This is a genomic window from Pseudomonas sp. 22526, assembly GCF_052044735.1.
GTDB classification, from domain to species: Bacteria; Pseudomonadota; Gammaproteobacteria; order Pseudomonadales; family Pseudomonadaceae; genus Aquipseudomonas; species Aquipseudomonas piscium.
Genome location: NZ_JBQENK010000019.1, coordinates 61,704 through 118,090, shown reverse-complemented (window position 1 = coordinate 118,090; position 56,387 = coordinate 61,704). Strand labels below are relative to the sequence as shown.

The window sequence follows — 56,387 nt, the reverse complement described above, 5'->3', positions numbered from 1 at the left end:
GAAGGACTACCTGGGGGTCAACGCGCACTTCCTGTGGTTCACCCCGCAGCAATACCGCAAACAGATCGCCGCCTATAAACAGCTCGGCCTGCAATGGGTGCGGGTCGACCTGCACTGGGACCGGCTCGAGCCCACCGAAGAGGGTTACCAGCTCAGCACCCTCGACGAACTGGACCGGACCCTGACCGACGCGAAACTCAAGTCGCTGTTCTACCTGGTGGGCTCGGCGCCCTTCGTCACCACCGCCCCCAAGGGCGGGCCCTTCCAGGACCAGTACCCGCCGCGCGATCCGAAAGTCTTCGCCACGCGCATGGCGATGCTGGCCCAGCGTTACCCGAACATCGACGCCTGGCAGGCATGGAATGAACAGAACATACCCAACAACTGGCGGCCGAAACCCGATGCCAAGGGCTACGGCGAGCTGTTGCTGGCGACTCATCAGGCCCTGAAGCAGGTGGCGCCGGACAAGATCCAGGTCATGGGTGGCATGGCCTACTACAGCCAGATGCCGACCCAGCGCAACGCGCTGATGTTCGAAAAGCTCGGCGAACTCGGCGTGCAGAGCCTGGGCATGGTCGCCGCCTATCACCCGTATTCGGAAACCCCGGAAAGCGATGAGCCGGGCAAGAACGAAGTGCTGCTGCGCGGCAAGCAGCTCAACGACATGCTGCATGGCGCCGGTCTGAAGAGGATCTGGGCCACCGAGTGGGGCTGGTCGAGCTACGCGGGGCCCAAGGAGATGCAGCGGCTGATTGGCGTCGACGGCCAGGCCGACTACACCCTGCGCCGCCTGGCGTTGATGAGCGATCAGGACTACGAGCGGATCTTCCTCTTCGCCCTTTCCGATCTCGACTCGCGCGCCTCGGCCCGTGACCAGCATTACGGCCTGCTCGACCTCAACGGCGAACCCAAGCCGGTGTACCAGGCGCTCGCGCGGTTTCTCGAAATCACCGGTGCGCGCCTCAAGCCCGGCAAGACGCCGGAGCTTGCAAACCTGCCCGACACCTTCTACAGCGTGTCCTGGACCCGCGACGACGGTAAGCGCCTGCTGATGTTCTGGAGCGCCAAGGGCGGCACCATCCGCTTGCCCCAGGTGCACCAGGCGGAACTCTACGATCCGCTCAGCGGAACCCGGGCCAGTCTCGACGCCGCGGACGGCATCCAGCCGACCGTGAAATCGTCCCTGCAGATTCTCGTGTGGTAATCGATCTCGACCTGGAGTGCCGTACGTGAAGATTCTCTGGATTCTCCCCTACCTGCCCTGGCCCATGACCAGCGGAGGCAAGACTCGCCAGTTTCACTTGCTCCGGACCTTGAGCGAGCGGGGGCACCGCATCACCTTGCTGGTGCAGTCGAAGACCGAGGCCGATGCCGCTACCCGCGCCGCCCTCGAACCCTGGCTGGAGCGCCTGATCCTGGTGCCCCGGCGCCCGCTGAAGCATCCGGTCACGCTGCTGGCCGGGCTGTTCGCGCCCTGGCCGCTGCTGACTACGGTCAACGGCGTGTCGCGCCCTTTGCGCGAGCGCTTCGACAGCCTGCTGCAGGAGCCCTGGGATGTGATCCAGGTCGAGCATAGCTACAGCCTGCAACCCTATCTGCAACCGCTGCGGCGGGCCGGCCGGGACTTCGTGCTCACCGAGCACAACCTCGAATCCAGCCTGGGCGGCGCGACCTATGACCGCTTCCCGGCCTGGGCCAGCCTCTTCGTGCGCTACGACCAATGGCGCTGCCGGCAGTGGGAACGCAAGGCGTTCGACGCGGCCCGCCAGGTGGTCGCGGTGACCGAAAGCGACGCCCAAGCCATGCGCCAACTGACCCGTACCCCGGTCGAGGTGGTGGTCAACGGCGTCGACAGCCGCAGCTTTGCCGAAGTCTCGGCCGACCCGCAGAGCCAGCGGGTGCTGTTCGTCGGCAACTACGAATACGCACCGAACCTGGACGCCGTGCAGTGGATGCTCGACGAGATCTTCCCGCAGGTCTGGAGCCACTGCCCCGAGGCACGCCTGGCGGTGGCCGGGTATGCCTTGCCGGCCAACTGGCCCGAGCGCTGGACCGACAGCCGCATCGAGTGGGTCGGCTTCGTGCCGGACCTGCCCGACCTGCAACGACGTTGCGCGCTGTTCATCGCGCCGTTGCGCCAGGGCGGCGGCTCCAAGCTCAAGGTGCTCGAAGCCATGGCCGCCGGCCTGCCGCTGGTCAGCACCGCGCAAGGCGCCTCGGGCCTGGCCATCCGCCCCGAGGAACATTACCTGGCAGGCGACAATGCCCAGGCCCTGGCCGATGCCGTGATTCGCCTGTTGCGCGAGCCGACCCGCGCCGCCCAACTGGCCAGCGCTGCTCGCCTGTATGCCCGCCAGTATCACGACTGGGCCGTGGCCGGTGACGAACTGGAACAGATCTACCGGACCCTGCCCTCCACACAGGAGCATCCCGCATGCGTGTAGCCCTCGATTATCGTCCGGCCACGGTCGCTCCCTCCTCGGGCATCGCCCGTCAGGTCAAGGCACTGGAACAGGCCTTGCGCGCCCGTGAAAACACCGAATTGCTGCTGGTGAGCGAAGCGCCACTGGAGCATGAGCAACGCCAGACCGCCTTCTGTCCGGCCTGGCCGAGCCCCCTCGATGGCGTGCAACGCCCCGGCGTGCGCCTGCGCTTCGAACGCAAATTCTTGCCGGCGACCATTCGCGAGCAGTCGGTCGACCTGTATATCGCCACCGCCAACATGGGCCTGCCCATCGGCCACAAGCCGGCGGGCACCCGTTATGTGCTGATCCTGCATGACCTGTTCCAGCTGACCCAGCGCAACTTCCACCGCTCGCAGCTCAAGGCCCTGGCCTATCGGCTGATCGATGCCGTGTCGATCGCCTGGTCGATCTGGGTCGCCGATGAAGTCTGGTGCCCTTCGCGGTTTTCCTGCAGCGAAGCGGCCCGGCTGTTTCCCTGGGCGCGGCCGAAGTTCCGCGTGCTGAACAACCTGGTGCCGGAATTCCAGGGCGCTATCGGTCCGCTGCCGGCGGGCCTGCCCGAGCGCTACTGGCTGGCCGTCGGGACGCGGGAGCCGCGCAAGAACATGCCGTTCTTCATCGAGCAGTGGCAGCGCTGCCGCCAGGAAAACCCGCAAGTGCCGGAGCTGGTCCTGGTCGGGCATGCCAGCGACCTGCCGGCGAACCTGAGCCAGTTGCCCGGCCTGCATTGGGTCAACGGCGTCAGCGACGAGCAGTTGCAGGCCCTGTACCAGCACACCGACTGCCTGTGGCAACCCTCCTACGCCGAAGGCTTCGGCCTGCCGGTGGTCGAGGCGCTGTGGCAGGGTACGCCGGTCGCGGTGGCCAGGGGCTCGGCCCTCGACGAGGTCACCCCGCCTGGCGCGCGGCGCTTCGATGCCCGTGATCGCGCCAGCCTGCGCAACGCGCTGATCGAACAGGCCCAGGACAGCAACAGACCGGATCCGGACACCCTGCGCGACTGGGCCCGGCAATTTGCCGAACCGACCTACCGCCAGCGCCTCGATACCTTGCTCACAGGGCTCTTTCACTGATGCTGCCAGGAAAATTCATTGGCCTGACCCTGGGGTTGATCTTCGGGGTTCTGTTGTGGGCCCTGCCACCGGCAAAAGTCATCTTCGTGGTGATCGGCCTGGCCGTGACCCTGACGCTGATCCGCAAGCCGCTGTGGGGCCTGCTGATCTTCGCCGTGCTGGCCACCTGCATCCCCTACACCACGCTGCAACTGGGGATTCGCACCACGGTCAGTGAAGCGGTGCTGGGCCTGACCTGGGTCGGGTTGTTCTGGCAATCCTTCATCGGCAAGACCCGCAACCTCATGCTCTGGCGTCCCACCGAACGGGCCATGGCCTGGCTGATGCTGTTCAGCGCCATTCCCTTTGTCTGGGGCATGCTGATCATTCATGCCGATGGCAACGGCCCGGTGAACTGGGTGCGCTGGCTGATGAACCTGTCGCTGCTGTTCATGGTGCCGTTGCTGCTGCGCACCGATGCCGACCGCGACAAAGTGGTGATCGCCCTGCTGCTGGGCACTCTGCTGATGCTGCTGTTGTCGATCGGCATGTTCATCAAGTCGCGCAACGCGATGTCGATGATCCCGGTCCTCACCGACCTCAAGTACGCCCACCCGGAAGCAGTGAAGGACATCTTCTCCGCCAACTACCAGCGCATGGCATCGCCCTGGGTTCACCCCAACCTCACCGGCGGCGTGCTGGTGCTGTTCATTCCCCTGGCGCTGCTCTATGGCTGGACCCGGACCGGCGCGCGCCGGGCCCTGGGGCTGGCGGTGGCGATCCTGGGTTGCGCCGGGCTGCTGCTGAGTATTTCCCGCGGGGCGATCCTGGCCCTGGCCCTGGTGCTGCTCTGGCTGACCTACAAACGCGTGCCCTACAGCGGCCGGATCATCGGCCTCGGGGCGGCCTTCGCGGTGGCCCTGGTGATGTTCTATCCGCCGCTGCAGGAACGCCTGATGACCATGTTCTCGGCGACCAACGCCAGTACCGAAGTGCGTTTCGACGAGTACGCGAAATTCCCCGAGGCAATGATGCGCTACCCGCTGGGCATCGGCTTCAAGGTCGATCCGCCGGTACCGGGCACCGACCTGCCGGGCATCTCCAACCTGTGGCTGAACTTCATCTACAAGATCGGCATTCCGGGGATGCTGCTGTTCATCGCCGTCACCCTGATGTGGTGGCGCGAGGTGCGCCCACTGGCGCCGATCCGTCAGATAACCGCTGACAACGCACTGTGGCTGGGCTGCATTTCCGGCCTGCTGGCGGCGTTGCTGACGGGTCTGTTCGACCACTACTTCAGCTTCACTTTCGTGTTGATCGGTCTGTTCTGGCTGTTGATGGGCATGAGCCTGCAACAGGTCCGGTTACGCCCGGCCATCACTCTCCCCCTCATCAACCCCAAGGATCGCCAAGCATGAAACACCGTATTTTCCATTCTGCGGATCTGCCGGAACGCCTGCCTGCCCTGGCCTCGGAGCTGGGCGTCAGCCACGATGAACTGCTCGAGGCCTACAGCTGGGGGCTGAACAACGACGTGCTGTTCGTCGAGGGCGACGGCGAGCAGGCGCGCTACAGCGTCTGCTCGGTGGACATCGAACAGATCATCGAACATCCCCTGGCCCGGCGCCTGTATGGCCGCTTGAAGCAGGACATCCCCACCACCCTGGTGCCGCGCTACGGCAAGAACCTGGCCACCCTCAAGGACCGCTGGCTGCGGGCCTGGGAGCAGGCCTACAACATCCTGATCAACAAGATCCCCAGCCATCACGTGCGCATCGCCTGGCTGCGCCTGGGCGGCGCGAAAATCGGCAAGGGCTCGACCATCTGGCGCAACACCGAGGTGCTGGGGGTGGAAAACCTGGTGATCGGCGAGGACAGCGTGATCGCCTGGCATTGTCAGGTCGACGCCCGGGCCGGGCTGATCATCGGCGATCATGTGACGATCGCCTCCCATGTGCTGATTCTCGCCGGCGGCCATGACCCGATGAGCCCCGAGTTCTGGTCGATATCCGCGCCCATCTACATCGATGACTACGCCTGGATCGCCACCCGGGCGCTGCTCGCCCATGGCTCGCACATCGGTCGCGGAGCGGTAGTGACCGCCAACACCCTGGTGGCCAAGGCCGTTCCCCCCTACAAGATCATCGGTGGCAGCGGTGCCAAACCCATGGGCGAGCGCCCTCACGACCTGAACTACAAGGTGGGTGGCAAAGGCCTGTTCACCCTGTTCTATTGATGCTCGGCAGCACCCTGCTACTGACCCTGGCGACCCTCGCCGGGCTGCTCGCCGGTTTTGCCCGCGAATGGCTGCTGGTGGCGGCCTGGGGCGCGGGCAGCCGCAGCGATGCCTTCCTGGTCGCGGTGTTCATTCCCGAAGCCCTGCGCATGACCCTGGCGGCCGGTATCCTGGCGGCCGCGGCGCTGCCGCTCTATCAGGAGCGCGACGCCCAACGCCAGCACGCCTGGCTGGCCGGCCTGAGTCCGCGTCTGCTGGGCCTGGGACTGGGGCTGTATGCCCTGCTGGCCTTGAGCGCACCACTGTGGATCCGCCTGATCGGTCCCGGGCTCGACAGCGCAGCCCAGGCCGAAGCCGCCGCCAACCTGCGCAGCCTGGCCGCCTGTATCCCCGGCCTGCTCCTGCATGCGCTGTTCAGCATTCCGCTGCACGCCCGGCAACGTTTTGTCCTGCCGGGGCTGGGCTCGCTGCTGTTCAACCTGCCACCGGTGCTTTATCTGTTTTTCTACGGCCAGGCGAGCCTGGGCTCCGGCCTTTCGCTGGCGTTTTTTCTCGGCAGCCTGCTGATGTGCCTGTCGCTGGTGCCGGCGATCTGGCAAATCGGATGGCGCCCCTGGCAGGTCCGCGGGGACGCCGGGGCCGGCCGTGAATTGCTGGTGCGCCTCGGCCCGCTGCTGACCAGCAACCTGGCCAGCCAGGGCTTGGCGCTGGTGGAGCGGGTGGTCGCCAGCTACCTGGGCGAAGGCGCGGTGACCTGGGTCAACCTGGCGCGCAAACTGATCAACCTGCCGTTGATTGCCTTGATGAGCCTGAACCAGGTCCTGCTCGGCTTGATGAGCGGCAAGTCCGGCGACCAGCGCCTGGGGCTGCTGCATCGCGGGCTCGACGCCGCGACCCTGCTGAGCCTGCCAGCGGCCCTCGGCCTGGTGGGCGCCAGCCCGGCGCTGATCCACTGGTTGCTGCCCGCCCAGAGCGCCGACGGGCCGCTGCCGGCGCTGCTGGGCTGGTTCGCCGTATCCCTGGTGTTCGGCGCCTGGAACGCCATGCTCGCGCGCTACGCCTATGCCGCCGGCGATACCCGAACGCCGCTGTACTGCGAACTGCTCGGCAGCCTGCTCAACGCCTTGCTGCTGGCGGGCTTGCCGCTGATCGCGGGGTTGAATGCGATTCCCCTGGCCGCCCTCGGCGGCGTGATCCTGACCAACCTGTTGCTGATGCAGCGCCAACAGTTGCTCAGCCTCATCAGCTGGCCAGTGCGCTGGGCCATCAGCGCCGTCCTGCTGAGTGCCGCGGCGCTGCTGTTGCATCCGCTGCCGAACGTCTGGCTGCAACTGGGGCTCAGCACAGTGGCCGGGCTGCTCCTGCTGATCGCCCTGGGCCTCTGGCTGAAACCCTGGCGGGCCTGAACGAGCGGCAGAGGGTTGACCTGATGTCACACTTATCCGTTATAAGTGCAGTCAGCCCCCGCCGACCCGGCAGAGTGTATTTCTTGGATCAGCGTTTGGACGCTAAGCTTGGACTATGGATGACTCAGATTACCTGCGCCTGCTCACCATTCAGGCCGAACAAGCCAACGCGTTCCTGTCCAATGCGCGCAAATGGGAGCGTGAGCGTTGGGTCTGCCAGCGCCTGCTGCAAGGCTTGAACATCCCCTACCGTGCCGACGAGTTCACGCCCGCCGGGCAGGAGCCGCCGGACGTACTGTTTCGTGAGGCCTGTTTCGAGGTGTTCTTCGTGCTGGACGAAGGCCGCCGCCTCAACGACGAATGGCGCGACGAGTTGCAACGGCGCCGCAGCGCCTTCTCCCTCAGCCAGCTGGTGCGGCGCGAGGCCAAGCCCAAGCGCATTCCGGCCAACGAACTGTTGCTCAGGCTCGCCCCGACCCTGCGCAAGAAAGCCCACAACTACAAGGAACGCGGCATGGACCTGGGGGAGCTGGACATCATCGCCTTCGCCAGCCTCAAGCGCGAAGTGCTCGACCTCAACAGCCATTTCCCGCCACCGACCGAGTATCTGCGCCAGGGCTGGCGCTCGTTGTCGCTGGTGGGGCCGACCTTCGCCCGCGTGCTGTTCGCCCATCCCGACGCGCCGGACTTCCTGCGTGGCAACCTGGGGCGCAGCATCCTCTTCGACGTCGGAATCAGCCTGTAAGCCGCCTGGAACAGAGTTTCCCGGGCCCCTTCCGGCCATTCGTGGCATGGCGCAAACACCCAGCGAGTGTTACAAAGCGCAATCACTCGCGCGATGACAAGGTCCGCATCCGCGAGCGGCTATGCTCCGTTCCATGCCGCATAGCCCGACAAGATGGCACTGCGCTGTAACCTTCATACTTTTCGCAACGTCTAGCTGACGAGGCTTTTTATGACCAGCCGCCTGAACCCCGACGACCAACGCCATGTCGAAGAATACCTGCAACTGGCCCAGCACCGAGTCGAGCGCCGTCCCTTCCGGCCGTGGATGCTCCTCGTGATAGTCGTGACCATCACCATTGGCCTGGGCCTGCTGAGCCGATTTATCAGTTACCTGACGCTATGAGCTGCATCGCGCTCGCTCGGGTAACCGTACCGATTTCTTTTAGCCTTGCGAGATATCCCCATGACTCATCGTATTGTCATCGTTGGCGGCGGCGCCGGCGGTCTGGAGTTGGCTACCCGTCTGGGTAAGACTCTGGGCAAGCGCGGTACCGCCAGTGTGATGCTGGTCGACGCGAACCTGACCCACATCTGGAAGCCCCTGCTGCATGAAGTGGCTGCCGGCTCGCTGAACTCTTCCGAAGACGAACTCAACTATGTCGCCCAAGCCAAATGGAACCACTTCGAGTTCCAGCTGGGCCGCATGAGCGGGCTCGACCGTCAGCAGAAGAAAATCCAGCTGGCCGCCACCTACGACGAAAACGGCCTGGAGCTGCTGCCGGCCCGCGAGCTGGGGTACGACACCCTGGTGATCGCCGTGGGCAGCACCACCAACGACTTCGGCACCCAGGGCGCCGCCCAGCATTGCCTGTTCCTCGACACGCGCAAGCAGGCCGAGCGCTTCCATCAGCAACTGCTCAACCACTACCTGCGCGCCCACGCCGGGCAGACCGATGTGGTCGAGCAGATCAGCGTGGCCATCGTCGGTGCCGGTGCCACGGGCGTCGAACTGGCCGCCGAGCTGCACAACGCCGCCCATGAGCTGGCGGCCTACGGCCTGGACCGGATCAAGCCGGAAAACATGCACATCACCCTGATCGAGGCCGGGCCACGGGTATTGCCGGCCCTGCCGGAGCGGATTGGCGGGCCAGTGCACAAGACCCTGGAAAAACTCGGGGTCAAGGTGATGACCAATGCCGCGGTCAGCGAAGTGACCGCCGACAGCCTGATCACCGCCGATGGCCAGGTGATTGCCGCCAGCCTGAAAGTCTGGGCCGCCGGGATTCGCGCACCGGGTTTCCTCAAGGACATCGACGGCCTGGAAACCAACCGCATCAACCAGCTGCAAGTCTTGCCGACCCTGCAGACCACCCGCGACGAGAATATCTTCGCCTTTGGCGACTGCGCCGCCTGCCCGCAACCGGGCACCGACCGCAACGTTCCACCGCGGGCCCAGGCGGCTCACCAGCAGGCATCGCTGCTGACCAAGTCGCTGAAACTGCGCATCGAAGGCAAGGCCCTGCCAGAGTACAAATACACCGACTACGGTTCGCTGATCTCGCTGTCGCGTTTTTCCGCCGTGGGCAACCTGATGGGCAACCTGACCGGCAGCGTGATGCTCGAAGGCTGGCTGGCGCGGATGTTCTATGTGTCGCTGTACCGCATGCACCAGATGGCGCTCTATGGCCCGTTCCGTACCGCCATGCTGATGCTCGGCAGCCGGATCGGCCGCGGCACCGAGCCACGACTCAAGCTGCACTGAGTCAGTAGCGACCGACAAAAAATGCCCCGAATGATCGGGGCATTTTTTTGCGTCCTGTTCAACACTGACTCAGGCCTTTTCCCCACTCGGGACCAACAGGGGAGTTGCTATAGATCAAAGAAAAGAAACTTTCCTTAGTTGATATCCGACTTTTCCGAACACTACACAGTCAGCCTGCCAGCTGATTTAAAAGACTCGTCCAGCTTCATCCTCAGCGATGAAACCTGTTCCCTCCAGCGCAGACAATGCATCCCCCCACTTCAAGCAGCGCCTTTAAAGCAACATATAGATATGTTGATCCAATAAGCGCTCAAGACAACATTAGTATTCCACCTAGTTGCATCAACAGTTAGCTTAATCCTCCTCTGGACTCGATCCCAGGCCAATGGACCTGCCATCCTGACTGGCCCCACGACGACCGAAGGCGATACAAGTCACCCTCCTGCTTGCCAGGCCAGACAGATAGCTCTCTTAAAAATTTCGTCGCCCTACAACACTTTAAGAATCTTCTTATTGAAATCTTATCAAGCAACAAAGTATTAGAAGCCATTAAAAATCATAGACTAAGCAATAGTTTAAGAATGGTCTTATTGTACCGACTGAAGTGAATATACAAAATTGAATCTCCAACTTTAGCAGGTACATCAAATGTCCAAACTTCTCAAAAGCATCGTTTCCATGGCTATCGCTGGCGCGGTCAGCACTTCCGCTCTCGCGGCAGATGGCACCATCAACTTCACCGGCGATATCGTCGCCGCATCCTGCAAAATCGACGGCGGTGCCGGCACCAACGTTGGTGGCAACAAGGGCAACCAGACCATCGATATCAACCTCGGCAAGGTCAGCAGCGACTCGCTCGCCGGCACTGCCGGCGGCGGCATCGTCGGCGGTCAGAGCATCAACCTGAACCTGGATTGCGGCGGCACCGCAGAGGGCCTGAAGTCCGTCAAGCTGCAATTCGACCCTAGCAGTGGCTCCGGCGTCGACAGCAAGAACGGCTCGTTGCTGAAAACCACCGGTGGTGCAGAAGGCGTGGGTATCGGTCTTTACGACAGCAGCAGCAAGCTGGTGAACCTCGGCGCGAACGAAACCATCGATGGCGCACTGGTACCAACCACCGAAGGCGAAACCACCACCTACACCGCCAAGCTGAGCATGCGCGCAGGTTATGTGGCGAACGGCGAAGCGATCAAAGCAGGTCCTGCCAACGGCACCCTCCCGTTTACCCTGACCTACGAGTAATCCGCACCAAAGGGAGGGGCCTGCGCCCCTCCCTCCGATCTGGAGTCATTATGAAAGCCTCATTATTGACACGTATTGCGCTCGCCAGCGCCATGACGCTCTTTGCGTCGATGGCCAGTGCCGGCATTACGCTGGATGGCACGCGCGTAGTCTTTGCTGCGCCTGCCAAGGAAACATCCGTCATTGTCAGGAACCAGGGCTCGAACGACATCATGGTCCAGTCCTGGGTCGAGCCAGACAGCAAGGGGGCGACATCCGACGTACCGTTCGCCATCACCCCTCCCCTCGTTCGCCTTGGAGGCAACAAGCAGCAAATCCTGCGCATCCTCTACCAGGGCCAGGGATTGCCAACGGACAAGGAATCAGTGTTCTGGCTAGCCGTGCAAGAGATTCCGCAAAAAGCCAAGAACGAGAACACCCTGCAAATTGCCATACGTCAGCGCGTGAAACTGTTCTACCGGCCGGCCAACCTGCCAGACACCGCCGCCAATGCGGCCAAGAGCCTGCAATGGAAGTTCGTAGAGCAAGGCGGCAAAACAGCGCTTTCCGTGACCAATCCTTCTGCGTACCACGTGTCCTTTTCCGGGAGCGCCGTGAAGCTGCGCACTGACAAGGGGGCTGGCACCTATACCGCTGCCGCGGAAATGCTCGCGCCGGGGGCAACACGCGTAGTCGCGATCAACGGCTCGTCTGGCGTGAAGCTCGGAACCGCAACGGTGGAGTTCGACAGCATCAACGATTACGGCGGACTGGACCGAGTCACCAGCAAACTTTCCAACTAACACACCCGCCATTCGTACCGCTCGCTAGAGCACAAAGCCTCACCTCCGACTTTTTAATCAGATCACAGCCTCGGCCTTCCGATGCGTGATCGAAAGGATTTCGCATGCCCATTTTTCAGAGAGAGCTCAGCTTCAGCATTGCCCGACGTGCGTGCGCGACCTGCCTCATGGCATTGGGATTGACCTCGAAGCTATCTGCAGCGGAGGTCGAATTCAACGACTCCTTTCTGAAAATGGAGGGCGCTCCGGTGGACCTCAAGTATTTTGAGAAAGGCAGCTCGGTTCCGCCAGGCACCTACAGCGTTGACCTCTATCTGAACAACGTGCTGATCAAACGTCAGGAAATCACCTTCAGCGCCGATGCATCCGGGCAGGTCAAGCCCATCATCTCGCTCGGGCTGCTGAAAGAACTCGGGCTCAACGCTGGCAAGGCCCAACAGGACGGACTCATCGCCGCTGACACCAAGGATGAGCTGCCGATCGACGTCACCTCACAGATCACTGGCGCCGCGGTAGACTTCGACGTCACCAGCCTGGCGCTGCAATTCAGCATTCCGCAGGCCTACGTCCAGCGCTATTCACGCGGTTATGTCGACCCATCGGTCTGGGACGAGGGCATCACGGCCTTCTACAGCGACTATCAGGCCAACTTCAACCGCAACACCAACCAGGGGACGAAGAGCGACTACCACAACCTGAACCTGCGTAACGGCTTCAATATCGCCGGCTGGCGCTTTCGCAACGAATCCGCCCTGACTGGCGGGACCGGCACGAAAAGCGAATTCAGGAGCAACCGCACCTATCTGGAGCGCGACGTTCGAAGCGTCAAGGGCAAGCTTTCCCTGGGCGAGCTGTACACCCCCGGCGAGATATTCGACAGCGTTCGTTTCCGCGGGGCGCAGATCGCTTCCGACCTCGGCATGCTGCCCGACAACGAGATCGGCTACGCGCCGGTGATCCGCGGCATCGCCGAAACCAACGCCACCGTCGAAGTACGGCAGAACGGCTACGTGATCTATTCCGCGTCGGTGCCGCCTGGCGCCTTCGAGTTCACCGACATCTATCCCAGCGGTTCCAACGGCGACTTGCAGATCAAGATCATCGAAGCGGATGGCCGGGTACGCGAATATCAGCAGTCCTATGCCTACCAGCCGGTCATGACCCGCCGTGGCAACCTGCGCTACAGCGTCACCGCCGGTGAATATCGCTCCACCGACCAACCGTCGCCGTCCTTCACCCAGGGCACGGCGGTCTACGGCGTGACGGATAACCTCACCGGCTATGGTGGTGCGCTGCTCGCGCAAGACTATCGCGCCGTCAACCTTGGCGCGGGCGTGAACTCCGGCATCGGCGGCATCTCCTTCGACGTCACCAGCAGTGAATCGAAAACCCCGAACGGCAAGACAAACAAGGGTCACAGTGCGCGCTTCCTGTACTCCAAGACGCTGAACGCCACGAATACCACCTTCACCATGGCCGGCTACCGCTATTCGACCGAAGGCTACCGCAGCTTCAACCAGCATGTGGACGACCTCATGTACCAGGAGCGTGCCGGCTTCAGCGCACAAAAGAGCCGAATCAACGTCAGGGTGAACCAGAGCCTGTCACAGCGAAGCTCGCTGTATCTCAGCCTGGATGAAACCAACTACTGGAAACAGCAGGGCCGTACTCGCAACTGGCAATTTGGCTATGGCAGCAGCATCGCCAACATCAGCTATAACCTGGCGGTATCACGTACCCAGAGTGACCCCATGAACGGCGGCTCGGATACGCAACTCACCGCCAGTATCAGCATGCCGCTGGGAGGATCGGGCAGCTCTCACCGTCTCTCCAGCAACGCCATCAGCTCAAGCAAAGGCGATTCCTCTCTGCAGTCGAGTGTGTCCGGCTACCTGGACGATCAGGCAACCCTCAGCTATTCGGCACAGGCAGGCCACAGCAAAAGAAATGGCAGCAATGCCGGTGCCAGCCTCGACTGGGACACCCCCGTTGCCAAACTGCGCGGCGGCTACAGCCAGGGTCGCGACGACAAGCATATAGACCTGGGCGCTTCCGGCTCACTGGTAGCACACAGTGGTGGCATTACCCTCGGTCAGCCGCTTGGCGAGACCTTCGGCTTGCTGGAAGTTCCGGAAACCGGCGGCGTCGGCGTGTCCGGCTGGAGCGCAGTACGTACCAATCGCAAGGGTTATGCGGTGGTGCCCTACATGCAGCCCTATCGCTACAACTGGGTGAACCTGGACACCCAGACCCTGGGTACCGATACCGAGGTCAGCGAAACCTCCAAGGTGCTGGTGCCAACCCGTGGCGCCATCGTCAAGACGACCTACGCTGCACAGACCGGTCGCCGCCTGCAGTTCGTACTGCGCCCAGAGCAAGGGAACAACATCCCCTTCGGTGCCCAGGCATACGACGAGCAAGGTAAGCCCCTGGGTATGGTCGACAACTTGTCGCGCCTGCTGGTCTTCGGTGTTGCCGACAAGGGTCGACTGGAAATTCGCTGGGCCGAGGGAGCTTGCACGGTGGACTACACACTACCGGCGGTAAACAAGGAGTTGGCATACGAACGCGTGGATGGCCTTTGCCGGGCTTTGTGAGCAGCGTAAACGCCCCTCGCAACGAGGGGCTGGCCACAGATATAGGCTGATTACTCCCACATTGGGTTTATTGGCATGAGCCTGGCCAAGCCAACGCTCTCAGCCAGTACATGACACAAAGCCCTCTACCCACCTCATTTATATCGAATTGCCCGCCAGGCAGCGAACGGCGGCGAAACGAGAGTCAGCAAGCATGCCCTGAACGACAAGGGACCAACCCAAATCCCCCAAACAAAAAAGCCCCGAATGATCGGGGCATTTTTTTGCATTACGCCAAAGACACAACCGACGCCAAATTCCGGGCAAAAAAAATCCCCGTATCTTTCGATACGAGGATTTTCAATATGGTCGGGGTAAGGGGATTCGAACTCCTGACATCCTGCTCCCAAAGCAGGCGCGCTACCGGACTGCGCTATACCCCGGTAAAAAAAAGGCACCTTTTAAAGGCGCCTTCTGCGAACAGAGCTTTTGGCGTCTGATCTTAAGATTCGATTCCAGCGAACTGGTTTCAAAAATGGTGGGTCGTGTGGGATTCGAACCTACGACCAATTGGTTAAAAGCCAACTGCTCTACCAACTGAGCTAACGACCCAAATATGGTCGGGGTAAGGGGATTCGAACTCCTGACATCCTGCTCCCAAAGCAGGCGCGCTACCGGACTGCGCTATACCCCGGCTTGAAATTGGCTCCGTGACCAGGACTCGAACCTGGGACCCAATGATTAACAGTCATTTGCTCTACCGACTGAGCTATCACGGAACTGAACATTTCAATTTACAACAGGCTTTTATTTCTAGAAGCCTCCTCGTTGACCCTGTCCGTATCGCTACGTTCGTGTCTCTGAGGCGCGCTATTCTACAATCTTAAAAACCTCTGTCAACCCCCTAAATTGCTTTCAAGACAATGATTTGCAACTTATTTCAGTTTTTTCCTCAGGGAGGAAAAAGCCTTGGGGTGACGTACTGCGGGGCGCACTTTACAAGCCTTTGCCTTACAGTTCAACGCCCTATGCAAAAAAAGGCCTCGCAATGCGAGGCCTCCTTCATAACGACGCCCTATCCGGCTCAGGCGAAGACGATTTCGTCGTTCTCCACCTTGGCCGTCACAGTGGCTCCCGGCAGGAAACTGCCAGACAGAATCAACTGCGCCAGCGGGTTCTCGATCCAGCGCTGAATCGCTCGTTTGAGCGGACGCGCGCCATAGACCGGGTCGTACCCCACGGCAATCAGTTTGTCCAAGGCCTCGCCACTCAGCTCCAGCTTGAGCTCGCGCTCCGCCAGGCGACCACGCAGGCGACCCAGCTGGATCTCGGTGATGCCGGCGATCTGATCCCGGGCCAATGGCTCGAAGATCACCACTTCGTCGATCCGGTTGATGAACTCCGGACGGAAATGGGTCGACACCGCATCCATCACCGCCGCCCGCTGTGCTTCGCGATCCCCTACCAGCTCCTGGATCTGCGCCGAGCCCAGGTTGGAGGTCATGACGATCACCGTATTACGGAAATCCACGGTACGCCCGTGGCTGTCCGTCAGGCGGCCGTCTTCCAGCACCTGCAGCAGGATGTTGAACACGTCTGGATGGGCCTTCTCGACCTCATCCAGCAGGATCACCGAATAAGGCTTGCGCCGCACCGCCTCGGTCAGGTAACCGCCCTCCTCGTAGCCGACGTAGCCTGGAGGCGCACCGATCAACCGAGCCACGGAATGTTTCTCCATGAATTCGGACATATCGATCCGCACCATCGCCTCTTCGGTATCGAAAAGGAATTCGGCCAGCGCCTTGCACAGCTCGGTTTTACCCACACCGGTCGGGCCGAGGAACATGAACGAGCCACTTGGCCGGTTCGGATCGGACAACCCGGCGCGTGAACGCCGCACGGCGTTGGCCACCGCCACCACGGCTTCGTTCTGGCCGATGACGCGCTGGTGCAGCAGGCTTTCCATTTTCAGCAGTTTGTCGCGCTCGCCTTCGAGCATCTTCGACACTGGAATACCGGTCCACTTGGACACGACCTCGGCGATTTCCTCTTCGGTCACCTTGCTGCGCAACAGCTGGTTTTCGCTTTGGCCATGCTGGTCGACCATCTGCAGGCTGCGTTCCAGGTCCGGGATCACCCCATACTGCAACTCGGCCATGCGGTTCAGGTCGCCTTTACGGCGCGCAGCTTCCAGTTCCTGACGGGACTGCTCGATCTTCTGCTGAATCTGCGCCGAACCCTGCACTTCGGCTTTCTCCGAGGCCCAGACTTCTTCCAGATCGGCGTATTCGCGCTCCAGGCGGGTGATCTCTTCCTGGAGTTTCTCCAGGCGCTTGATCGCCGCTTCGTCGTCTTCCTTCTTCAGGGCCTGGGATTCAACCTTCAGTTGAATCAGGCGCCGCTCCAGACGGTCCAGCACTTCCGGCTTGGAGTCGATCTCCATGCGGATACGGCTGGCGGCTTCGTCGATCAGGTCGATCGCCTTGTCCGGCAGTTGCCGGTCGGTAATGTAGCGATGGCTGAGCTTGGCCGCGGCAATGATCGCGCCGTCGGTGATCGCCACCTTGTGGTGCACTTCATAACGCTCTTTCAGGCCGCGCAGGATGGCGATGGTGTCTTCTTCGCTCGGCTCGTCCACCAGGACTTTCTGGAAGCGCCGCTCGAGGGCCGCGTCCTTCTCTATATATTGGCGGTACTCGTTGAGCGTGGTGGCACCGACGCAATGCAGTTCGCCCCGGGCCAGGGCCGGCTTGAGCATGTTGCCCGCATCCATCGAGCCTTCGCCCTTGCCGGCGCCGACCATGGTGTGCAGTTCGTCGATAAACAGAATGATCTGCCCTTCCTGCTTGGACAGCTCGTTGAGCAGGGATTTCAGGCGTTCTTCGAACTCGCCGCGGTACTTGGCGCCAGCGATCAGCGCGCCCATGTCCAGGGACAGCAGGCGCTTGCCTTTCAGACCGTCCGGCACTTCGCCATTGATGATGCGCTGGGCCAGGCCTTCGGCAATCGCGGTTTTACCCACACCAGGCTCGCCGATCAGCACCGGGTTGTTCTTGGTCCGACGTTGCAGCACCTGGATGGTCCGACGGATTTCGTCGTCACGGCCAATCACCGGGTCGAGCTTGCCCTCTTCGGCGCGCTTGGTCAGGTCTACGGTGTATTTATCCAGGGCCTGGCGCGACTCCTCGACGTTGGCGTCATTCACCGCCTCGCCGCCACGCAGGTTATTGATGGCGTTTTCCAGCGCTTTCTTGCTGACGCCCTGGCCCAGCAGCAATTTGCCGAGCTTGCTGTTTTCGTCCATGGCCGCCAGCAGCACCAGCTCGCTGGAGATGAACTGGTCGCCTTTCTGTTGCGCCAGGCGATCGGCCTGGTTCAGCAGGCGCGCCAGATCCTGCGACATGTTCACGTCGCCGGTGGGGTTCTGGATTTTTGGCAAGTGGTCGAGCTCTTTGCTCAACTCCTTGCGCAGGCTGTTCACGTCGAAGCCCACTTGCATCAGCAGTGGCTTGATCGAACCGCCCTGCTGTTCGAGCAGGGCCTGCATCAAGTGTGCAGGCTCGATGGCCGGATGATCGAGGCCGACCGCCAGGGATTGAGAATCGGATAATGCCAGCTGCAGCTTGCTGGTTAATCGGTCTATACGCATTAGTCACCTTCCTTTTGAGCAGGTCGGAGCGATGGACACACCTGAATAGAGAAACCTGCCAGATACCCCTGTAGATGCGGTCGATTCTGGAAGATTCAAGCCTGTCGAGCTTGACACAGGTCAGAGGAGTCTAGCGTTCCAGCCAGATCAGGGAAGCGAAGCGCCCGGTACGCGGGCTGCGGCGGTAGGAATAGAAACGCGGATCGCTCACAGTGCAGAAACCACCGCCATACACGGCCGTGACGCCGCATGCCGCCAAGCGCAGGCGGGCCAGCCTATAGATGTCAGCCATGAACTTGCCGGGATTGTGGCTCGGCACGAAGGCCTGCTCGGTTGGCGGCAAGTGCCGGACGAACGCGTCACGGACTTCCGGCCCGACCTCGAAGGCTTGCGGGCCAATGGCCGGCCCCAGCCAGACCAGTACATCCTCAGGCGCAACCTTCAGGTTATTGAGCGTCGCCTCCAGCACTCCGGCCGCCAACCCGCGCCAGCCGGCATGGGCCGCTGCCACACGGGTACCGGCGCGGTCGCAGAACAGCGCTGGCAGGCAATCGGCGGTCATGGCGCTACAGGCGATGCCCGGCGTCGCCGTCCAGCTGGCATCGGCGGTGGCGACGACGGACGGATCCGCCTCGACCACATCGATACCGTGAACCTGCTTCAACCAAGCTGGCCGTATGGAGAAACGATCGGTCAGGCGCCGGCGGTTTTCGGCCACCGCCTGCGGGTCGTCGTCGACATGATCGCCCAGGTTGAGGCTGTCGAACGGCGCCAGGCTGACGCCGCCCGCGCGGGTGGTGACGCAGGCTTTGACCCCGGCCGGCGCGGGCCAGTCAGGAATCAGCCAGTCACTCATCCGACGAAGGCCTCGCGGTCCTGCTTGAGCAGGGTCAGCAGCCAGACGAAATCTTCCGGCAGCGGCGATTCCCAGCTCATGCGCTCACCGGTGGTCGGATGATCCAGTTCCAGGAAACGCGCATGCAGCGCCTGACGCGGGAAGTGTTTCAGGGATTCGACCATGGTCGGGTTCGCCGCCGGCGGAATGCGGAAGCGACCTCCGTAGGCCGGATCGCCGACCAACGGGAAGTTGATGTGCGCCATGTGCACGCGAATCTGGTGGGTACGACCGGTTTCCAGCTTGACCCGCACATGGGTGTGGGAACGGAAACGCTCGAGCACCCGGTAATGGCTGACGGCCTGCTTGCCGCCTTCCATCACGGCCATGCGCTGGCGCTGCTGGCCATGCCGGCCGATCGGCGCATTGATCTTGCCACCGGCGGTGACCACGCCGATCACGATGCATTCATAGATGCGGCTGACGCTACGGCTCTGCAACTGGGCAACCAGCTGGGTCTGCGCCTGGATGGTCTTGGCCACCACCATCAGACCGGTGGTGTCCTTGTCCAGGCGATGGACGATGCCGGCGCGCGGCACGTTGATGATGTCCGGGACATGGTGCAGCAGGGCATTGAGCAGCGTGCCATCGGCGTGACCGGCGGCGGGGTGGACCACCAGGCCGGCAGGCTTGTTGATGACCAGGATATCGTCGTCTTCATAGACGATATCCAGCTCGATGTCCTGAGCGATCCATTCTCCCTGAGCTTCCTGCTCGGCGGTCAGCTCAAGAACCGCGCCGCCATGGACGATGTCTCGCGGGCGGATAACCGCTCCATCCACAGTCAGGCGGCCGTCTTTGATCCAGGCGGAAAGGCGCGAGCGCGAGTGCTCAGCGAATAATTGGGCGGCGACTTGATCGAGGCGTTGGCCGCCCAGTTCGGACGGCACCTCTGCGCGAAGTTCAATTTTATCGGACATGCTCAGACTAGGCGTCGGCACAGCCTTTGGTTTCGGCTGCGCGCTTGTGGTTAAATACGGCGTCTTTTGCCCCGAGGCTTTTTCAACGGGGCGCTCATCATAACAGGACGGCCCCGCCCAAGACAGCGGCCGTCATAGGGACGCAAGCCGCCATGCAAGTGAAACACCTGCTGCTGATCGCCATCCTCGCACTGACCGCTGCTTGCTCATCGAAGGAAGTCGTTGACGAAAACCTGAGCGAGGTCGAGCTGTACCAGCAGGCGCAGACCGACCTGGACAACAACAGCTATACCAGCGCCACCGCCAAGCTCAAGGCCCTGGAGTCGCGTTATCCGTTCGGCCGCTACGCGGATCAGGCACAGCTCGAACTGATCTATGCCAACTACAAGAACGCCGAGCCGGAAGCTGCCAAGTCCGCCGCCGAGCGTTTCATCCGCCTGCATCCACAACACCCGAACGTGGACTACGCCTACTATCTCAAGGGCCTGACCTCCTTCGACCAGGACGTCGGCCTGCTGGCGCGCTTCCTGCCGCTGGACATGACCAAGCGTGACCCGGGTGCCGCCCGCGACTCCTACAACGAGTTCGCCCAGCTCACCAGCCGCTTCCCGAACAGCCGCTACGCGCCGGACGCCAAGCAGCGCATGATCTACCTGCGCAACCTGCTGGCCTCCTACGAAATCCACGTGGCCGACTACTACCTGACCCGTCAGGCCTATGTAGCCGCCGCCAACCGTGGCCGTTATGTGGTGGAAAACTTCCAGGAAACCCCGTCGGTGGCCGATGGCCTGGCGGTGATGACCGAGGCTTACCAGCGTCTGCACCTGGACGAACTGGCCGCCACCAGCCTGGAAACCCTGAAGCTCAACTACCCCGATCACCCGAGCCTGGTCGACGGCCAGTTCGTGCCACGGGTCGCCGAGGCGGACAACCGCTCCTGGCTGAGCAAGGCCACCCTGGGCCTGATCGAGTCCCGTCCACCGCTGCCGCCGGGAGAAACCCGCGCCAACCAGGACGTGATGAAGCAATACCAGGACGCCAAGGATGCGATTCCGGCCGAGCTCAAGCCTAAAGACGCCAATGGCGACGCTGTCGAAGAAGAACAGCACGAAGCCGAAGGCAACAACAGCGACCGCTCGTGGTTCAGCTACATGACCTTCGGCGTGTTCGACTGACACTGCCGCGGTTACCAAAAAGGGAGACTTTCGAGTCTCCCTTTTTTTGTCCGCCGATTTCAGCGCTGATTGCACTGTGCGCCCGGCATGACCTTGGCTAAACTGCCGGTTCCTCACTCACATAGCTGGCTACCATGCTTCGTTTACTGTTCTGGATCGCCCTGATTGCCGCTGCGGTATGGCTCTGGCGCAAATTCAAGCAGCCCGCCTCCGGCACCGCTGCGCCCCGCGAACCCAGCACCACGCCCATGGTGCGCTGTGCCCACTGCGGCGTGCACCTGCCCCGTGACCGGGCCCTGAGCCTCGAACAACAGTGGTATTGCAGCCAGGCCCACCTGGAGCAAGGCCCGATCTCCCGCGAGCGCTGAGCCTCGACCGACAGCGGTGCATATAACGTCGAAAGCGCGTTGTTTGCACCGCTGAATAATTCGCTACAAAAAAGCCGCCCCCCCCCACCCTCGCCTCGCATCCGGCCGGCAACCCTCGGCAAACCGGGCATATCACCCTGCGCATCGTCCTGAACCCGGCCAAACAGCCCGGCCTTGAGCGGGGCCAACGGCCTCAAGCCTGCCTAGACTTCAGGACACGCCAGGATGGCGGGTGCTCCCGCACCTCTTTCGCTCACGGATGAAGCAGTACGCGGCATGAGCCCACGACAAAAAGTCCTGATCGTCGATAACGATCCAGGCATTCGCGAATATCTGGAAATCAGCCTCGGCCGGATGCAACGCCACACCCGCAGCGCCCGCACCCTGGGCGAGGCCCGTCGCTGGCTGGAACGGGAAGGTTTCGACCTGTGCCTGAGCGACCTGCACTTGCCCGACGGCACAGGGCTGGAACTGCTGGAGCACATCCAGCACCAGCAACTGCCCATGCCACTGGCGATCCTCAGCGCCAGCGCCCGCCAGGAAACCGCGGCCCGGGCCCTGCAGGCCGGCGCCATCGACGTTCTGAGCAAACCCGTGGCCCTGGCCCGCTTGCGCGAACTGCTGAACAACACCCGGCCCAAAGCAGCACCCTCAGGCAACCGCTCGCTGCTCGGCGATTCGGCGCCCATGCAGGAACTGCGCGACCAGATCGGCAAGCTGGCCCGCAGCCAGGCCGCGATTTACATCAGCGGCGAATCCGGAAGCGGCAAGGAGCTGGTTGCCCGCGCGCTCCACGACCAGGGCCCACGGGCCAGACGGGCCTTCGTAGCGATCAACTGCGGGGCCATTCCGCCGGAACTGATGGAGAGCGAGTTTTTCGGCCATCGCAAAGGCAGCTTCAGCGGCGCTATCGAAGACAAGCCCGGCCTGTTCCAGGCAGCGCACGGCGGCACGCTGTTTCTCGATGAGGTGGCCGATCTGCCGCTGGCAATGCAGGTCAAATTGCTCCGTGCGCTTCAGGAGAAGGCGGTACGCTGTGTCGGCGGACAGCAGGAAGTCCAGGTCGATGTGCGCATCCTCTGCGCCACCCACAAGGCGTTGCAGGCGCAAGTGCATGCCGGGCGCTTTCGCCAGGACCTCTACTACCGCCTGAACGTGATCGAACTGCCGGTGCCACCGCTACGGGCGCGCCAGGGCGATATCGAACCCCTGGCCAAGGCCATCCTCGAACGCCTGGCACAGGGCAATAGCCAGCAGCTGGCACGGCTTCAGCCAAGTGCGCTGCTGGCGCTCCAGGGCTACGACTTTCCCGGCAACGTGCGCGAGCTGGAGAACCTGCTCGAACGGGCCCATACCCTGTGCGAGAACCGCCGGATCGAAGCACACGATCTGCGCCTGACGCCAAACGGCGCCCACCCGACCATCGTGCCCGCCCCGGCACAGGTGATCGACCTTGAAGATTATCTGCAAGAAGTCGAGCGCCGGCTGATCCTCCAGGCCCTGGAGCACACCCGCTGGAACCGCACGGCGGCGGCCCAGCGTTTGAACCTGTCGTTTCGTTCGATGCGCTACAGGCTGAAGAAACTCGGCCTGGATTAGATCCGTCCGCCAGGCGCATAAGGCGCCGGGTCGATGATCGGCTCCCGGCCCAGCATCAGGTCGGCGAACAGCTGGCAGGACGCCGGCGCCAGGACCAGACCATTGCGGTAATGCCCGCAATTCAGCCACAGCCCAGCCAGCCCCGGCACCGGGCCGATATAGGGAATGCCCTCGGGCGAGCCCGGACGCAGTCCCGCCCAATGCCCCACCACCTCGGCCTGCGCCAGCGCCGGGATCAGTTCGATGGCCGAAGCCTTCAAGCTCTCCAGGGCCGAGGAGGTCGGGGTCTTGTCGAAGCCTTCGTGCTCCAGGGTGCTACCGATCAGGATGTGCCCATCGCGCCGGGGAATCGCGTAACGCCCCTTGGCCAGGACCATGCAGGAAAGAAAATCCGAGGCGCACTTGTAGAGAATCATCTGGCCTTTGACCGGCTCCACCGGCAACACCAGGCCGAGGCTCTTGAGCAACTCGCCGCTCCAGGCCCCTGCCGCCAGCACCACCTGATCGCCACGGATTTCGCCCTGGGAGGTCTGCACCCCAAGGACCCGCTCCCCTTCGCGGATAAACCCGCTGACTTCGCACTGCTCATGAATGGTCACCGCCGGCAGGGCCGACAGAGCGGCTTTCAGCGATTTGACCAGGCGCGGATTACGCACGTTGGCCACGTCGGCCATGTAGATCGCCCGGGAAAAACCGCCGCCCAGCACTGGCACCGCGTCATGGGCCGCCGAGATATCCACAGCGCTCAACGGCCGCTGTTCGCGCCGGGCCCAGGCCAGCGCCTCGGCTTCGTCGTCGAGGTCCAGCCAATAAAGGCCTGTGGTGTGCACTTCGGGATCGACACCGGTCGTGGCGAACAGGCGCTCGGCCAGCTGTGGATAAAAATCCTGCGACCAATGCGCCAGCGCCGTGACCGCCGGGCTGTAGCGCCAGGGGTACAGCGGCGAGACGATCCCGCCGCCGGCCCAGGAGGATTCCTGGCCGACATTCGAGCGCTCGAGCAGCACCACCTGCTGCCCGGCGGACGCCAGGTTGAACGCGGTCAGCAGGCCGATCACGCCACCGCCGACAATCACCACTTGCTGTTGCTTTGCCATAGTCCAGTCCAGGAAGAAAAAACACCGGGCACCGCCAGCACCCGAGAAGGTTGCTCAGCGTCCCCAGCAGCCTTTGCTGGTCACCCCGTCGGCCATATTGTTGTTGCCCATGGCGCCGGTGTGACTGAGGGTGAACTCGCCGCACTTGTCGCCGGCCATCATGCTCTCGCTTTTCGGCGTCGCGGTCAGGGTGAAGCTCTGGTCGGCCAGGACTGCCGTGATGCTGTAGTCATCGTTGCCGGCGCTGAGGCCCGGGGCATTGCTGTAGACACCGCCCTTGGAATGAAAGCGCTCGAGGCTCTGCGCCTGTTCCGACAGCAGGCCGGCAATCTGCGTGCGATGGGTTTTCTTCACATACTCGGTGATGCTGGGAAGGCTCAGGGTGACGACGAGCCCGATGATCGCAATCACGATCATGATTTCGATCAGGGTAAAACCTTGGTTGGATCTACGCATGCCTCACTCTCACTTACTGTATTTGTCGCCACATGATGCGGCGGCTGCCACCACCCGGTTTCTCGACCAGGGAGGCAATACCGCCGCCGGAATCGCTGACAATTTTGCGGGTAGCGCGGTTAAGGACACCGCTCAACGCAGGAATGCCGCCGGTAAAGATGACACCACTGGAAGGCGTGTCCAGGCCATCGACCACTTCATCGCCATTGGTGTCGAGCACCGCGTCATCGAGCATCTTACCGCTGAATGCGTCCAGCTCGACCAATTTGCCGTTGCCCGCGCTGGAACAAGGGTCGCCCGCCTCGACAGCGGCGGTGCTGAAGACAATGCGACCCGCCACCAGCGTGGCCGGGTTGATGACCCGTTCACCGCTCGATGCCGCTCCCAGCGGCAGGTACCAGCCCTTCTCGGCCGGATAACTGACGTCCGCTTGAGTGCTGGTGATGTAGGAACCCGCGCTGCCGGCAAACAGCCCGGTGATCGCTTGCGCCTGCAGCTCAGCCACGCTGATCCGGCCCACCCCACCCGGGGCATCCCAGACCGCGTAGAAACCCTGGGCATCCTTGTTGCGTTTGTCGGCCAGCTCGCTGAGTTTGCCGGTGCCAAACAGCACCAGCTTGCCACCCTCGGGATGATCCACCAGTAACGGTTGCGCCGTGATCGGCTGACTCGCACCACCCGGGACGCTGAACAACGGAGCGCCGCCAAAGGCCGGGCCCCAGCTGTCCGGCGCCGGACCGCTCAAATCGAACTTCCACAGATGGCCTTGGAGATCGCCGCCATAAGCCGCCTGGACCACATTCTGGCTGTCCACCCGCAACTTCACCGAGGACAAGCCGTTCTCCTGCCCATTGCTATCGACAACTATTTTCCTGATCAGCGAGCCGTCGCGAATATCCACCACATACAGGGCGGCGACCCCGGAATGGCTGCCATAACCATTGCCGATGAAGGCCGCCCAGCGCCCGTCGGCCAAGCGTGCCACTTCCGGACGGGCGTAGGCATAACCCAGATCATTGAATGGATGATTGATATCAGCTACCCCAGGCGCGGCGATTTCCCACAGCGCCTGGGGCGTATTGCCGGCCTGGCCATACAGCTGCACCGCGTAAAACACCTTGCCGCCGGCCCCCGTGCCCGCTAGCGCCAGGGTTGCCCAGGCCGTGCCGAGCTGGGCATCGAATACCGCCACCGGACCATCGGCCAGGAACCGGTGACGATCGCCATTGGCATAGCCGGGATCGGCGATGTGCTGCAGCAGCGGCAAGGCACTGGAGGGCATATAGGCATAGCGGCGCCGGCCATTCTCCGGGTCGATCAGCGACAGCAGGCCGTCATTGGCGTTGACCAGCAAGCTCGGGGTCATGCCTTGGGCCTTGCTCGCCAGGTAGGCGCTGTAGCCGCTGTCGCCCTGCAGATCGGCGGCGTCCTGCGCGGTCGGCGCCGCCATGACCAGCGGCGAGTTGACGATATCCCCCAGCAGACGGGTACGCACCTTGAGCCCTGCCCGGTTAACTCCCTGGCTCCAGGCCAATAGATCGGCCGTGGTTATGCCGGGCGGCAGGTTCTGCGCAAGCGCGGCCTGCTGCGTGCCGGACAGTTGGTCATGGCGCAAGGCAACAGCGGTCCGGGTGGCGCTGTTCCAGGTCTGGAAGATCCCCGGCGACGTACCGGGTACCAGGGTCGAGTCCGTGCTCCATAGCGGCGTACCGGTATCGATCGAACCGGCTGGGCTGATGCCGTACGCCCTGATGGTGCCATGCCAATCGACGGGGTCATAAGACGCCTGGAAATAACTCGAACCGCTGGCCAGCCCGGCGGCCCCCGCCGTGGCGCTGCCTGCCTGGGCCGCGGAAGCCGAAACCTCGCCCAGGGCCGAGGCCAGTGCGGCGTCGAGCCCAGCCTTGTCGGTCACCGGGTAGAACTTGCCCCGGCCATAGTTCGCCGCATCCACCAGCATCGGGTACTGCGCGTTGAGACCGATGGTGTAAGTGTTCATCTGCTGTTGCGCGAAACCCGTCGCATCCCAGCTTTTCCCCGCGATATCCAGGCCTGCCGCGCGCATATCGATATCCACCGCCAGCTTGGCGATGTCATCCAGATACAGGCTGCTGCCCTCCTCGTTGCCGCCGGGATTGCTGCCGTCATTGGGTACCCCGTCCCAATCGGGCAGGCTGGCCGCCCCCTGGGGTTCACGGGTGGGGAAACTGTGGTCGTAGCTGGGCAGCCCATCGGTCACCACCAGGCCGTAGTTGCGCTGGCAGCGGTACTGGATCGGGCTGCCATAGGTGGACGGCGTGCTGTTGTAGTAAGGCGTCAGGCCACGAAAATAACGACTGATCTCGTAATAGGTTTCCGCCAGCGGCGCCTCGGCGGAGGCCTTGAGACCGCCGATGGCGGACAGCAATGCCTGGTAGTTACTGTCGGCCTGAGCCTGGCTGACCTGGTCGCCGACCGGCGCCAGATCGCCGATGGCGCGCACGATACGCCCACCCGGCGCCAAATCACCGCCCGTTGGCGGGTTGAAACTCGCCAGGCCGATGCGCAGCGCACGGTTGTCAGCCACCAGCCTGCCGGCAGCCTCACGAACCAGGGTCATCCGGTCCTGAGCGGGAATAGAACCATCGGTGAAATCCCGGTCGCGGCCGTCGGCCAGGGCAAGCAGATAGGCCAGGTACGCGGCCGAATAACGGGTGCTGCCGCGCCCCGCCGGATCGGGCAACTTGAGGCACTGTGGCCGGGCATTGTCGCGGTAGAACCCGACATAACCGCTGGCGCAGCCCGCCTGGCTCAGCGTTGAAAGGGCAACCGAATCCGCGCTCAGGCTGGCTCCGGCCAGGCATTCGCCCGCCTGCATCCGGCAGGGCCGGACCGGTGCCCGCGCCAGCCCGGGATCGAAGCCCGGGGCATAGACGATGCTGTTCATGCTCTGCGAATCGTCGAGCAGCAACATCACATTCGGCGCCACCGCCGCCGCATTCGCCAAGGGCGCCTGGGCCGGGGTGAAGCCGTAGGCCGGGGCACTCAGATACAGGCCCAGCAAAGCGCCAGCCAGCAATCCTCTAGGCCTTTCAGTACTTGGCATAGATGCTCTCCAGCACGCTGCGCGAGTGGCCGGCCAATCCGACTGCGGTCACCCGGTACAGGGTCGCCGAAGTGTTGCTCGGCACATTCACTGCCCCCAGCGTCGTGCCAATGTTCTGCACACCGTAAAAGCCGTTAGCGGTGGCGATCCAGGTCACGCCCGAATGGCTGTTATGGCCTGCGGCGCTGATGACCCCGGACTCGCCGGGTGGCGCGCACTGACCGCCGGTACAGACCGGCAACGAATAGCTGTCCTGCTGCACCGCGCTCTCGCCAATGCGCAGGGCCATCTCCGCCGCCTGGAACGACTGATTGCGCAGCCACAGGCCGCCAGACATCTTTTCCTGCAAGGTGGCGTTCTGCATCGACGAGATGCCGATCAAGGTCAGCAGCAACAGGAACACCAGGCTCATCAGCAGCGCCATGCCGCGCTGCGCCCCCAGAGACGTTCGATACGAAATCATCGGCAACTCATTCACAACAAGCGATTACGCAAGGCGGCCACCACGTTGAACGTCTGCGGCCGCACCCGCGCCTGGGGATCGCTCAGGGTCAGGCTCAAACGCACGCTGCGGATCCGCGCCGGGTCGCCAGGATCGCGGCTGTAACTGGAGGCCGCGACGTCCGTGGCCGTGCTGGCGATGCCGAACGACACATCGAAAGCGCTGACATTGTTCACCAGCACCGCCTGACTGGAGCCGGTACCGGTGCCCATCAGCAGTTGATCGTTCTTCAGGCTGTACACCAGGCGCCGCACCGCAAACGCCTGCTGCCCCGTGGGGGCCTTGCGGGCTCCGGTGTAGGCGGTGGCGCTGTTGCGACAATCGCTCAACACGGTCCAGGTCGGGGCGCCACCGCTGTCGCCGATATCGGCCGTGACCAGCGTCAGCCGGTGGTTGGCGTTGTCCCAGCGGATCGGCGTTTGTGCATGGCCGGCGAAGTCCGAGGCGGTGCTGGAATCGGCGATGCTCTGCAGACAGCCGAACATGCCGACCATGCGTATTTCCTGGAGCATCTTGCTCAGCACGAAACGTGCGTCTTCTTGCAGGCCGGCCGAGGCGTTCTGGCTGAGGTAGGTGTTTTTCGCCGAGATGAAAATCTGCGTCACGCCCAAGGCCACGATCAGGCTCAACGCCAGCGCCACCAGCATTTCGATCAGGCCGAAGCCTCGGTTCCCGCGCCTCATTGCTTGCCCCCCGGATCCACCGCCACCCGGCTGCTCAAGACAAAACTGCGGGAGCCTTCAGCAGGCTCGGCAGAAACATGGGCGGCACGGGAGTCATCCCAGGTGATGCTGATGGTGAACACCCCCTGCTTGAGGCTGATATGGCCCTCGGCGGTCGGCCCGCCAAAGCTCTCGATATTGCGCTTGAAGTCATAGAGGTCCTGGTCCCGAACCACGCTGAAATTGCCGGTATCGGGCGCCGCCACGCTGTAGTCCGCGGCACTGTTGGCGCGGATGCGATCGAGCATGTCATAGGCAATGAAGCTGGCCTGGCTGGTCATCAAGGCACTGTCGGTGTAGCGCAGGGCATTGAGCTGGACCGCCGCCGCACCGAGCAGGCCCACGCCGAGAATCAGCACCGCCACCAGCACCTCGATCAGCGTCATCCCGGCCTGCACGCTCCTGCCCGTCATTTGCACTCCCCGTTTAGCGCTATCCGTCCGTTCAGGCACAGCCTGATCGTCCTGTGTTGCCCGCCCAGCACATAGGTCATGACCGGCGGGACCGCCGCCGATACGCCGCCCAGCGCGTTGAATCCGATGCTGTCGAATTCAGAGGTTAGCGTCAGCCGGGCGCCGCGACTGACCGCGGGAACAACCCGCAATACATTCATCGCCGCTCCGTCGCCTTGATAAATCGACAGCCCCCGGCTCCAGTCCGAATCCACCGCAGCCGGGCGCAGGTGAACCGGCAAGCCGCTGTCGATCGCCGCCAAACGCGCGTAATTCAAGCTGCGCAGCAGTTCGCTGAGGTCGCTGTCGGCCTTGGCGCGCTGCGCCATCTGACTGAACGCCGGAACCACCAGGGTCAACAAAAGCGCCGAAACTGCCAGGGCGACCAGCAATTCGATCAGCGTGAACCCCTCTGTGCGGTAACGCATGCCATCCCCTTGAGCGGCCAGCGGCTATAACTGGCTCTAGCACTTCGAACCTTCATAGACCGAGGGTTCGCGGTTTTGCTCAATGGCCGGGCAAGGATTGTCCGGACCTGTCGCACTCCATGGAGGGAGAACCATGCTGCAGAAGGGTTTCGGCCTGATCGAAATAATCGTCGGCCTGGCGCTCGCCAGCCTGCTGATGCTGTTTGCCGCCAGCTCATTCGGGGAGTTGTTCCAGTCGACACGCCGGCTGGATGCCGCGCAGATGCTTGCCAGCGGCATCCGCAATGCGCGCACCGAAGCCATCCTGCGTCAGCACCAGACGGTCATTCACGGGGTGAACGACGACTGGAGCCAGGGCTGGCGGATCATTCTGGATATCAGTGGCGAGGGCTCGCAGGACAGCGATAACCCGGTGTTGCTTGAACGCCGGGGGGACGCCCGGGTGGCGATTGTCGGCAATCGCCCGGTGCAGCAGTTCGTGCGTTTCAGTGGTCTGGGCGATCCGCAGCTGCCCAGCGGCGCCTTTCAGGCCGGGACGCTGCACATCTGCGCGGCCGATCCGGGAATGAGCCAGCACCAGGTGGTGCTTTCCCGCAGTGGGCGGGTCAGCCTGCGCAGCGACAGGGCCGCGCAGGCGTTATGCGACAGGCAGGGCTGATCAGAGCAGCGAACGAACGCGCAGCTCCTTGGGCATGGAGAAGGTGATGTTTTCTTCACGGCCGGCCAGTTCGTCAGCGCCGGTGGCGCCCCAGGCGTGCAATTGTTCGATCACGCCACGCACCAGCACCTCGGGAGCCGAAGCCCCGGCGGTGATACCGATGCGCTCGACGCCGTCGAACCAACTGCGCTGCATATCCTCGGCCCCGTCGATCAGGTACGCCGGCGTGGCCATGCGCTCAGCCAGCTCACGCAGGCGGTTGGAGTTGGAGCTGTTCGGGCTACCTACCACCAGCACCACATCGCACTCGTCGGCCAGTTGCTTGACCGCGTCCTGACGGTTCTGCGTGGCGTAGCAGATATCGTCCTTGCGTGGCCCGCCAATGGCCGGGAAACGCTCGCGCAGGGCATCGATGACCCGGCTGGTGTCGTCCATCGACAAGGTGGTCTGGGTGACGAACGCCAGCTTTTCAGGGTTGCGCACCTGCAGCTCGGCGACGTCTTTCTCGTCTTCCACCAGGTAGATCGCGCCGCCGTTGCTGGCGTCGTACTGGCCCATGGTGCCTTCGACTTCCGGGTGGCCGGCGTGGCCGATCAGGATGCATTCACGACCGTCGCGGCTGTAGCGCGCCACTTCGATATGCACCTTGGTCACCAGCGGGCAGGTCGCATCGAAGACTTTCAGGCCACGGCCCGCCGCTTCGCTGCGCACGGCCTGGGAAACGCCGTGGGCGCTGAAGATCACGATGACGTCATCCGGCACCTGGTCCAGCTCCTCGACAAAGATCGCTCCGCGAGCGCGCAGGTCTTCGACGACAAATTTGTTGTGCACCACTTCATGACGCACGTAGATCGGCGGCCCGAAGACCTCCAGGGCGCGATTGACGATTTCGATCGCGCGGTCCACGCCAGCGCAGAAGCCACGGGGATTGGCGAGTTTGATTTGCATGCTGTGCCTCGTGTCTTGCGGGCAAGGAATAATCATGGCAACCGCTTCGCGGTTGATCGCGAGCAAGCTCGCTCCTACAGAAAANTCCCTGTAGGAGCGAGCTTGCTCGCGATGCCTTTAAAGCGCTTTAACGTCGATGATCTCGACATCAAAGGTCAAGGTTTTACCGGCCAACGGATGGTTGAAGTCAACCGTCACCTGGGCGTCGTCAAAAGCTTTGACCACACCTGGCAGCTCGGTATTGGCCGCATCGTTGAAGATCACCAGCAGGCCTTCGGACAGCTCCATATCCTGGAACTGCGAACGCGGGATGATCTGCACGTTTTGCGGGTTCGGCTGGCCAAAGGCGTTTTCCGGCTCGATAGTCAGGTTACGCTTGTCGCCCGCCTTGAAACCGAACAGGGCCGCTTCAAAACCTGGCAACAGGTTGCCGTCACCGACCTTGAAGGTCGCCGGGGCCTTGTCGAAGGTGCTGTCCACCGTGTCGCCGTTCTCCAGGCGCAATGCGAAATGCAAAGTGACTTCCGTGTTCTGGCCGATGCGTTGCCCAGCCAATACCTGTTCAGTCATGAACGGCTTCTCCGGTTTTCTTGCTTTTGAACATATCCAGCGCAAGCATCACCGCACCCACGCTGATGGCGCTGTCGGCAAAGTTGAACGCTGGGAAATACCAGCGGTTCTGCCAATGCACCAGGATGAAATCGATCACATGGCCCAGGGCGATGCGGTCATACAGGTTGCCCAGCGCGCCACCCAGCACCAGTGCCAGGGCGACCGCCAGCCAGGTTTCGTTGCGCCCCAGGCGCTTGAGCCAGACCACCAGCACCGCGCTGACCACCACCGCGATCAGGGCGAACAACCAGCGCTGCCAGCCCGAGCTGTCCGCCAGGAAGCTGAACGCCGCGCCGGTGTTGTAGGCCAGGGTCCAGCTGAAGTAATCCGGGATCACCACGATCTGCTGGTACATCGACAGCGAGCTTTCGAAGTGCAGCTTGCTGGCCTGGTCGATGACCAGCACCAGCACGCTCAACCACAGCCAGCCCAGACGGCCGAAACGGCCCGCGGCATTAGGCATAGTGACGAACCTCGCCTTCGCCGCTGATGTTGTCGACGCAGCGACCGCAGATTTCCGGGTGCTCAGGGTGCACGCCGACATCTTCACGGCAGTGCCAGCAACGGGCGCACTTGGCGAAGCTCGACTTGACCACTTTCAGCTTGAGGCCGGCGACTTCGGTTTCCACCGCATCCGCCGGTGCCTGCACGAAAGGCGCGACGCTGGCGGTGGAGGTGATCAGCACGAAGCGCAGCTCGTTGCTCAGCTTGGCCAGGTCGGCGCTCAGCGCCTCTTCGGCATACAGGGTCACTTCAGCTTGCAGGTTGCCACCGACGGCCTTGGCCGCGCGCTGGATTTCCATTTCCTTGTTGACCGCGACCTTGACCGCCATGATCCGCTCCCAGTAGGCACGGTCCAGCTCGAAGCCTTCCGGCAGCTCGCTGAGGCCCTGGTACCAGGTGTTGAGCATCACCGACTCGTTGCGCTCGCCCGGCAGGTACTGCCACAGCTCGTCGGCGGTGAAGGCGAGGATCGGCGCGATCCAGCGCACCAGCGCTTCGGAGATGTGGAACAGCGCGGTCTGGCACGAACGCCGGGCCTTGCTGTTGGCGCCGGTGGTGTACTGGCGGTCCTTGATGATGTCCAGGTAGAAACCGCCCAGCTCCTGCACGCAGAAGTTGTGCACCTTGGAGTAGACGTTCCAGAAGCGGTATTCGCCGTAGTGCAGTTCCAGCTCGCGCTGCAGCAGCAGGGTACGGTCCACGGCCCAACGGTCCAGGGCGAGCATTTCCTCAGCCGGCAGGATATCGGTGGCCGGGTTGAAGCCGCTCAGGTTGGAGAGCAGGAAGCGCGCGGTGTTGCGGATACGCCGGTAGGCGTCGGCGCTGCGCTGCAGGATCTGGTCGGAAACCGCCATCTCGCCGGAGTAGTCGGTGGCCGAAACCCACAGGCGCATGATATCGGCGCCCAGGGTGTCGTTGACCTTCTGCGGCGCGATCACGTTGCCCAGGGACTTGGACATCTTGCGGCCGTTCTCGTCGACGGTGAAACCGTGGGTCAGCAGTTCGCGATACGGCGCATTGCCATCGATCGCGCAGCCGGTCAGCAGGGACGAGTGGAACCAGCCGCGGTGCTGGTCGGAACCTTCCAGGTAGAGGTCGGCACGCGGACCGCTGGCGTGGCCCATCGGGTGCGAGCCGCGCAGTACGTGCCAATGCGTGGTACCGGAGTCGAACCAGACGTCCAGGGTGTCGCTGATCTTGTCGTATTGCGGGGCTTCATCGCCCAGCAACTCGGCCGCGTCCATCTTGAACCAGGCTTCGATGCCTTCGTGCTCGACGCGTTTGGCCACTTCTTCCATCAGCTCGACGGTGCGTGGGTGCAGGTCGCCGCTTTCCTTGTGCAGGAAGAACGGGATCGGCACGCCCCAGTTGCGCTGACGGGAGATGCACCAGTCCGGACGGTTGGCGATCATCGAGTGCAGGCGCGCCTGGCCCCAGGCCGGAACGAACTGAGTCTCTTCGATGGCCTGCAACGCGCGCTGGCGCAGGGTGTTGCCGCTGGTTGGCTGCTTGTCCATGCCGACGAACCACTGCGCGGTGGCGCGGTAGATCAGCGGGGTCTTGTGGCGCCAGCAGTGCATGTAGCTGTGGCTGATGGTTTCGGTGTGCAGCAGCGCACCGACTTCCGTCAGCTTGTCGACGATGGCCGGGTTGGCCTTCCAGATGAACTGGCCGCCGAAGAACTCCAGCGAGGTGGCGTACACGCCATTGCTCTGCACTGGGTTGAGGATGTCGTCGTTGACCATGCCGTAACGCTTGCAGGTCACGAAGTCGTCTTCGCCGTAGGCCGGCGACGAGTGAACCACGCCGGTACCGGCGCCCAGCTCGACGTAGTCAGCCAGGTAGACCGGCGACAGACGATCGTAGAACGGGTGACGGAAGTTGATCAGCTCCAGTGCAGAACCCGGGGCGGTGGCGATGACCGAACCTTCCAGGTTGTAGCGGGCCAGGCAGGACTCCACCAGCTCTTCGGCCAGGACCAGCAGCTTGTCGCCAGCATCGACCAGGGCGTAGTTGAACTCAGGGTGAACGTTCAGCGCCTGGTTGGCCGGGATGGTCCACGGAGTGGTGGTCCAGATCACGATCGAAGCCGGCTTGCTCAGCTTGGCCAAGCCGAAGGCGGCGGCCAGCTTGTCTGCGTCGGCGATCGGGAAGGCCACGTCGATGGTCGAGGATTTCTTGTCCTGGTATTCGACTTCCGCTTCAGCCAGGGCCGAACCGCAGTCGAAACACCAGTTCACCGGCTTGAGGCCCTTGAACACGAAGCCGCCCTTGACCATTTCCGCCAGGGCACGGATTTCCCCGGCTTCGTTGGCAAAATCCATGGTCTTGTACGGGTTGGCCCAGTCGCCCAGCACGCCCAGGCGGATGAACTCGGCCTTCTGGCCCTCGATCTGCTCGGTGGCGTAGGCGCGGCACAGCTCACGGGTCTTGTCCGAGGACAGGTTCTTGCCGTGGGTGACTTCGACCTTGTGCTCGATTGGCAGGCCGTGGCAGTCCCAGCCCGGAACATAAGGCGCGTCGAAGCCCGCCAGGGTCTTCGAGCGGATGATCATGTCCTTGAGAATCTTGTTGACCGCATGACCGATGTGAATCGAGCCGTTGGCGTAGGGCGGACCGTCGTGAAGAACGAACTTCGGACGATCCTTGCCAATTTCACGCAACTTACCGTACAGGCCAATGCTGTCCCAGCGCTGCAGAATCTGCGGTTCGCGCTGAGGCAGGCCGGCCTTCATTGGGAAGGCGGTGTCCGGAAGGTTTAGCGTGGCTTTATAGTCGGTCATTTAAGGCTCTTCATTAGCGATTGGCGCTATGGATACGTGCAACTTCGGCACGGGCGGCGGCGACATCCGCGTTGATCGCCGTCTTCAGCGCCTCCAGAGAGGCGAAACGCTGCTCTTCACGCAGCTTGTGGTGGAAAACCACCGTCAAACGCCGGTCATACAGATCGCCGGCAAAATCTAAAAGATGGACTTCCAGGTGGGCCTTGCCGTCACCGGCCACCGTCGGCCGCACGCCAATGTTAGCAACGCCCGGCCAGGTCTCGCCGTCGATGTCGACATTGACCAGGTACACCCCGGACAGCGGTACACGACGGCGCTTGAGCTGCACATTGACGGTGGGCGTACCCAACTGGCGTGCCAGCTTCTGTCCATGCAAGACCCGCCCGGCGATGCGGAACGGGCGACCGAGCAGACGCTCGGCCAATACGAAATCGGCAGCCGCCAGGGCATTGCGGACCTGGGTGCTGCTGACACGCAGGCCATCCAGTTCGACGGTCTGCGCGGCCTCGACGGTAAAACCCTGGGTGATGCCGGCCTTTTGCAAAAAGTCGAAGTCACCGACCCGGTCGCAACCGAAGCGAAAGTCATCGCCGACTTCCAGGTGCTGCACACCCAGGCCGTCGACCAGGATGGTCTCGACGAATTCACTGGCGCTGAGCTTGCTCAAGCGCTGGTTGAACGCCAGGCACAAGACCCGGTCGACGCCCTCCTCGGCCAGCAGCTGCAGCTTGTCGCGCAAGCGGGCCAGGCGGGCCGGAGCGGTATCCGGAGCAAAGAACTCGCGCGGCTGCGGCTCGAATATCACCACGCAGCTGGGCACGCCCAACTCAAGCGCACGCTCACGCAGCCGGCCCAGGATAGCCTGGTGACCACGGTGAACACCGTCGAAGTTGCCAATAGTGGCGACACAGCCCCGATGCTGGGGGCGCAGGTTGTGGAGGCCTCGGACCAGCTGCATAACGCGCTTCTTGCTCATAAAGTGGTCGATTATAACCACACCCGACGGCCGGTGACAGGCAACAGCACGCGCCAAAGTGATCGAACCGACAAAACCACTGCCTTGCCGGCGTTCAAGTGCCCCAGGACTTCAGTGCAACGCCTTGCGATTGAAGTCGCGCAGGCGGAAGCCGAGCAACGCCAGCATGCCGAAATAGGCCACCACGCCCGCCACCACCAGCACGCCCAGACGCAGAAAGCGCGCAAGCATATGCCCCTGGTCCCAGGCTGGCATGAACTGCATCAGCCCCAACAGCACCGCCGTCATCACGCTCACCGCGACGATCAGTTTGAGGGCAAACTTGCCCCACCCCGGCTGCGGCAGGAACATCTGCTGCTTGCGCAGCTGATAGAACAGCAAACCGGCGTTGATGCAGGCCCCAGCGCTGATCGCCAGCGCCAGGCCCGCATGTTTCAGCGGACCGATAAACGCCAGGTTCAGCAGTTGCGTGACGATCAGGGTGAAAATCGCGATTTTCACCGGGGTACGGATGTTCTGCTGGGCATAGAAACCCGGCGCCAGCACCTTGATCACAATGATCGCGAGCAAACCGACCGAATACGCGACCAGCGCACGCTGGGTCATCGACGCATCGAAGGCGCTGAACTGGCCGTACTGGAACAGCGACACCGTCAGTGGCTCGGCCAGAATCCCCAGCGCCAGCGCGCAAGGCAGCACCAGCATGAAGCACAGGCGCAGGCCCCAATCGAGAATCCGCGAATATTCATGCCGATCCTTGTTGGCGTAAGTCTTGGCCAGCGTCGGCAGCAGGATAGTGCCTAGCGCCACCCCTAGAACCCCCGAAGGCAGCTCCATCAGGCGATCGGCGTAATACATCCAGGACACCGAACCGGCCACCAGGAACGAGGCGAAGATGGTGTTGATGATCAGCGAAATCTGGCTTACCGAGACCCCGAGAATGGCCGGCAGCATCTGCTTCAGCACCCGCCAGACCCCGGTGTCGCGCAGGTTCAGGCGCGGCAGCACGAGCATGCCGATCTTCTTAAGATGTGGCAGCTGATACAGCAACTGCGCTAGGCCACCCGCCAGCACCGCCCAACCCAAGGCCATGACCGGCGGATCGAAATAAGGTGTCAGGAACACCGAGAACACGATCATGGCGACGTTCAGCAGCGTCGGCACGAACGCCGGGACCGAAAAGCGGTTCCAGGTATTGAGGATCGCCCCCGCCAGAGAGGACAACGAGATCAGCAATATATAAGGAAAGGTCACACGCAACAGATCGGTGGTCAGCGTGAATTTTTCCGGGGTATCGACAAAACCTGGCGCCGTCACCCAGATCACCCAGGGCGCGGCAAGGATCCCCAGCGCCGTGACCAGCGCCAGCACCAACGTCAGCAGACCGGAGACATAGGCAATAAAGGTCCGGGTCGCTTCCTCACCCTGCTGGCTTTTGTATTCCGCCAGGATCGGCACAAAGGCCTGGGAGAAGGCGCCCTCGGCGAAGATGCGGCGCAGCAGGTTGGGCAGTTTGAAGGCAATGAAGAAGGCGTCCGTCGCCATACCGGCGCCGAATGTGCGCGCAATGATGGTGTCACGCACGAACCCCAGAACCCGGGAAAGCATGGTGATAGAGCTGACAGCGGCCAACGACTTGAGCAGGTTCATGGAAAGGATTTTTGCCTGTAGATAAACAGCAGGCGAACAATGCGCCCACTTGTGCGATACTCCGCGCCGCAACAGCACAGAGCCAAAGCTCGCGAGTTTACAGGTCAAGCGCCGGAAATAAATATCCCGCCTCTTCAGATCCAACCACTCAGCGGAACGCATCAGCTGCCCTTGACAAGCCTTCAACTCATCGGCATGATTCGCGGCCTATTTTGTTTGCTATTTCCCAAAAAGTCTTTCGAGGAGCTCGACGGTGGCCAACTCACCTTCCGCCAAAAAACGTGCAAAACAGGCTGAGAAGCGTCGCAGCCACAACGCCAGCCTGCGTTCCATGGTTCGTACCTACATCAAGAATGTAGTTAAAGCCATCGACGCAAAAGACGCTGAAAAAGCGCAAGCTGCTTATGTTCTGGCCGTGCCAGTTATCGACCGCATGGCCGATAAAGGCATCATCCACAAGAACAAAGCTGCTCGCCATAAAGGCCGCCTGAATGGCCACATCAAGGCTCTGAAGCTCGCTGCTGCAGCCTAAGCGACACGCTTGTTGAAAAACCGACCTCAGGGTCGGTTTTTTATTGCCTGCGATTTGGTGCTTTCAGCGGCAGGCCGCCTTCGCAAGCAAGCTCGCTCCTACAGGGATTGCGCAACCCTGCAGGAGCGAGCTCGACAGGTATTACGGATTCTGCGCCCAAGGCAGGATCGGAATCGCCGTCACCGCATTCTGCGGGCTGCCCTCGATCAGCCGATCGCTATAGACCAGGTACACCAGGGTATTGCGCTTCTTGTCGAGGAAACGCACCACCTGCATGGTCTTGAACACCAGCGAAGTGCGCTCCTTGAACACTTCCTCGCCATCCTTGAGCTCACCCTTGAAGCTGATCGGCCCGACCTGACGACAGGCGATGGAGGCCTCGGCGCGATCCTCCGCCAGCCCCAACCCACCCTTCACGCCACCAGTCTTGGCGCGCGACAGGTAGCAGGTCACGCCCTCCACCTTCGGATCGTCGAAGGCCTCGACCACAATACGATCGTTGGGCCCGACAAACTTGAACACCGTCGACACCTGGCCGATTTCTTCAGCGGAGGCCAGCAGCGGCATCGCCAACAGCAACCCCAACAACCCTTTTGCTACGCGCATTGGTTTTTCCTTAGACCAGAATCAGGTTGTCACGGTGAACCAGCTCGGGCTCAGCCATGTACCCCAACAAACCGACAATCGCATCAGAGGACTGACCGATAATTTTTTGCGCCTCCAGGGCGCTGTAGTTGGCCAGGCCGCGGGCGATTTCACGCCCGTCCGGCGCCACGCACACCACCATTTCGCCACGACGGAAGCTGCCCTGGACCAGCTTGACCCCCACCGGCAGCAAGCTCTTGTTGCCCTGGGACAAGGCCGACACCGCCCCCTCATCCAGCACCAGGGTGCCACGGGTTTGCAGATGCCCAGCCAGCCACTGCTTGCGCGCCGCCAGCATGCCGCGCTCAGGCGACAGCAAGGTACCCAGGCGCTCGCCCGCCTTGAGGCGATCCAGCACCCGCTCCAGACGCCCACCGACAATGATGGTGTGCGCCCCGGAACGGGCCGCCAGGCGCGCCGCGCGCAGCTTGGTCTGCATGCCGCCGCGCCCCAGCGCGCCACCGGTACCGCCCGCCACCGCATCCAGCGCCGGATCATCGGCGCGCGCCTCGTAAATCAGCTGGGCATCGGGATTGCTACGCGGGTCGGCATCGAACATGCCGTCGCGATCGGTGAGAATCACCAGCAGATCGGCCTCGACCAGGTTGGCCACCAGGGCCGCCAGGGTGTCGTTGTCGCCGAAGCGGATTTCGTCGGTGACCACGGTGTCGTTTTCATTGATGACCGGAATCACCTTGAGCTCGACCAGCGCACGCAAGGTACTGCGGGCGTTCAGGTAACGCTTGCGGTCGGACAGGTCATCATGGGTCAGCAGGATCTGCGCGGTGTGCAAGCCGTGCTCGGCAAAGCTCGACTCCCAGGCCTGCACCAACCCCATCTGGCCAATGGCTGCGGCCGCCTGCAGCTCATGCATCGCACTCGGTCGTGCGGTCCAGCCCAGGCGGCTCATGCCGGCCGCGACCGCGCCGGAGGAAACCAATACCAGCTCGACGCCAGCCTCATGCAAGGCCACCATCTGCTCGACCCAAACGCCCATTGCCGCGCGATCCAGCCCTTTGCCGTCCGCCGTCAGCAGTGCGCTGCCGATCTTCACGACCCAACGCTGCGCACCTGTCACCTTACTCCGCATCTTCTTCAACCTTAGCTTGAGAGCCACGCGACCGAGCGCGCCCATAAGTTATTCGTGGCTACGTTTCTTGATACTAAGCTTCTTGATACTACGTTTCCTGGATACTAAAACGCCGCTCAGTGAGCGGCGCTTGTAGTTTACTGCAACGAATCAGTCGCGGACGTAAATGATTTCCGGACCATCTTCGTCATCCACATCTTCTTCGTCCCAGTCATCGTCGCCGATGTCATGCACGCTCTTCACACCGCTACGGCGCAGGGCACGCTGGTCGTCCAGAGCCTGCAACTGGGCACGCGCCTCGTCCTCGATGCGCTGATCGAGCTCGGCCAACTCGTCGGCGTAAGCCGGGTCGGCCGCCAGACGATCGGCACGATCTTCCAGATAACGCATGATGTCGCGACTCAGGCGCTCGGTACCGTCTTTGGAAATGGCCGAGATCACATACACCGGACCGGTCCACTCCAGGCGATCGACGATCTCCTTGACCCGCGCCTCATGCTCTTCCTCGAGGATCTGGTCGCACTTGTTCAGCACCAGCCAGCGATCACGCTCAGCCAGGGACGGGCTGAACTTGGTCAGCTCGTTGACGATCACTTCCGCGGCATCGGCCGAGCTGCTTTCATCCAGCGGCGCCATGTCCACGAGATGCAGCAACAGGCGGGTACGCGCCAAGTGCTTGAGGAAACGGATACCCAGGCCCGCACCATCCGAAGCGCCTTCGATCAGGCCCGGAATGTCGGCGATCACGAAGCTCTTCCAGCGATCGACACTGACCACGCCCAGGTTCGGCACCAGAGTGGTAAACGGATAGTCGGCCACTTTCGGCTTGGCCGCGGAAACCGAGCGAATGAAGGTGCTCTTGCCGGCATTCGGCAAGCCCAGCAGACCAACGTCTGCCAGTACTTTCAGCTCCAGCTTGAGGTCACGCTGCTCACCCGGCTTGCCCGGAGTGGTCTGGCGCGGCGCGCGGTTGGTACTGGACTTGAAACGGGTGTTACCCAGACCGTGCCAGCCGCCCTGCACCACCATCAGCCGCTGACCAGCCTTGGTCAGGTCGCCAATGACTTCCTGGGTGCCGGCATCGATGATCGTGGTGCCGACCGGAACCCGCAGCTCCAGATCTTCACCCTTCTTGCCCGTGCAATCGGTACTGCCGCCATTGGAGCCGCGCTCGGCATCGAAATGGCGGGTGTAGCGGTAGTCCACCAGGGTGTTGAGGTTTTCGTCGGCGATCATGTAGATCGAGCCGCCATCACCACCGTCACCACCGTTCGGACCACCGTTTTCGATGAACTTTTCCCGACGGAAACTCATGCAGCCATTGCCGCCGTCGCCAGCTTTTACTCGGATCGAAACTTCATCAACGAACTTCATAACAAAACGCCTCTCGCCGCACGGGCGAGCCGAAAAACACTAAGACATAAGACTCTTGCAAAAATGAGCGCAGCGACCCCGATCAACGGCCGTAACATCCAGCGCTGGCAGCCCATACAAACAGCTTTGCAAGAGACTCACCCCACAAACGAAAAAGCCCCGTCGCAAGACAGGGCTTTTCCAGCGATCGCGCAATTAAGCTGCGACAACGCTCACGTAACGACGACCGAAGGCGCCTTTTACTTCAAACTTGATCACGCCTTCGATTTTCGCGAAGAGGGTGTGATCTTTACCCATGCCAACGCCGTAGCCAGCGTGGAATTGGGTGCCGCGCTGACGCACGATGATGTTGCCGGCCTTGATGACCTGGCCGCCATACATCTTCACGCCAAGGCGTTTGGCTTCTGAGTCGCGACCGTTACGGGTACTACCACCAGCTTTTTTGTGTGCCATGAGTTCAATTCTCCTAGTGAGGAATTAGGCTGAAATTAAGCCTGAATACCGGTGATTTTGATCTCGGTGAACCACTGGCGGTGGCCCATACGCTTCATGTGGTGCTTACGGCGACGGAACTTGATGATGCGGACTTTATCGTGACGACCTTGGGAGATCACTTCAGCCTTGACGGTTGCGCCAGCAACAACAGGTGCGCCGATGTTCACGTCGTCGCCATTGGCAACCAACAGAACGCGGTCAAAAGTCACGGATTCGCCAGTGGCGATTTCCAGTTTTTCGATCTTCAGGTATTCACCTTCAGCGACCTTGTATTGCTTACCGCCGGTAACGATTACTGCGTACATGGTATTTCTCCGATAATCCTGCTCACCCAGCTCTTTATAAGAAGAGGTATTGGCTGGCATGGCTGCATGGGGCTGGAACGGCCCAAGTGCAATTGCGTAAGGCAGGTGCTGCCCAGGAAGTTCAGGGTGCGCGATTGTACGCAAGCTGTCTTGGCGATGCAAGGGGCCGTCCATCGCGCCTTGACAGCCCCGGACGTGGGTCCTAGCATGCCGCGCAACCCTTCTGGAGCACCTGTCGCTGATGCAACCCCAAGCTTTCTACCGCGCGGTGGCGGACGATTTTAGCGCCGTCGACGGCATCATCAAGAAGCAGCTGACCTCCCGAGTGCCGCTGGTATCGAAAATCGGCGACTACATTACCTCGGCCGGGGGTAAACGCCTGCGTCCTTTATTGGTGCTGCTGTGTGGCAAGGCCCTGGGTCGCGAAGGCGACGACCTGCGCCTGCTGGCCGCCACCATCGAATTCCTGCACACCGCCACCCTGCTGCATGACGACGTGGTCGACATGTCCGGCATGCGCCGTGGCCGCTCGACCGCCAACGCCATGTGGGGCAACGCCCCGAGCGTGCTGGTGGGCGACTTCCTGTACTCGCGCTCCTTCGAAATGATGGTCGAGCTGGGCTCGATGCCGGTGATGAAGATCCTTTCGCAAGCCACCCGCATCATCGCCGAAGGCGAAGTGCTGCAACTGTCGAAAGTCCGTGACGCCAGCACCACCGAAGAAACCTACATGGAAGTCATCCGCGGCAAGACCGCGATGCTCTTCGAGGCCTCGACCCACAGCGCCGCCGCCCTGGCCGGCGCCACCGAAGAGCAGAGCGAAGCCCTGCGCACCTTCGGCGACCACCTGGGCGTGGCCTTCCAACTGGTGGACGACCTGCTCGACTACCGCGGCGACGCGGAAACCCTGGGCAAGAACGTCGGCGACGACCTGGCCGAAGGCAAGCCGACCCTGCCACTGATCTACACCATGCGCGAAGGCACGCCGGAACAGGCTGCCCTGGTGCGCCAGGCGATCCAGAAAGGCGGTATCGAGGATCTGGAAAGCATCCGCGCTGCCGTGGAAGCCTCCGGTTCCCTGGACTACACTGCGCAACTGGCCCGCGACTATATCGCTCGCGCCATCGCCTGCCTGGAAGCCTTGCCGCCGAGCGAATACCGCGACGCGCTGGTGGAACTGAGCGAATTCGCTGTAGCCCGCACCCACTAAGCTTCGACCGCGTACCAGCTCGTTCCTGCTCTCTGTAGGAGCGAGCTTGCTCGCGCTGCTTTCCCCTCGATGCCCCGCCCCCGCGCAAAACCCTATATAATGTGCGCTTTTTAGCCTTCCTGAATCCGAGGAGCCTTAGTGAGCACGTTGCCACCCTGCCCGAAATGCAATTCCGAATACACCTATGAAGACGGCGCCCAACTGGTCTGCCCGGAATGCGCCCACGAATGGTCCGCCAACGGCGAAGCCGAGGCCGCATCCGATGAAACCGTGAAAAAGGACTCGGTCGGCAACGTCCTGCAAGACGGCGACACCATCACCGTGATCAAGGACCTCAAGGTCAAGGGCACCTCGCTGGTGGTCAAGGTCGGCACCAAGGTCAAGAACATCCGCCTGTGCGATGGCGACCACGACATCGACTGCAAGATCGACGGTATCGGCCCGATGAAGCTCAAGTCCGAGTTCGTCCGCAAGGTCTGATATTCCGGCTATCGCCCCGTGCCAGGCACGGGGTGACGCCCTCCCCGCGCCCACCAAACGCCCCTCATTCCCCGCCACATATCAAAAGGCCAGCCCTTTTGACTCACAACAATTTCCACACAGAAAAAAGCAGAAACCGCCAATAGGTACTTGCTATTCATTGAATAAGAATTATTCTCATTGAAACCCATCAAGGAGATGAGACTCATGACTTATTTGATCGACGCATGGCTGGACCGCCCACACCCTTACCTGCGAATCCTGCATCGGGAAACCGGGGAAGTCTGTGCGGTACTGGAAGAAGAAGCCTTGAACGAGCTGCAGGACCAGGGCGACCTGGACCTCAACGGCCTGAGTTCCAGCGAGCCGGTGGTGCTCAAGGAACTGGTGCGCAACCTGTTTCTGTTCTGCTATGCACGGGCCTTGCGCCCTGCCGGAACAGCCGAAGGGCAAGGCCTGAGCGCAAAAATACGCCTATGACCCCGCCTAACCCCTCTGCCAAGGCGAACCTGCTCGCGATCCGTACACCGCAAACACGGCGCATGGATCGCGAGCAAGCTCAGCCCGGCAGCTGAGGCTTACAGAACGTCGAGCAGCTCGACGTCAAACACCAGAACGCTGTGCGGCGGGATGCTGCCCACGCCTTGCGCGCCGTAAGCCAGCTCGCTCGGCACGTACAGACGCCATTTGCTACCGGCATTCATCAGTTGCAGCGCCTCGGTCCAGCCAGCGATCACGCCGCCGACCGGGAATTCCGCAGGCTGGCCGCGCTCGTAGGAGCTGTCGAACACAGTGCCGTCGATCAGGGTGCCGTGGTAGTGGGTACGCACACTGTCTTCACGGGATGGCTTGGCGCCTTCGCCCTGGGTCAGCACTTCGAACTGCAGGCCGGAGGCCAGAGTGGTGATGCCTTCACGCTTGGCGTTTTCAGCCAGGAAAGCCAGGCCCGCGCCAGCAGCGGCTTCAGCCTTGGCAGCGGCTTCGGCCTGCATGATTTCGCGGATCACCTTGAAGCTGGCGGACATTTCTTCCTGACCTACACGGCTAGGCTTGCCGGCGAACGCGTCGGTCAGGCCGGCCAGGATGGCATCCAGGCTCACGCCCGGTGGCGGGTTGTCACGCAGCTGGTCGCCCAGCTGACGGCCGATACCGTAGCTGACGCGGGTTTCGTCGGTGGACAGATTTACTTCGGACATGACACTGCTCCGCTGTGCGGACGGCTCGGAAACCCGCCGTGCGTACACAGCGCATCCCGGGACGCCCGGAACCAAAAGGGCGAGCAGACTAGCACAGATGCCACGGCGATGATGAGCGCGCGTCCCGCCTGTCAGGCCGGACGGACCGCGAGGGGCACCCGCAGGCTGTCATCGCCACTGGCCGAGAGGCCACACATCTCGTCATGCACTGAGGCGTGGATCAGGTTGAAGGGCAACTTGGGAAAGGCGTGCAGCACTTCCCGGGCATGCTCCACCGAACGCAGGTGCAACATCTGACCGTGGGCGTCGCTCAATGGATAGGCTGCCCCATGCATCCGCGCTTCGAGCAGATAGATACCGCCTTCGAGGGAGATCAGGTTCAGCTCGTCGATTTTCCCAGCGACGGCATAAGCATTCAACTCGTGCAGGTTCATGGGTGCACCTCGCGCAGTTCAAGCCCGTGACCCTTACAGGGATATGCCTCGGCCGGTAAAAGCACAAGCCACAAACGACGCCGCCCGTCCGTTTCACAACGGCCGGGCGGCGCGGCTACAGCGGCGATCAGACGATCAGTGCTTGGTCAGCTTGTCCAGATAGCCCATGGCGAAAGCCGAAATCACGAAGGTCATGTGGATGATCACGTACCACATCAGGTACTGCGGCTCGATGTTCTTCGCATCCATGAATACCCGCAGCAGATGGATCGAGGAGATCGCCACGATGGACGCGGCCACCTTCATCTTCAGCGAGGAGGAGTCCATCTTGCCCAGCCAGTTGAGCTTTTCCTTGTCCTCGTCGATGTCCAGCTGAGACACGAAGTTCTCGTAGCCGGAGATCATCACCATCACCAGCAGGCCGCCGACCAGCGCCATGTCGATCAACGACAGCAGCACCAGGATCAGATCCGACTCGGCCATGGAGAACACATTGGGGATGACGTGAAAGACTTCCTGGAAAAACTTCAAGGCCAGGGCGAGCAGCCCCAACGACAGACCAAAGTAGATCGGCGCCAGCAGCCAGCGCGAAGCGTACATTGCATTCTCGATAAAACGTTCCATTGAATCTCACACAGGTCTGAAAATGGCGGCGAGTATATCAGCCGGCCAAAAGCCCATAAACCGCAACGAAATCCATTACCTGCGCCTCTGCCAAAGCGTTTTTCTGCTAGTGTCGGAATCACTTGAACAGCTCAATGACATCGGACAGGAAGCCTGGAGAATGGATTTGCGATTGCCTTTGGCGGGTACCGGCCTGTGTATCGCGGTACTGCTCAGCAGCGGCTGCTCGCCCAGCGAAGAGAAACAGCAAGTCAGCCTGGAACAGAAAACCGCACAGTTCGAACAATCCCTGGACGCCATCCAGGACCCCAAGCTCAAGGACGCCATCGCCGACCTGGGCGGTTCGCTGCTGCTGCTCGAGCGTGCGCAACTACGGCTCAAGAACAAGCCCATCGAGACCGAATACGGCGATGACGCCCTGGCCCTGCTCAAGCACTACCCCAGCCCCCAGGCCCTGGTCGACACCTACCTCAACGGCCTGTTCGTACTGCGCAAGACCTCCAATTCCGACTACCTGACCGACCTGCAACCGGTGTTCCCCTTCAGCTTCAACATGCCGGCGCAATTCCCCTTCCCCCACGGCCTGGAATGGCAGTCCGTGACCCTGAGCAACGGCAAGGCCATCGCCTTCCAGCCCGAATGGTCGGAAACCGATCCCGGCATCCAGTTGAGCCCGTCCAGCTCCAACCTGACCAATCCGGATGACCTGACGGTGACCTACCCGTTCATCGAAGGCCTGGAAGTCGAAAACAAGGACCAGCCCCAACCCGTGACGCTGCAAGGCAAGGCCGAAGTGATAGCGCCACATCAGGTCTTGACCTTCGAGCTGGGCAAGGCGGATATCGGCAAGCAGCGCAGCGACAAGAATGTCAGCGTGAAACTGCTGTCCCTGGACAAGAACAGCGCCGAAATCGAACTGACCAACAACGCCCCGCTATCGCCCGAACTCAGCGATACACCGCTCAACCCGTTGCTGGTGCAGGCACGCGACACTAGCGGCCAGATCCTTTCGCGCTCCGGGTCGATCAACGAAAACAGCCAACAGATTGCCTTCTACGCCCAGCAGCTCGCCGAAATGCAAAAGCAGAAGGCCTGGAGCCAAGCCTTCGAGCAGCAGCTTGAAGAGGAGCGCAAAACCTTCGAGCGCGAGCAGCACAGCCATTACACCAAGGTGTATTTCAACGGCCTGATCGACAAGCTCGAAGTCAACGTGCTGGATTTCTCCGCAGCCACCGTCACCCGCAAAGACCTCGATCTGCCGGTACGACGCTTCGACCCTCTGACCACCGACAGCAAGATCCAGCCCCTGCCCATGCCGGTAGTGGTGTATGACGATCAGGCACCGAACTACCTCAAGGGCGCCAACCTCGACGAAGAAACCTTGAAAAAAAGCGTGGTCGTGCATCAATCCACCGAGGACGCCAGCGCGGCGCGGATCGAGTTCGACCACCCGAAAACCTTCAATGACGAGTTGCTTGGCACGTCCTTCTCTACCAGCGACAGCCCGGTGACCTTCTTCACCCAGAACGAAAATGGCAAACGCGGCGAGCCCATCGAACTGCCATCGGAGGCGGTCGAGGTCGATCCGTTGCGCAGCTCTATCACTTACGACCTGACCCTGTTCCCGGAAACCCCGGCTTACGCCGTCGGTGCGATTCCGCTGTTTCTGGCCAGCATCGAGAAGAAAGCCTTGCCCGTCAGCCAACTGCCCAAAGGACTGGAGCTGCGGGGCAATGCGCTGGTCGTCGACCAGCGCCTGTTCCCGGCCGAGGCCTGGCGCTTCTACGCCAAGGACAGCAGCGGTCAGTACCTGAAGGAGATTCTTGCGGTCAGCCATGAGGCGCCGGCAAAAGGTCCGGCCTCGTTCGACGTGCATTACTTCTATGGGCAGCCCAGCGAACTGGAAACCTACCAGCGCAGCGAGCTCAACACCGTCGAATATGGCTTTGAGGTCAAGCTCGACAAGCTGGAGAACCCGCCACCCGCCGAGTAGGACTCAGCGGTAGGGATTAACGGGAGATTGCGTCAATGGCGGCAGCGTTCGCCATTGATCTGCCGTAGTTGCGCCTGAAGGTGCAGGCACCAGATCTGCGGGTCGTCGGCCAGCTCATAGCCGTGGGTGGTGAGGCTTTCGACGATGGAATCAAGGATGGATTCGGCCACGCTGGGACCGCAGAAAGGTCCCTGGGCCTTGATGGCCGAAGGTTGTTCGCCGGCCATTCCGGCCGCGAACAGTAGGGTCCACATTCCGTTATCTCCCGCCAGCGGGCGGATGCTGCACTCGATACGGGTGACCAGGCCAAGACACTGGCGGGTAAGGCAGAGGTTGCGCGACATGGCGGCGACCCTCGGTAGATCCGGTATTCAGCCCTCATGTGAAGACTGTTTCGATCCAGTGACGACTGTCGTTCTCCTGCCCTGAGAATAGGAAGAAAAGACTGAGAAGCAAAGTTGACCGGCTGAACAGGCGCCGAATGGTCTATTCGAGAAATTGACGCCAGCGGACCGGCGCCGCGACGAAGGCCGAGCCCCCGCCGCGGCAAGGCTCATGCCGGCTTGGTTTGCGCCAAAGCTTCTTGTGCCTGCTCTTTTTCCGCTTCCTTGAGATCGTCCTCGCTGATCATTTCCGCGATAACCCGCAGACGCTCCACCACCCGCGCGTTGACACTGCCTTCCGGGAACTGGCCGTCCGCATCCGGCTCGCCCGCGGGCTCGCCGACCAGCAGGCTCAGGGCCTCGTCAGCCTGGCGCACGGCATACACGTGGAATTTCCCGGCACGGACCGCCGCCAGTACCTTCTCGTCGAGCATCAGGGTGGCGACGTTGGCGTGAGGAATGATGGCGCCCTGCTCGCCCGTCAGGCCCCGCGCTTCGCAGAGGCGGAAGAAGCCTTCGATCTTCTCGTTGACCCCGCCAACCGCCTGCACCTCGCCGAACTGGTTGATCGATCCGGTAATGGCAAAGCATTGCTTGAGCGGGGTTTTCGACAAGGCCGAGATCAGCGTGCACGCCTCGCCCAGCGATGCACTGTCGCCATCGACGTAACCGTAGGATTGCTCCAGGGCGATGCTCGCCGAGATCGCCAGGGGGAATTCCTGCGCGTAACGGCTGCCCAGGTAGCCGGTGAGAATCATCACGCCCTTGGAGTGAATCGGCTGACCGAGATTGACCTCGCGCTCGATGTCGACGATACCGCTGCCCCCCGGATACACCGTGGCGGAAATCCGCGCCGGAATACCAAAGGCCGAGTCGCCCACTTCCAGCACCGTCAGGCCGTTGCACTTGCCCACGGCCGCGCCATCGGTGTCGATCAGAATGATCCCCGCCAGCATGTCGTCGAGAATCCGCGCCGAGACCCGCCCGGTGCGCGTAGCCTTAGCCTTGAGCGCCCGTTCGATGTGCCCGGCATCGGTCATTTCGTCCGAGGCCAGGTGACGGATAAAGTCCGCCTCGCTGACCAGCTGGAACAGATCGCCAATACGCGCCGACAAGCGCCCCTGGTGTTCCGCCAACCGGGCGCTGTAGGTCGCCAGGCGCGCCACCGCGTCCGCGGTCAGCGGTGCCATGCCCTCTTCGGAGGTGCGGGTTTTCAGCAGCTGGGCGAACTGTTCGAGGCTTTCGTCCACCATCGGGATGTCTTCGTCGAAATCCACCAGCACGCGGAACATTTCCTGGAAGTCCGGATCCAGGTCCTGCAGCGTGTAGTACAGCTGGCGAGCGCCGATGATCACGACCTTGACCTGCAACGGGATGTGTTGCGGGGTCAGGGTCACGGTGGCCAGGCGCCCCAGTTCGCCCAGCGGCGACTCCATCTTCAGCTTGCGCGATTGCAGGGCACGCTTGAGGGCATCCCAGACAAAGGGTTCGCTGAGCATCTTCTCGGCTTCGAGAATCAGGAAACCGCCGTTGGCCCGATGCAGGGCACCCGGACGCAGCTGCCGGTAAGTGGTGTACAGCGCGCCCTGGTCGGTGCTGTATTCGATACGGCCAAACAGGTTGTCGTAGGTCGGGTGCGGCTCGAACACCACTGGCGCGCCGCCACTGGCCGGGTGGCCGACCACCAGGCTCGGGCCGTACTGTTCTTCCAGCAGCTTGCGGGCCACGGCGTCGGTCTTGCTGTCGTCCACCAGTTGCTCGACCACGGTCTTGAGCAGGTACACCTGCATGGCTTGCAGGTAGCCGCACACCCCGGCGTTTTCCGCGTACTTCTCGGACAGCGGCGCCAGCAGCGGCTGCAAGGCCAGGGTGATGGTTTCTTCGTTGAGGTGACGCAGCTGGTTGCTCGACTCGCGCTTCCACTGCGGCAGGCTCGCCAGTTCTTCGTTGAGGCGCTCTTCCAGGGCGGAAATGTCCTCATGGAAACGCTCGCGATCGGCCTCGGGCAATTGCGCGAACTCGGCCTCGTCCAGCGCCTTGCCGTCGAGCATCGGGGTGAAGGCGATATTGCTGCTGTCGCGGTACAGCGCGACGTCCTTCTCCAGCGCCAGGCGCTCGATCACATCGAGGGCACGGTCGTAGCGCTGGTTGAACGCGCGGTCGATGGCGCTTTTCTTTTGTTGATAGGAGGGATGCTCGAAGACCGCCGGAAAGGTCGCCAGCAGGTTGTCGATCAGGCCGTTGATGTCACTGATGAATGCGCCCGCGGCCCCCGAAGGCAGCTCCAGCGCACGAGGCTCGCGCGGCTCATCGAAATTGTTGACGTAGACCCAGTCGGACGGGGTCTGCAGGCGCTTGCCCTCAGCCTTCAGGTAGCGTTTGACGAAAGAGAAGCGGCCAGTGCCGGGCTCGCCCATGACAAAGACGTTGTAACCGGGGCGCGGCATGGCCACGCCGAACTGCAAGGCTTCGACCGCACGTTCCTGGCCAAGCACACCGCGAAAGGGCTCCAAATCATTGGTGGTCGAGAAGCTGAACTGTTCAGCGGAAAACGGACGGGTCAGCGCTTCGGGCGCTAGACGCAAGCTGGCAGCAACAGGATCAGGCATCGGGCTTCCTTACATCAGGCGGGGCAGATGGGGCATTCTGGCGCCGGGTACAGCGGCTGGCAAGGCGCGAGGAAGCGAAAGCACAGGCAGATCCCTGGCGCCACGCAGACAGCATAAAAACCGTCTATTTCAAGGAATGTCATGCAAAAAAACACGGAACCCTTGGAATCTGCCTAAACTCCAAGCTGCGCGGCTGGACTAATAACCGGCCCACTGGCGCCGACATGGGCCAGAACCCTTGTCCATTGGTTTGCACACAAAGAGAACAAAGCTATGAAACGGATTCTTCTCGGTACTCTCTTCACCGCTGTTTCCATCAATGCAATGGCCCAAGCGCCAGGCGGTCCGGATTGTGGGTGGGGCAACCTGCTGTTCGAAGGGCAGCGCGGCACTCCGGCTCACTTCCTGGCCTCCACCACCAACGGCACCTCCGGTAACGCGACCTTCGGTATGACTTCCGGCACCAACGGCTGCTCGACCAACAGCGCGCTGACTTACGGCGGCAAATCCTGGTTTGCCATGAATGGCATGATGAACGAGCTCTCCGAAGACATGGCCAAAGGTGAAGGCGAAGCGCTGACCACCTACGCCGTGGTCCTGGGCGTCGCTCCTGAAGACCGCGCACACTTCGCCGCTGTCACCCACGAGCACTTCCAGCAGATCTTCAGCAAAGCCGACGTGACCGCGGAAGATGTGCACACCAACACCCTGGCCGTACTGAAAAGCGATGCACGCCTGGCCAAGTACGCCACCCCGGCTTAATCTCGACCCGCCCGCTCTTTTCGGGGAGCGGGCTTTTGTTTTTCGGACATGACCCCTCCCGGGTCTTTGTTTTTTCCGACTCAAGTTGCCCACCATGCTCAAACGCCTTGCCTCCCTGGCGCTCTGTGTCTGCGCCCCGCTGTCCGCCGCGCCACATATCGACCACTCACGTTTGCAGCAACTGGCCAACGATCCGTTCTGGATTTCCCTTGGCCACTACGAAACCGCCAAGCTCGGTGGCTGGCGCAGTTATGTCAGCGACCCGAAGTTTTTCCTCGCCGCCAACGGCGCCGAACACCCCGATGCCGAGCTCAAGGCCACCCTTGACGCGCTCTACGCCCCCGCCAGCAGCGGCAACCAGCATGCCCAATGCGTGTACCCCGCCCGCACCCGCTGGCTCAAGGCCCAGTTGAATCTGAGCGATCTACCAGCGGTGGACTGCAATGAGTTCAATCAGTGGTTCAAGGATGTCGCGCCCCACAGCACAGTGATGATTTTCCCGGCGGCCTACCTGAACAGCCCGTCGTCGATGTTCGGCCATACCCTGCTGCGTATCGACCAGGCCGACGTGCAAAGCAACCACACCGCCCTGCTCAGCTACGCGATCAACTTCGGCGCCTATATCGAAGGCTCGGACAACAGCATTCTCTACGCCTGGAAAGGCCTGATGGGCGGCTACCCCGGGCTGTTCGCCCTGGTGCCCTACCAGGAGAAGCTCTCCGAGTACCGCAGCCTGGAAAACCGCGACCTGTGGGAATACCGGCTGAACCTGACCCAGGCCGAAACCGAACGCATGGTCGAGCACGTCTGGGAACTGAAGCAGATCAAGTTCGACTACTTCTTCTTCGACGAGAACTGCTCCTACCGCTTGCTCGAGCTGCTGCAGGTGGCGCGCCCCAGCCTGCGCCTGACCGAACAGTTCCCGCTGACGGCGATTCCCACCGACACCGTCAAGGCGGTCAAGGAAGCCGGCCTGGTGGAGAAAATCGAATACCGCCCGTCCCGCGAACGTGAGCTGCTGGAGCGCGCCAAGCCGCTGAGCAACGACGAACAGCAATGGGTACTGAAGGTCAGCGCCGACCAGCAACAGCTGCAGGAGCCGGCCTTCAAGGCCCTGCCACGGGACCGCCAGGCGCTGATCATCGATGCGGCCTATCGTCTTGAGCGCTATCGGGCCAACGGCCAGGAGCGCGACCCGCAACGGGCGCAGCGCAGTTTCGAGCTGTTGCGGGCGATCAACCGCAACCCGCCGCCCGAACTGTCCATCGAGCGCCCTGGCCTGCCGGAAGACGGCCATGAGTCGCGCACCTGGCAGGTCGGCGTGGGCACCCGCGGCGACCAGGCCTTTGGCGAATACGGGCTGCGCATGGCCTATCACGACCTCAACGACAACGCCGAAGGTTTTCCCCTGGGCGCGCAGATCGAAATCCTGCAGATGAAGCTGCGCCAGTACGAAGGCAACCGCTGGCAGCTGCAGCAACTGGACCTGGCAACCATTCGTTCGCTGACGCCGCGCAACGAACTGCTGCAACCCTGGTCCTGGCAGGTTACCGGCGGCCTGGAGCGGGTGCCGGGCAAACACGACGATGAAACCCTGGTCAGCCATGTCAACGGTGGCGGTGGCGGCACCTGGCAGCTCAGCGAGAATATGCTCGGCTTCGCCCTGGGCACCGTGCGCGTCGAGCACAACGCCGATTTCGCCGGTTTCATCACCCCGGCGGCCGGCTTCAACACCGGCCTGCTGTGGAAAAACCCGCTGGGCAACTTCAGCGTCGAAGCCAAGGGCGACTATTTCACCAATGGCGAGGTGCGCCGCAGCCTGAGCCTCAACCAGCAATGGGAGCTGTCGCGCAACCTGGGCCTGCGCCTGAGCGCCCAGCGCGAGTTCAGCCACCTAGCTACGGCGGAAAACGAGGTGATGCTGGAACTGAAGTGGTACCACTACTGACGCCCGGTCGCATTCTCACCGTGCTTTCACAAACCACTGACGAATCCCCTTCTAGACTTTCTCTATGAGCCGTTGAGCGGCGCGGGAGTCAGAGATGTGGCGGTATGCGGTAGTGGCGGCGTTGCTGGCGTTGATCGCCGGTTGTGAGACAACCCACGAGCAGTTGCTCAAGCAGGGTTATCCACCGGCCTTCGCCGACGGCTTCGATGATGGCTGCGCCAGCGGTCGCCAGGCCGCCGGGGCGATCAACGGCGAATTTCGCAAGAACGTGCCGCGCTACCTCAAGGACCCGCAATACGCCGAGGGTTGGAGCGACGGTTTTCGCCAGTGCCAGGCCATGCTGGAAAACCAGGATCGCAATGCCTATCGGCAGCGTCACTGGGACGAACGCGAACGTGCCTGGCAAGAAGAAAAAGACCGCGACGCCGCGCGAGCCTATCGCTCGCAGTAAGTCGTTTTCAGACATGGCCCGAAACCAAAAGGCTGCGACCATGGCCCAAACTCCATTACGGGAAAACTCCCATGAGCCGAGCCTTCGTCAATGAGGAACTGTCTGCTCCCCAGGCCGACCAACCGGTGGAACGGCAGATCAGCGCGCAACCCAACTACGTCACCCCACAGGGTCTGAGCGAGCTGCAGGCCAAGGTCGCGCAGCTGCAAACCCGGCACAACCAACAATCGGCACTGGGCGACCAGGCGGACCCACAACAGCTGGCCGATATCGAACGCGACCTGCGCTACTTCAACCAGCGCCTGCAAAGCGCCCAGGTGGTTCCCCAGGCGACATCGCGGTCGAAGGTGCAGATCGGCAGCCGGGTCATCTTCGCCGACGAGCACGGCACCGAGCAGTCTGTGCAACTGGTGGGCGAGGATCAGGCCGATGTCGCCAAAGGCCTGATCAATTGGGGCTCGCCGCTGGGCCGGGCGCTGCTGGGCACCCAGCTTGGCGATGAAGTGTTGTGGCAGCGGCCGGCGGGCGATCAGTTGATCGAGGTGATCCGCATCGACCCGGCTTAAACCACGCCCTGGGCCAGCATGGCATCGGCGACCTTGACGAAGCCGGCGATGTTCGCCCCTTTGACGTAGTTGATCCGGCCGTTTTCTTCGCCGTAATGCACGCAGGCGTGGTGGATCGACTGCATGATGCCGTGCAGCTTGCTGTCCACCTCGCCGGCGCTCCACAGCAGGCGCATGGCGTTCTGCGACATCTCCAGCCCGCTGACCGCCACGCCCCCAGCGTTCGAGGCCTTGCCCGGGGCGAACAAAATGCCGGCCTCGATAAAGATATCCACAGCCGCCAAAGTGGTCGGCATGTTCGCCCCTTCAGCCACGCACATGCAGCCATTGCGCAGCAGGGTGCGTGCCGACTCGGCGTCCAGTTCGTTCTGGGTGGCGCACGGCAGCGCGATATCGCACGGCAGCGCCCAGGGGTGCTGGCCGGCGAGGAACTCGAGGTTGAACTGCGTCGCCAGCTCGCTGATGCGCCCGCGCTTGACGTTCTTCAGCTCCAGCACCGCCTGCCATTGCTCCTCGGTCAGCCCGGTCTCGCAGTACAGCGTGCCTTCGGAGTCCGACAGGGAGATCACCTTGCCGCCCAGGTCCATGACCTTGCGCGCCGCGTATTGCGCCACGTTGCCGGAACCGGAAATCGCCACGCGCTTGCCCTCTACCCGATCGTCACGGCGCTTGAGCATTTCTTCGGCGAAGTACACGCAACCGAAGCCAGTAGCCTCCGGACGGATCAGGCTGCCGCCGTAACTCATGCCCTTGCCGGTCAGCACCGAAGTGAACTGGTTGCTCAGGCGCTTGTACTGGCCGAACAGGAAGCCGATTTCCCGGGCGCCCACGCCGATGTCCCCCGCCGGCACGTCCACATCCGAACCGATATGGCGATACAGCTCGCTCATGAAGGCCTGGCAGAAGCGCATCACCTCGGCGTCGCTCTTGCCCTTCGGATCGAAGTCCGAACCGCCCTTGCCGCCGCCCATGGGCAGCGAAGTCAGGGAGTTCTTGAAGGTCTGCTCGAAGGCGAGGAATTTCAGCACCCCCAGATTGACCGAAGGGTGGAAACGCAAACCGCCCTTGTACGGGCCGATGGCGCTGTTCATCTGGATGCGGAACCCGCGATTGACCTGGACCTTGCCCTGATCGTCGACCCACGACACACGAAACACCACCGCCCGCTCCGGCTCGCAGATGCGCTCGAGAATGCCCGAGCTCAGGTAATGCGGATTGGCCTCCAGGAACGGCCACAGGCTGCGCAGCACCTCTTCCACCGCCTGGTGGAATTCAGGCTGGTCCGGGTCGCGCTTTTTCAGGCGGGCGAGGAAGTCTTCGACGGATTCGATCATGGGAAAGTCTCGGCAAATTTATTGTCGTTAACAAAGATTTGCCCGGGACTTTAGCAACTCGAACAGCACCATGACAGAGCAAAATGTCGCAGTTATGAATTTAAATGGTGCAATAGATATAAATATCCGGCTGTTTTCGGCCTTTTACGCACCATTCAAGGGATAGCAACCACAGACCTCGCCCCATGTTGGGCAGCCCGAAAATCGGCGGTGCCAGTCAGGGCGCATCG

The 56,387-nt window shown here is 62.2% G+C and carries 52 protein-coding genes and 4 tRNA genes (1 of these 56 only partly in view); 25 read left to right on the top strand and 31 right to left on the bottom strand.

Translation table 11 applies throughout. The features are described from left to right. From ACTJKT_RS24920 to ACTJKT_RS24865, 12 genes are all read left to right on the top strand, one after another. Positions 1-1,204, top strand: the 3' portion of a protein-coding gene (locus ACTJKT_RS24920; protein WP_440788929.1) for a beta-xylosidase. 140 nt of this gene lie to the left of the window's left edge; only the last 1,204 of its 1,344 coding nucleotides appear in the window; its start codon lies off the left edge, out of view; its stop codon occupies positions 1,202-1,204. A gap of 25 nt (positions 1,205-1,229) precedes the next feature. Then, positions 1,230-2,444, top strand: coding sequence for a glycosyltransferase family 4 protein (locus ACTJKT_RS24915; RefSeq protein ID WP_440788928.1), 1,215 nt, complete (start codon positions 1,230-1,232; stop codon positions 2,442-2,444). Then, a complete protein-coding gene (locus ACTJKT_RS24910; RefSeq protein ID WP_440788927.1) occupies positions 2,435-3,538 on the top strand; it encodes a glycosyltransferase family 4 protein in 1,104 nt (367 codons plus the stop codon). The genes ACTJKT_RS24915 and ACTJKT_RS24910 overlap by 10 nt, the downstream gene beginning before the upstream one ends. Next, positions 3,538-4,935, top strand: a complete 1,398-nt coding sequence (locus tag ACTJKT_RS24905; protein ID WP_440788926.1) for an O-antigen ligase family protein — start codon at positions 3,538-3,540, stop codon at positions 4,933-4,935. The genes ACTJKT_RS24910 and ACTJKT_RS24905 overlap by 1 nt, the downstream gene beginning before the upstream one ends. Then, positions 4,932-5,753: an acyltransferase gene (locus tag ACTJKT_RS24900; protein WP_440788925.1), complete on the top strand. Its 822-nt coding sequence runs from the start codon at positions 4,932-4,934 to the stop codon at positions 5,751-5,753. Before ACTJKT_RS24905 ends, ACTJKT_RS24900 begins: the two co-directional genes overlap by 4 nt. Further along, positions 5,753-7,159, top strand: coding sequence for a lipid II flippase MurJ (locus ACTJKT_RS24895; RefSeq protein WP_440788924.1), 1,407 nt, complete (start codon positions 5,753-5,755; stop codon positions 7,157-7,159). Before ACTJKT_RS24900 ends, ACTJKT_RS24895 begins: the two co-directional genes overlap by 1 nt. 115 nt (positions 7,160-7,274) lie before the next feature. Then, positions 7,275-7,904: a DUF1780 domain-containing protein gene (locus ACTJKT_RS24890; RefSeq protein WP_007924708.1), complete on the top strand. Its 630-nt coding sequence runs from the start codon at positions 7,275-7,277 to the stop codon at positions 7,902-7,904. Between the two features lie 210 nt (positions 7,905-8,114). Then, positions 8,115-8,288, top strand: a complete 174-nt coding sequence (locus ACTJKT_RS24885; RefSeq protein WP_007924710.1) for a DUF3094 family protein — start codon at positions 8,115-8,117, stop codon at positions 8,286-8,288. A gap of 60 nt (positions 8,289-8,348) precedes the next feature. Further along, a complete protein-coding gene (locus ACTJKT_RS24880) occupies positions 8,349-9,647 on the top strand; it encodes an NAD(P)/FAD-dependent oxidoreductase (protein ID WP_053280975.1) in 1,299 nt (432 codons plus the stop codon). A gap of 648 nt (positions 9,648-10,295) precedes the next feature. Next, positions 10,296-10,889: a fimbrial protein gene (locus tag ACTJKT_RS24875; RefSeq protein WP_440788923.1), complete on the top strand. Its 594-nt coding sequence runs from the start codon at positions 10,296-10,298 to the stop codon at positions 10,887-10,889. Between the two features lie 50 nt (positions 10,890-10,939). Next, positions 10,940-11,671, top strand: a complete 732-nt coding sequence (locus ACTJKT_RS24870; RefSeq protein WP_440788922.1) for a fimbrial biogenesis chaperone — start codon at positions 10,940-10,942, stop codon at positions 11,669-11,671. Between the two features lie 104 nt (positions 11,672-11,775). Continuing rightward, positions 11,776-14,268, top strand: a complete 2,493-nt coding sequence (locus ACTJKT_RS24865; RefSeq protein ID WP_440788921.1) for a fimbria/pilus outer membrane usher protein — start codon at positions 11,776-11,778, stop codon at positions 14,266-14,268. 345 nt (positions 14,269-14,613) lie between these two features. Here ACTJKT_RS24865 and ACTJKT_RS24860 read toward each other — a convergent pair. The 7 genes from ACTJKT_RS24860 to rluD form a co-directional block, all read right to left on the bottom strand. Beyond that, a tRNA-Pro gene (locus ACTJKT_RS24860) sits at positions 14,614-14,690 on the bottom strand. 93 nt (positions 14,691-14,783) lie between these two features. Continuing rightward, positions 14,784-14,859, bottom strand: a tRNA-Lys gene (locus tag ACTJKT_RS24855). Positions 14,860-14,864: 5 nt separating this feature from the next. Then, positions 14,865-14,941 (bottom strand) — tRNA-Pro (locus ACTJKT_RS24850). A gap of 9 nt (positions 14,942-14,950) precedes the next feature. Further along, positions 14,951-15,026, bottom strand: a tRNA-Asn gene (locus ACTJKT_RS24845). Positions 15,027-15,331: 305 nt separating this feature from the next. Further along, the gene (gene clpB / locus ACTJKT_RS24840) at positions 15,332-17,896 is read right to left on the bottom strand and encodes an ATP-dependent chaperone ClpB (RefSeq protein ID WP_102677080.1); all 2,565 of its coding nucleotides are present in this window, start codon (positions 17,894-17,896) and stop codon (positions 15,332-15,334) included. Positions 17,897-18,026: 130 nt separating this feature from the next. Then, complete coding sequence (pgeF, locus tag ACTJKT_RS24835) at positions 18,027-18,752, bottom strand: peptidoglycan editing factor PgeF (RefSeq protein WP_440788920.1); 726 nt, start codon at positions 18,750-18,752, stop codon at positions 18,027-18,029. After that, positions 18,749-19,711 carry a 23S rRNA pseudouridine(1911/1915/1917) synthase RluD gene (rluD, locus tag ACTJKT_RS24830; protein WP_025807530.1) on the bottom strand — a complete coding sequence of 321 codons (963 nt, stop codon included), beginning with the start codon at positions 19,709-19,711 and terminating at the stop codon, positions 18,749-18,751. Before rluD ends, pgeF begins: the two co-directional genes overlap by 4 nt. Before the next feature lie 152 nt (positions 19,712-19,863). Here rluD and ACTJKT_RS24825 point away from each other — a divergent pair, with 152 nt between their 5' ends. From ACTJKT_RS24825 to ACTJKT_RS24815, 3 genes are all read left to right on the top strand, one after another. Next, positions 19,864-20,886 (top strand): outer membrane protein assembly factor BamD, encoded by a 1,023-nt coding sequence (locus ACTJKT_RS24825; RefSeq protein ID WP_009050934.1) that lies wholly within the window; start codon positions 19,864-19,866, stop codon positions 20,884-20,886. 134 nt (positions 20,887-21,020) lie between these two features. Beyond that, positions 21,021-21,254 (top strand): PP0621 family protein, encoded by a 234-nt coding sequence (locus ACTJKT_RS24820; RefSeq protein WP_038575645.1) that lies wholly within the window; start codon positions 21,021-21,023, stop codon positions 21,252-21,254. 276 nt (positions 21,255-21,530) lie between these two features. Continuing rightward, positions 21,531-22,853: a sigma-54-dependent transcriptional regulator gene (locus ACTJKT_RS24815; RefSeq protein ID WP_440788919.1), complete on the top strand. Its 1,323-nt coding sequence runs from the start codon at positions 21,531-21,533 to the stop codon at positions 22,851-22,853. On the opposite strand, the gene thiO is transcribed toward ACTJKT_RS24815, so the two are convergent. Genes thiO through ACTJKT_RS24780 form a run of 7 tightly spaced genes read right to left on the bottom strand, consistent with a single transcriptional unit; the run spans position 22,850 to position 29,595 of the window. After that, entirely contained in the window at positions 22,850-23,950 is a 1,101-nt protein-coding gene (thiO, locus tag ACTJKT_RS24810) for a glycine oxidase ThiO (RefSeq protein WP_440788918.1), read from the bottom strand. The genes ACTJKT_RS24815 and thiO overlap by 4 nt on opposite strands. 54 nt (positions 23,951-24,004) lie before the next feature. Then, positions 24,005-24,406: a type IV pilin protein gene (locus ACTJKT_RS24805; RefSeq protein ID WP_440788917.1), complete on the bottom strand. Its 402-nt coding sequence runs from the start codon at positions 24,404-24,406 to the stop codon at positions 24,005-24,007. Positions 24,407-24,419: 13 nt separating this feature from the next. Further along, positions 24,420-27,491: a pilus assembly protein gene (locus ACTJKT_RS24800; RefSeq protein ID WP_440788916.1), complete on the bottom strand. Its 3,072-nt coding sequence runs from the start codon at positions 27,489-27,491 to the stop codon at positions 24,420-24,422. Further along, positions 27,478-27,954 carry a pilus assembly PilX family protein gene (locus tag ACTJKT_RS24795; protein WP_440788915.1) on the bottom strand — a complete coding sequence of 159 codons (477 nt, stop codon included), beginning with the start codon at positions 27,952-27,954 and terminating at the stop codon, positions 27,478-27,480. Before ACTJKT_RS24795 ends, ACTJKT_RS24800 begins: the two co-directional genes overlap by 14 nt. An 11-nt stretch (positions 27,955-27,965) precedes the next feature. Next, on the bottom strand, positions 27,966-28,676 hold the full coding sequence (locus tag ACTJKT_RS24790; RefSeq protein ID WP_440788914.1) for a PilW family protein: 711 nt from the start codon (positions 28,674-28,676) through the stop codon (positions 27,966-27,968). Further along, positions 28,673-29,128 (bottom strand): type IV pilus modification protein PilV, encoded by a 456-nt coding sequence (gene pilV / locus ACTJKT_RS24785; RefSeq protein WP_440788913.1) that lies wholly within the window; start codon positions 29,126-29,128, stop codon positions 28,673-28,675. Before pilV ends, ACTJKT_RS24790 begins: the two co-directional genes overlap by 4 nt. Continuing rightward, complete coding sequence (locus tag ACTJKT_RS24780) at positions 29,125-29,595, bottom strand: GspH/FimT family pseudopilin (protein ID WP_440788912.1); 471 nt, start codon at positions 29,593-29,595, stop codon at positions 29,125-29,127. Before ACTJKT_RS24780 ends, pilV begins: the two co-directional genes overlap by 4 nt. 133 nt (positions 29,596-29,728) lie before the next feature. Here ACTJKT_RS24780 and ACTJKT_RS24775 point away from each other — a divergent pair, with 133 nt between their 5' ends. Further along, positions 29,729-30,253, top strand: a complete 525-nt coding sequence (locus tag ACTJKT_RS24775) for a GspH/FimT family pseudopilin (RefSeq protein WP_440788911.1) — start codon at positions 29,729-29,731, stop codon at positions 30,251-30,253. Here ACTJKT_RS24775 and ispH read toward each other — a convergent pair whose 3' ends face one another. The 6 genes from ispH to murJ form a co-directional block, all read right to left on the bottom strand. Further along, positions 30,254-31,201, bottom strand: a complete 948-nt coding sequence (ispH, locus tag ACTJKT_RS24770) for a 4-hydroxy-3-methylbut-2-enyl diphosphate reductase (protein ID WP_023969416.1) — start codon at positions 31,199-31,201, stop codon at positions 30,254-30,256. A gap of 117 nt (positions 31,202-31,318) precedes the next feature. Further along, entirely contained in the window at positions 31,319-31,771 is a 453-nt protein-coding gene (gene fkpB, locus ACTJKT_RS24765; RefSeq protein ID WP_097305158.1) for an FKBP-type peptidyl-prolyl cis-trans isomerase, read from the bottom strand. Further along, positions 31,764-32,276 (bottom strand): signal peptidase II, encoded by a 513-nt coding sequence (gene lspA, locus ACTJKT_RS24760; protein WP_025807545.1) that lies wholly within the window; start codon positions 32,274-32,276, stop codon positions 31,764-31,766. The genes fkpB and lspA overlap by 8 nt, the downstream gene beginning before the upstream one ends. Further along, positions 32,269-35,100 carry an isoleucine--tRNA ligase gene (gene ileS, locus ACTJKT_RS24755; protein WP_440788910.1) on the bottom strand — a complete coding sequence of 944 codons (2,832 nt, stop codon included), beginning with the start codon at positions 35,098-35,100 and terminating at the stop codon, positions 32,269-32,271. The genes lspA and ileS overlap by 8 nt, the downstream gene beginning before the upstream one ends. A 13-nt stretch (positions 35,101-35,113) precedes the next feature. Next, positions 35,114-36,058 carry a bifunctional riboflavin kinase/FAD synthetase gene (gene ribF, locus ACTJKT_RS24750; RefSeq protein WP_440788909.1) on the bottom strand — a complete coding sequence of 315 codons (945 nt, stop codon included), beginning with the start codon at positions 36,056-36,058 and terminating at the stop codon, positions 35,114-35,116. A gap of 129 nt (positions 36,059-36,187) precedes the next feature. Beyond that, positions 36,188-37,726 (bottom strand): murein biosynthesis integral membrane protein MurJ, encoded by a 1,539-nt coding sequence (gene murJ, locus ACTJKT_RS24745; RefSeq protein WP_025807548.1) that lies wholly within the window; start codon positions 37,724-37,726, stop codon positions 36,188-36,190. Between the two features lie 253 nt (positions 37,727-37,979). On the opposite strand from murJ, the gene rpsT reads away from it, so the two are divergent. Next, positions 37,980-38,258 (top strand): 30S ribosomal protein S20, encoded by a 279-nt coding sequence (rpsT, locus tag ACTJKT_RS24740; protein ID WP_009050949.1) that lies wholly within the window; start codon positions 37,980-37,982, stop codon positions 38,256-38,258. Positions 38,259-38,399: 141 nt separating this feature from the next. Here the strand turns inward: rpsT and ACTJKT_RS24735 are convergent, their stop codons facing one another. From ACTJKT_RS24735 to rplU, 5 genes are all read right to left on the bottom strand, one after another. Further along, entirely contained in the window at positions 38,400-38,864 is a 465-nt protein-coding gene (locus ACTJKT_RS24735; RefSeq protein ID WP_053280991.1) for a CreA family protein, read from the bottom strand. A 10-nt stretch (positions 38,865-38,874) separates the two neighbouring features. Further along, entirely contained in the window at positions 38,875-39,993 is a 1,119-nt protein-coding gene (proB, locus tag ACTJKT_RS24730; RefSeq protein ID WP_440788908.1) for a glutamate 5-kinase, read from the bottom strand. A 150-nt stretch (positions 39,994-40,143) separates the two neighbouring features. Beyond that, entirely contained in the window at positions 40,144-41,367 is a 1,224-nt protein-coding gene (cgtA, locus tag ACTJKT_RS24725) for an Obg family GTPase CgtA (RefSeq protein WP_440788907.1), read from the bottom strand. Positions 41,368-41,562: 195 nt separating this feature from the next. Beyond that, positions 41,563-41,820, bottom strand: a complete 258-nt coding sequence (gene rpmA, locus ACTJKT_RS24720) for a 50S ribosomal protein L27 (RefSeq protein WP_003228360.1) — start codon at positions 41,818-41,820, stop codon at positions 41,563-41,565. 35 nt (positions 41,821-41,855) lie between these two features. Beyond that, positions 41,856-42,167: a 50S ribosomal protein L21 gene (gene rplU / locus ACTJKT_RS24715; RefSeq protein ID WP_007924746.1), complete on the bottom strand. Its 312-nt coding sequence runs from the start codon at positions 42,165-42,167 to the stop codon at positions 41,856-41,858. A gap of 241 nt (positions 42,168-42,408) precedes the next feature. Here rplU and ACTJKT_RS24710 point away from each other — a divergent pair, with 241 nt between their 5' ends. The 3 genes from ACTJKT_RS24710 to ACTJKT_RS24700 all read left to right on the top strand — a co-directional run bounded on the left by ACTJKT_RS24710 (position 42,409) and on the right by ACTJKT_RS24700 (position 44,337). After that, complete coding sequence (locus ACTJKT_RS24710) at positions 42,409-43,377, top strand: polyprenyl synthetase family protein (protein WP_440788906.1); 969 nt, start codon at positions 42,409-42,411, stop codon at positions 43,375-43,377. 138 nt (positions 43,378-43,515) lie between these two features. Continuing rightward, positions 43,516-43,857: a zinc ribbon domain-containing protein YjdM gene (locus ACTJKT_RS24705; RefSeq protein ID WP_007924748.1), complete on the top strand. Its 342-nt coding sequence runs from the start codon at positions 43,516-43,518 to the stop codon at positions 43,855-43,857. A 207-nt stretch (positions 43,858-44,064) separates the two neighbouring features. After that, the gene (locus tag ACTJKT_RS24700) at positions 44,065-44,337 is read left to right on the top strand and encodes a PA4570 family protein (protein WP_009045712.1); all 273 of its coding nucleotides are present in this window, start codon (positions 44,065-44,067) and stop codon (positions 44,335-44,337) included. Between the two features lie 98 nt (positions 44,338-44,435). Here ACTJKT_RS24700 and ACTJKT_RS24695 read toward each other — a convergent pair whose 3' ends face one another. The 3 genes from ACTJKT_RS24695 to ACTJKT_RS24685 form a co-directional block, all read right to left on the bottom strand. Beyond that, on the bottom strand, positions 44,436-45,053 hold the full coding sequence (locus ACTJKT_RS24695) for an FKBP-type peptidyl-prolyl cis-trans isomerase (protein ID WP_007924751.1): 618 nt from the start codon (positions 45,051-45,053) through the stop codon (positions 44,436-44,438). Positions 45,054-45,184: 131 nt separating this feature from the next. After that, a complete protein-coding gene (locus ACTJKT_RS24690) occupies positions 45,185-45,487 on the bottom strand; it encodes a DUF6482 family protein (RefSeq protein WP_097305164.1) in 303 nt (100 codons plus the stop codon). A gap of 135 nt (positions 45,488-45,622) precedes the next feature. Continuing rightward, complete coding sequence (locus tag ACTJKT_RS24685) at positions 45,623-46,111, bottom strand: TIGR00645 family protein (protein WP_007924753.1); 489 nt, start codon at positions 46,109-46,111, stop codon at positions 45,623-45,625. 160 nt (positions 46,112-46,271) lie between these two features. Here ACTJKT_RS24685 and ACTJKT_RS24680 point away from each other — a divergent pair, with 160 nt between their 5' ends. Then, positions 46,272-48,104 carry a hypothetical protein gene (locus tag ACTJKT_RS24680; RefSeq protein WP_440788905.1) on the top strand — a complete coding sequence of 611 codons (1,833 nt, stop codon included), beginning with the start codon at positions 46,272-46,274 and terminating at the stop codon, positions 48,102-48,104. A 32-nt stretch (positions 48,105-48,136) separates the two neighbouring features. Here ACTJKT_RS24680 and ACTJKT_RS24675 read toward each other — a convergent pair whose 3' ends face one another. Both ACTJKT_RS24675 and ACTJKT_RS24670 read right to left on the bottom strand, forming a co-directional pair. Beyond that, positions 48,137-48,448 (bottom strand): PA4575 family protein, encoded by a 312-nt coding sequence (locus tag ACTJKT_RS24675; protein ID WP_007924756.1) that lies wholly within the window; start codon positions 48,446-48,448, stop codon positions 48,137-48,139. A gap of 209 nt (positions 48,449-48,657) precedes the next feature. Further along, on the bottom strand, positions 48,658-51,096 hold the full coding sequence (locus ACTJKT_RS24670; RefSeq protein ID WP_009050953.1) for a Lon protease family protein: 2,439 nt from the start codon (positions 51,094-51,096) through the stop codon (positions 48,658-48,660). 273 nt (positions 51,097-51,369) lie between these two features. Here ACTJKT_RS24670 and ACTJKT_RS24665 point away from each other — a divergent pair, with 273 nt between their 5' ends. From ACTJKT_RS24665 to ACTJKT_RS24650, 4 genes are all read left to right on the top strand, one after another. Next, entirely contained in the window at positions 51,370-51,858 is a 489-nt protein-coding gene (locus ACTJKT_RS24665; RefSeq protein ID WP_007924760.1) for a DUF3015 domain-containing protein, read from the top strand. 94 nt (positions 51,859-51,952) lie between these two features. Further along, positions 51,953-53,806 (top strand): DUF7840 domain-containing protein, encoded by a 1,854-nt coding sequence (locus ACTJKT_RS24660; RefSeq protein WP_440788904.1) that lies wholly within the window; start codon positions 51,953-51,955, stop codon positions 53,804-53,806. 94 nt (positions 53,807-53,900) lie between these two features. Then, complete coding sequence (locus ACTJKT_RS24655; protein WP_440788903.1) at positions 53,901-54,257, top strand: hypothetical protein; 357 nt, start codon at positions 53,901-53,903, stop codon at positions 54,255-54,257. 71 nt (positions 54,258-54,328) lie between these two features. Then, a complete protein-coding gene (locus ACTJKT_RS24650; protein ID WP_440788902.1) occupies positions 54,329-54,823 on the top strand; it encodes a GreA/GreB family elongation factor in 495 nt (164 codons plus the stop codon). Here the strand turns inward: ACTJKT_RS24650 and gdhA are convergent. Beyond that, a complete protein-coding gene (gdhA, locus tag ACTJKT_RS24645) occupies positions 54,820-56,157 on the bottom strand; it encodes an NADP-specific glutamate dehydrogenase (RefSeq protein ID WP_440788901.1) in 1,338 nt (445 codons plus the stop codon). The genes ACTJKT_RS24650 and gdhA overlap by 4 nt on opposite strands. Positions 56,158-56,387 lie beyond the last annotated feature (230 nt).

What these genes read in the sequence shown, in the direction of transcription:
- ACTJKT_RS24825 (WP_009050934.1), top strand. Translation starts at nt 19,864, where the DNA reads ATGCAAGTGAAACACCTGCTGCTGATCGCCATCCTCGCACTGACCGCT.
- murJ (WP_025807548.1), bottom strand. Translation starts at nt 37,726, where the DNA reads ATGAACCTGCTCAAGTCGTTGGCCGCTGTCAGCTCTATCACCATGCTT.
- rpmA (WP_003228360.1), bottom strand. Translation starts at nt 41,820, where the DNA reads ATGGCACACAAAAAAGCTGGTGGTAGTACCCGTAACGGTCGCGACTCA.
- proB (WP_440788908.1), bottom strand. Translation starts at nt 39,993, where the DNA reads ATGCGGAGTAAGGTGACAGGTGCGCAGCGTTGGGTCGTGAAGATCGGC.
- lspA (WP_025807545.1), bottom strand. Translation starts at nt 32,276, where the DNA reads ATGCCTAATGCCGCGGGCCGTTTCGGCCGTCTGGGCTGGCTGTGGTTG.
- ACTJKT_RS24655 (WP_440788903.1), top strand. Translation starts at nt 53,901, where the DNA reads ATGTGGCGGTATGCGGTAGTGGCGGCGTTGCTGGCGTTGATCGCCGGT.
- ACTJKT_RS24795 (WP_440788915.1), bottom strand. Translation starts at nt 27,954, where the DNA reads ATGATTTCGTATCGAACGTCTCTGGGGGCGCAGCGCGGCATGGCGCTG.
- ACTJKT_RS24685 (WP_007924753.1), bottom strand. Translation starts at nt 46,111, where the DNA reads ATGGAACGTTTTATCGAGAATGCAATGTACGCTTCGCGCTGGCTGCTG.
- ribF (WP_440788909.1), bottom strand. Translation starts at nt 36,058, where the DNA reads ATGCAGCTGGTCCGAGGCCTCCACAACCTGCGCCCCCAGCATCGGGGC.
- ACTJKT_RS24890 (WP_007924708.1), top strand. Translation starts at nt 7,275, where the DNA reads ATGGATGACTCAGATTACCTGCGCCTGCTCACCATTCAGGCCGAACAA.
- rluD (WP_025807530.1), bottom strand. Translation starts at nt 19,711, where the DNA reads ATGTCCGATAAAATTGAACTTCGCGCAGAGGTGCCGTCCGAACTGGGC.
- ACTJKT_RS24910 (WP_440788927.1), top strand. Translation starts at nt 2,435, where the DNA reads ATGCGTGTAGCCCTCGATTATCGTCCGGCCACGGTCGCTCCCTCCTCG.
- ACTJKT_RS24680 (WP_440788905.1), top strand. Translation starts at nt 46,272, where the DNA reads ATGGATTTGCGATTGCCTTTGGCGGGTACCGGCCTGTGTATCGCGGTA.
- clpB (WP_102677080.1), bottom strand. Translation starts at nt 17,896, where the DNA reads ATGCGTATAGACCGATTAACCAGCAAGCTGCAGCTGGCATTATCCGAT.
- ACTJKT_RS24880 (WP_053280975.1), top strand. Translation starts at nt 8,349, where the DNA reads ATGACTCATCGTATTGTCATCGTTGGCGGCGGCGCCGGCGGTCTGGAG.
- rplU (WP_007924746.1), bottom strand. Translation starts at nt 42,167, where the DNA reads ATGTACGCAGTAATCGTTACCGGCGGTAAGCAATACAAGGTCGCTGAA.
- ACTJKT_RS24650 (WP_440788902.1), top strand. Translation starts at nt 54,329, where the DNA reads ATGAGCCGAGCCTTCGTCAATGAGGAACTGTCTGCTCCCCAGGCCGAC.
- ACTJKT_RS24790 (WP_440788914.1), bottom strand. Translation starts at nt 28,676, where the DNA reads ATGAGGCGCGGGAACCGAGGCTTCGGCCTGATCGAAATGCTGGTGGCG.
- ACTJKT_RS24875 (WP_440788923.1), top strand. Translation starts at nt 10,296, where the DNA reads ATGTCCAAACTTCTCAAAAGCATCGTTTCCATGGCTATCGCTGGCGCG.
- cgtA (WP_440788907.1), bottom strand. Translation starts at nt 41,367, where the DNA reads ATGAAGTTCGTTGATGAAGTTTCGATCCGAGTAAAAGCTGGCGACGGC.
- fkpB (WP_097305158.1), bottom strand. Translation starts at nt 31,771, where the DNA reads ATGACTGAACAGGTATTGGCTGGGCAACGCATCGGCCAGAACACGGAA.
- ACTJKT_RS24820 (WP_038575645.1), top strand. Translation starts at nt 21,021, where the DNA reads ATGCTTCGTTTACTGTTCTGGATCGCCCTGATTGCCGCTGCGGTATGG.
- ACTJKT_RS24775 (WP_440788911.1), top strand. Translation starts at nt 29,729, where the DNA reads ATGCTGCAGAAGGGTTTCGGCCTGATCGAAATAATCGTCGGCCTGGCG.
- ACTJKT_RS24710 (WP_440788906.1), top strand. Translation starts at nt 42,409, where the DNA reads ATGCAACCCCAAGCTTTCTACCGCGCGGTGGCGGACGATTTTAGCGCC.
- ACTJKT_RS24735 (WP_053280991.1), bottom strand. Translation starts at nt 38,864, where the DNA reads ATGCGCGTAGCAAAAGGGTTGTTGGGGTTGCTGTTGGCGATGCCGCTG.
- ACTJKT_RS24690 (WP_097305164.1), bottom strand. Translation starts at nt 45,487, where the DNA reads ATGAACCTGCACGAGTTGAATGCTTATGCCGTCGCTGGGAAAATCGAC.
- ispH (WP_023969416.1), bottom strand. Translation starts at nt 31,201, where the DNA reads ATGCAAATCAAACTCGCCAATCCCCGTGGCTTCTGCGCTGGCGTGGAC.
- ileS (WP_440788910.1), bottom strand. Translation starts at nt 35,100, where the DNA reads ATGACCGACTATAAAGCCACGCTAAACCTTCCGGACACCGCCTTCCCA.
- ACTJKT_RS24695 (WP_007924751.1), bottom strand. Translation starts at nt 45,053, where the DNA reads ATGTCCGAAGTAAATCTGTCCACCGACGAAACCCGCGTCAGCTACGGT.
- ACTJKT_RS24800 (WP_440788916.1), bottom strand. Translation starts at nt 27,491, where the DNA reads ATGCCAAGTACTGAAAGGCCTAGAGGATTGCTGGCTGGCGCTTTGCTG.
- ACTJKT_RS24900 (WP_440788925.1), top strand. Translation starts at nt 4,932, where the DNA reads ATGAAACACCGTATTTTCCATTCTGCGGATCTGCCGGAACGCCTGCCT.
- gdhA (WP_440788901.1), bottom strand. Translation starts at nt 56,157, where the DNA reads ATGATCGAATCCGTCGAAGACTTCCTCGCCCGCCTGAAAAAGCGCGAC.
- ACTJKT_RS24670 (WP_009050953.1), bottom strand. Translation starts at nt 51,096, where the DNA reads ATGCCTGATCCTGTTGCTGCCAGCTTGCGTCTAGCGCCCGAAGCGCTG.
- thiO (WP_440788918.1), bottom strand. Translation starts at nt 23,950, where the DNA reads ATGGCAAAGCAACAGCAAGTGGTGATTGTCGGCGGTGGCGTGATCGGC.
- ACTJKT_RS24665 (WP_007924760.1), top strand. Translation starts at nt 51,370, where the DNA reads ATGAAACGGATTCTTCTCGGTACTCTCTTCACCGCTGTTTCCATCAAT.
- ACTJKT_RS24815 (WP_440788919.1), top strand. Translation starts at nt 21,531, where the DNA reads ATGAGCCCACGACAAAAAGTCCTGATCGTCGATAACGATCCAGGCATT.
- pilV (WP_440788913.1), bottom strand. Translation starts at nt 29,128, where the DNA reads ATGACGGGCAGGAGCGTGCAGGCCGGGATGACGCTGATCGAGGTGCTG.
- ACTJKT_RS24660 (WP_440788904.1), top strand. Translation starts at nt 51,953, where the DNA reads ATGCTCAAACGCCTTGCCTCCCTGGCGCTCTGTGTCTGCGCCCCGCTG.
- ACTJKT_RS24865 (WP_440788921.1), top strand. Translation starts at nt 11,776, where the DNA reads ATGCCCATTTTTCAGAGAGAGCTCAGCTTCAGCATTGCCCGACGTGCG.
- ACTJKT_RS24780 (WP_440788912.1), bottom strand. Translation starts at nt 29,595, where the DNA reads ATGCGTTACCGCACAGAGGGGTTCACGCTGATCGAATTGCTGGTCGCC.
- ACTJKT_RS24870 (WP_440788922.1), top strand. Translation starts at nt 10,940, where the DNA reads ATGAAAGCCTCATTATTGACACGTATTGCGCTCGCCAGCGCCATGACG.
- ACTJKT_RS24885 (WP_007924710.1), top strand. Translation starts at nt 8,115, where the DNA reads ATGACCAGCCGCCTGAACCCCGACGACCAACGCCATGTCGAAGAATAC.
- ACTJKT_RS24905 (WP_440788926.1), top strand. Translation starts at nt 3,538, where the DNA reads ATGCTGCCAGGAAAATTCATTGGCCTGACCCTGGGGTTGATCTTCGGG.
- ACTJKT_RS24675 (WP_007924756.1), bottom strand. Translation starts at nt 48,448, where the DNA reads ATGTCGCGCAACCTCTGCCTTACCCGCCAGTGTCTTGGCCTGGTCACC.
- ACTJKT_RS24805 (WP_440788917.1), bottom strand. Translation starts at nt 24,406, where the DNA reads ATGCGTAGATCCAACCAAGGTTTTACCCTGATCGAAATCATGATCGTG.
- pgeF (WP_440788920.1), bottom strand. Translation starts at nt 18,752, where the DNA reads ATGAGTGACTGGCTGATTCCTGACTGGCCCGCGCCGGCCGGGGTCAAA.
- ACTJKT_RS24700 (WP_009045712.1), top strand. Translation starts at nt 44,065, where the DNA reads ATGACTTATTTGATCGACGCATGGCTGGACCGCCCACACCCTTACCTG.
- ACTJKT_RS24895 (WP_440788924.1), top strand. Translation starts at nt 5,753, where the DNA reads ATGCTCGGCAGCACCCTGCTACTGACCCTGGCGACCCTCGCCGGGCTG.